General features: G+C 69.4%; 55 protein-coding genes (2 of these 55 running past the window's edge). 30 read left to right on the top strand and 25 right to left on the bottom strand.

Features of this window, described 5'->3' with window-relative positions; translation table 11 throughout:
* From Q0833_RS14470 to Q0833_RS14460, 3 genes are all read left to right on the top strand, one after another.
* On the top strand, window positions 1–451 hold the 3' portion of the coding sequence (locus tag Q0833_RS14470) for a gamma-glutamylcyclotransferase (protein ID WP_298436297.1). Its footprint begins 86 nt before the window's first position; 451 of the gene's 537 nt are visible here — the last part of the coding sequence; its start codon lies beyond the left edge, outside the window; its stop codon occupies window positions 449–451.
* A 93-nt stretch (window positions 452–544) separates the two neighbouring features.
* Complete coding sequence (locus Q0833_RS14465) at window positions 545–1,747, top strand: biopolymer transporter ExbB (RefSeq protein ID WP_298436294.1); 1,203 nt, start codon at window positions 545–547, stop codon at window positions 1,745–1,747.
* A gap of 1 nt (window position 1,748) precedes the next feature.
* On the top strand, window positions 1,749–3,833 hold the full coding sequence (locus Q0833_RS14460; protein WP_298436291.1) for a peptidoglycan -binding protein: 2,085 nt from the start codon (window positions 1,749–1,751) through the stop codon (window positions 3,831–3,833).
* On the opposite strand, the gene Q0833_RS14455 is transcribed toward Q0833_RS14460, so the two are convergent.
* The 5 genes from Q0833_RS14455 to Q0833_RS14435 form a co-directional block, all read right to left on the bottom strand.
* Entirely contained in the window at window positions 3,830–4,681 is an 852-nt protein-coding gene (locus Q0833_RS14455) for an extensin family protein (RefSeq protein ID WP_298436289.1), read from the bottom strand. The two genes, Q0833_RS14460 and Q0833_RS14455, sit on opposite strands and share 4 nt — an antisense overlap.
* The gene (locus Q0833_RS14450; RefSeq protein ID WP_298436286.1) at window positions 4,678–5,607 is read right to left on the bottom strand and encodes a prephenate/arogenate dehydrogenase family protein; all 930 of its coding nucleotides are present in this window, start codon (window positions 5,605–5,607) and stop codon (window positions 4,678–4,680) included. The genes Q0833_RS14455 and Q0833_RS14450 overlap by 4 nt, the downstream gene beginning before the upstream one ends.
* Window positions 5,592–6,668, bottom strand: coding sequence for a histidinol-phosphate transaminase (gene hisC, locus Q0833_RS14445; RefSeq protein ID WP_298436283.1), 1,077 nt, complete (start codon window positions 6,666–6,668; stop codon window positions 5,592–5,594). The genes Q0833_RS14450 and hisC overlap by 16 nt, the downstream gene beginning before the upstream one ends.
* A gap of 159 nt (window positions 6,669–6,827) precedes the next feature.
* Window positions 6,828–9,017, bottom strand: coding sequence for a primosomal protein N' (locus Q0833_RS14440; protein ID WP_298436280.1), 2,190 nt, complete (start codon window positions 9,015–9,017; stop codon window positions 6,828–6,830).
* Window positions 9,018–9,361: 344 nt separating this feature from the next.
* Entirely contained in the window at window positions 9,362–9,988 is a 627-nt protein-coding gene (locus Q0833_RS14435) for a LysE family transporter (protein WP_298436277.1), read from the bottom strand.
* 63 nt (window positions 9,989–10,051) lie between these two features.
* On the opposite strand from Q0833_RS14435, the gene fsa reads away from it, so the two are divergent.
* The 3 genes from fsa (at window position 10,052) to Q0833_RS14420 (ending at window position 12,441) form a co-directional block, all read left to right on the top strand.
* Window positions 10,052–10,705 carry a fructose-6-phosphate aldolase gene (gene fsa / locus Q0833_RS14430; protein WP_298436274.1) on the top strand — a complete coding sequence of 218 codons (654 nt, stop codon included), beginning with the start codon at window positions 10,052–10,054 and terminating at the stop codon, window positions 10,703–10,705.
* A gap of 114 nt (window positions 10,706–10,819) precedes the next feature.
* The gene (locus Q0833_RS14425) at window positions 10,820–11,518 is read left to right on the top strand and encodes a DUF484 family protein (protein WP_298436271.1); all 699 of its coding nucleotides are present in this window, start codon (window positions 10,820–10,822) and stop codon (window positions 11,516–11,518) included.
* A complete protein-coding gene (locus tag Q0833_RS14420; protein WP_298436268.1) occupies window positions 11,515–12,441 on the top strand; it encodes a tyrosine recombinase XerC in 927 nt (308 codons plus the stop codon). Before Q0833_RS14425 ends, Q0833_RS14420 begins: the two co-directional genes overlap by 4 nt.
* 3 nt (window positions 12,442–12,444) lie before the next feature.
* Here Q0833_RS14420 and Q0833_RS14415 read toward each other — a convergent pair whose 3' ends face one another.
* Window positions 12,445–12,801, bottom strand: a complete 357-nt coding sequence (locus Q0833_RS14415; protein ID WP_367274969.1) for a RidA family protein — start codon at window positions 12,799–12,801, stop codon at window positions 12,445–12,447.
* Window positions 12,798–13,535, bottom strand: coding sequence for an SDR family NAD(P)-dependent oxidoreductase (locus Q0833_RS14410; protein WP_298436262.1), 738 nt, complete (start codon window positions 13,533–13,535; stop codon window positions 12,798–12,800). The genes Q0833_RS14415 and Q0833_RS14410 overlap by 4 nt, the downstream gene beginning before the upstream one ends.
* Before the next feature lie 62 nt (window positions 13,536–13,597).
* On the opposite strand from Q0833_RS14410, the gene Q0833_RS14405 reads away from it, so the two are divergent.
* The gene (locus tag Q0833_RS14405) at window positions 13,598–13,990 is read left to right on the top strand and encodes a rhodanese-like domain-containing protein (protein ID WP_298436258.1); all 393 of its coding nucleotides are present in this window, start codon (window positions 13,598–13,600) and stop codon (window positions 13,988–13,990) included.
* Here the strand turns inward: Q0833_RS14405 and Q0833_RS14400 are convergent.
* The 3 genes from Q0833_RS14400 to gloB all read right to left on the bottom strand — a co-directional run bounded on the left by Q0833_RS14400 (window position 13,987) and on the right by gloB (window position 18,533).
* Window positions 13,987–15,021, bottom strand: a complete 1,035-nt coding sequence (locus Q0833_RS14400; RefSeq protein ID WP_298436255.1) for a M23 family metallopeptidase — start codon at window positions 15,019–15,021, stop codon at window positions 13,987–13,989. The genes Q0833_RS14405 and Q0833_RS14400 overlap by 4 nt on opposite strands.
* Window positions 15,022–15,296: 275 nt before the next feature.
* Window positions 15,297–17,633, bottom strand: coding sequence for an ATP-dependent Clp protease ATP-binding subunit ClpA (gene clpA / locus Q0833_RS14395; RefSeq protein WP_298436252.1), 2,337 nt, complete (start codon window positions 17,631–17,633; stop codon window positions 15,297–15,299).
* Window positions 17,634–17,783: 150 nt separating this feature from the next.
* Window positions 17,784–18,533, bottom strand: coding sequence for a hydroxyacylglutathione hydrolase (gene gloB, locus Q0833_RS14390; protein ID WP_298436906.1), 750 nt, complete (start codon window positions 18,531–18,533; stop codon window positions 17,784–17,786).
* A gap of 67 nt (window positions 18,534–18,600) precedes the next feature.
* On the opposite strand from gloB, the gene Q0833_RS14385 reads away from it, so the two are divergent.
* From Q0833_RS14385 to Q0833_RS14345, 9 genes are all read left to right on the top strand, one after another.
* A complete protein-coding gene (locus tag Q0833_RS14385; RefSeq protein WP_298436249.1) occupies window positions 18,601–19,353 on the top strand; it encodes a class I SAM-dependent methyltransferase in 753 nt (250 codons plus the stop codon).
* 106 nt (window positions 19,354–19,459) lie between these two features.
* Complete coding sequence (locus tag Q0833_RS14380) at window positions 19,460–19,909, top strand: GNAT family N-acetyltransferase (RefSeq protein ID WP_298436246.1); 450 nt, start codon at window positions 19,460–19,462, stop codon at window positions 19,907–19,909.
* Between the two features lie 638 nt (window positions 19,910–20,547).
* On the top strand, window positions 20,548–21,108 hold the full coding sequence (locus Q0833_RS14375; RefSeq protein WP_298436244.1) for a F0F1 ATP synthase subunit delta: 561 nt from the start codon (window positions 20,548–20,550) through the stop codon (window positions 21,106–21,108).
* On the top strand, window positions 21,108–22,646 hold the full coding sequence (gene atpA / locus Q0833_RS14370) for a F0F1 ATP synthase subunit alpha (RefSeq protein ID WP_298436241.1): 1,539 nt from the start codon (window positions 21,108–21,110) through the stop codon (window positions 22,644–22,646). The genes Q0833_RS14375 and atpA overlap by 1 nt, the downstream gene beginning before the upstream one ends.
* 9 nt (window positions 22,647–22,655) lie before the next feature.
* Window positions 22,656–23,525: a F0F1 ATP synthase subunit gamma gene (locus Q0833_RS14365; protein ID WP_298436237.1), complete on the top strand. Its 870-nt coding sequence runs from the start codon at window positions 22,656–22,658 to the stop codon at window positions 23,523–23,525.
* A gap of 20 nt (window positions 23,526–23,545) precedes the next feature.
* A complete protein-coding gene (atpD, locus tag Q0833_RS14360; protein ID WP_298436233.1) occupies window positions 23,546–24,970 on the top strand; it encodes a F0F1 ATP synthase subunit beta in 1,425 nt (474 codons plus the stop codon).
* Window positions 24,970–25,377 (top strand): F0F1 ATP synthase subunit epsilon, encoded by a 408-nt coding sequence (locus tag Q0833_RS14355; RefSeq protein WP_298436230.1) that lies wholly within the window; start codon window positions 24,970–24,972, stop codon window positions 25,375–25,377. The genes atpD and Q0833_RS14355 overlap by 1 nt, the downstream gene beginning before the upstream one ends.
* 144 nt (window positions 25,378–25,521) lie before the next feature.
* Entirely contained in the window at window positions 25,522–25,869 is a 348-nt protein-coding gene (locus Q0833_RS14350) for an H-type lectin domain-containing protein (RefSeq protein ID WP_298436227.1), read from the top strand.
* Between the two features lie 162 nt (window positions 25,870–26,031).
* Window positions 26,032–27,012, top strand: coding sequence for a glyceraldehyde 3-phosphate dehydrogenase NAD-binding domain-containing protein (locus tag Q0833_RS14345; protein ID WP_298436225.1), 981 nt, complete (start codon window positions 26,032–26,034; stop codon window positions 27,010–27,012).
* Here the strand turns inward: Q0833_RS14345 and Q0833_RS14340 are convergent.
* The 12 genes from Q0833_RS14340 to Q0833_RS14285 form a co-directional block, all read right to left on the bottom strand.
* A complete protein-coding gene (locus Q0833_RS14340; RefSeq protein ID WP_298436222.1) occupies window positions 26,996–28,888 on the bottom strand; it encodes a beta-galactosidase in 1,893 nt (630 codons plus the stop codon). The genes Q0833_RS14345 and Q0833_RS14340 overlap by 17 nt on opposite strands.
* Entirely contained in the window at window positions 28,885–29,748 is an 864-nt protein-coding gene (locus Q0833_RS14335) for an SMP-30/gluconolactonase/LRE family protein (protein ID WP_298436219.1), read from the bottom strand. Before Q0833_RS14335 ends, Q0833_RS14340 begins: the two co-directional genes overlap by 4 nt.
* A complete protein-coding gene (locus Q0833_RS14330) occupies window positions 29,745–30,365 on the bottom strand; it encodes a 2-dehydro-3-deoxy-6-phosphogalactonate aldolase (RefSeq protein WP_298436217.1) in 621 nt (206 codons plus the stop codon). Before Q0833_RS14330 ends, Q0833_RS14335 begins: the two co-directional genes overlap by 4 nt.
* Window positions 30,362–31,243: a 2-dehydro-3-deoxygalactonokinase gene (locus Q0833_RS14325; protein ID WP_298436214.1), complete on the bottom strand. Its 882-nt coding sequence runs from the start codon at window positions 31,241–31,243 to the stop codon at window positions 30,362–30,364. The genes Q0833_RS14330 and Q0833_RS14325 overlap by 4 nt, the downstream gene beginning before the upstream one ends.
* Complete coding sequence (locus tag Q0833_RS14320; RefSeq protein ID WP_298436209.1) at window positions 31,240–32,010, bottom strand: SDR family NAD(P)-dependent oxidoreductase; 771 nt, start codon at window positions 32,008–32,010, stop codon at window positions 31,240–31,242. The genes Q0833_RS14325 and Q0833_RS14320 overlap by 4 nt, the downstream gene beginning before the upstream one ends.
* Before the next feature lie 199 nt (window positions 32,011–32,209).
* A complete protein-coding gene (locus Q0833_RS14315) occupies window positions 32,210–34,252 on the bottom strand; it encodes an alpha-galactosidase (protein WP_298436903.1) in 2,043 nt (680 codons plus the stop codon).
* Between the two features lie 88 nt (window positions 34,253–34,340).
* Window positions 34,341–35,189, bottom strand: coding sequence for a carbohydrate ABC transporter permease (locus tag Q0833_RS14310; RefSeq protein ID WP_298436206.1), 849 nt, complete (start codon window positions 35,187–35,189; stop codon window positions 34,341–34,343).
* Window positions 35,189–35,554: an MmcQ/YjbR family DNA-binding protein gene (locus Q0833_RS14305; protein WP_298436203.1), complete on the bottom strand. Its 366-nt coding sequence runs from the start codon at window positions 35,552–35,554 to the stop codon at window positions 35,189–35,191. Before Q0833_RS14305 ends, Q0833_RS14310 begins: the two co-directional genes overlap by 1 nt.
* Window positions 35,551–35,895: a hypothetical protein gene (locus Q0833_RS14300; RefSeq protein ID WP_298436200.1), complete on the bottom strand. Its 345-nt coding sequence runs from the start codon at window positions 35,893–35,895 to the stop codon at window positions 35,551–35,553. The genes Q0833_RS14305 and Q0833_RS14300 overlap by 4 nt, the downstream gene beginning before the upstream one ends.
* Before the next feature lie 35 nt (window positions 35,896–35,930).
* Entirely contained in the window at window positions 35,931–36,878 is a 948-nt protein-coding gene (locus Q0833_RS14295) for a carbohydrate ABC transporter permease (RefSeq protein ID WP_298436197.1), read from the bottom strand.
* A 9-nt stretch (window positions 36,879–36,887) separates the two neighbouring features.
* Window positions 36,888–37,337 (bottom strand): hypothetical protein, encoded by a 450-nt coding sequence (locus Q0833_RS14290; RefSeq protein ID WP_298436194.1) that lies wholly within the window; start codon window positions 37,335–37,337, stop codon window positions 36,888–36,890.
* A gap of 128 nt (window positions 37,338–37,465) precedes the next feature.
* The gene (locus tag Q0833_RS14285; protein WP_298436191.1) at window positions 37,466–38,713 is read right to left on the bottom strand and encodes an ABC transporter substrate-binding protein; all 1,248 of its coding nucleotides are present in this window, start codon (window positions 38,711–38,713) and stop codon (window positions 37,466–37,468) included.
* A 139-nt stretch (window positions 38,714–38,852) separates the two neighbouring features.
* Between Q0833_RS14285 and Q0833_RS14280 the strand changes: the two genes are divergently transcribed.
* Window positions 38,853–39,635 carry an IclR family transcriptional regulator gene (locus Q0833_RS14280; protein ID WP_298436900.1) on the top strand — a complete coding sequence of 261 codons (783 nt, stop codon included), beginning with the start codon at window positions 38,853–38,855 and terminating at the stop codon, window positions 39,633–39,635.
* 3 nt (window positions 39,636–39,638) lie between these two features.
* Window positions 39,639–40,694 (top strand): ABC transporter ATP-binding protein, encoded by a 1,056-nt coding sequence (locus tag Q0833_RS14275; RefSeq protein ID WP_298436189.1) that lies wholly within the window; start codon window positions 39,639–39,641, stop codon window positions 40,692–40,694.
* 6 nt (window positions 40,695–40,700) lie between these two features.
* Here Q0833_RS14275 and Q0833_RS14270 read toward each other — a convergent pair whose 3' ends face one another.
* A complete protein-coding gene (locus Q0833_RS14270; RefSeq protein ID WP_298436187.1) occupies window positions 40,701–41,384 on the bottom strand; it encodes an outer membrane beta-barrel protein in 684 nt (227 codons plus the stop codon).
* A 189-nt stretch (window positions 41,385–41,573) separates the two neighbouring features.
* Here Q0833_RS14270 and Q0833_RS14265 point away from each other — a divergent pair, with 189 nt between their 5' ends.
* The 5 genes from Q0833_RS14265 to dctP all read left to right on the top strand — a co-directional run bounded on the left by Q0833_RS14265 (window position 41,574) and on the right by dctP (window position 46,666).
* Entirely contained in the window at window positions 41,574–42,152 is a 579-nt protein-coding gene (locus Q0833_RS14265) for a TRAP transporter small permease (protein WP_298436184.1), read from the top strand.
* On the top strand, window positions 42,153–43,445 hold the full coding sequence (locus Q0833_RS14260) for a TRAP transporter large permease (RefSeq protein WP_298436180.1): 1,293 nt from the start codon (window positions 42,153–42,155) through the stop codon (window positions 43,443–43,445). It begins immediately after the preceding gene.
* Window positions 43,446–43,576: 131 nt separating this feature from the next.
* Window positions 43,577–44,836, top strand: coding sequence for a PQQ-dependent sugar dehydrogenase (locus Q0833_RS14255; RefSeq protein WP_298436178.1), 1,260 nt, complete (start codon window positions 43,577–43,579; stop codon window positions 44,834–44,836).
* Window positions 44,833–45,411, top strand: coding sequence for a c-type cytochrome (locus Q0833_RS14250; RefSeq protein WP_298436175.1), 579 nt, complete (start codon window positions 44,833–44,835; stop codon window positions 45,409–45,411). Before Q0833_RS14255 ends, Q0833_RS14250 begins: the two co-directional genes overlap by 4 nt.
* A 184-nt stretch (window positions 45,412–45,595) precedes the next feature.
* A complete protein-coding gene (dctP, locus tag Q0833_RS14245; RefSeq protein ID WP_298436172.1) occupies window positions 45,596–46,666 on the top strand; it encodes a TRAP transporter substrate-binding protein DctP in 1,071 nt (356 codons plus the stop codon).
* A gap of 69 nt (window positions 46,667–46,735) precedes the next feature.
* On the opposite strand, the gene Q0833_RS14240 is transcribed toward dctP, so the two are convergent.
* The gene (locus tag Q0833_RS14240; protein ID WP_298436169.1) at window positions 46,736–47,641 is read right to left on the bottom strand and encodes a LysR family transcriptional regulator; all 906 of its coding nucleotides are present in this window, start codon (window positions 47,639–47,641) and stop codon (window positions 46,736–46,738) included.
* A gap of 116 nt (window positions 47,642–47,757) precedes the next feature.
* On the opposite strand from Q0833_RS14240, the gene Q0833_RS14235 reads away from it, so the two are divergent.
* Window positions 47,758–48,570: a class II aldolase/adducin family protein gene (locus Q0833_RS14235; protein WP_298436166.1), complete on the top strand. Its 813-nt coding sequence runs from the start codon at window positions 47,758–47,760 to the stop codon at window positions 48,568–48,570.
* Window positions 48,571–48,613: 43 nt separating this feature from the next.
* On the opposite strand, the gene Q0833_RS14230 is transcribed toward Q0833_RS14235, so the two are convergent.
* Window positions 48,614–49,093 (bottom strand): tetratricopeptide repeat protein, encoded by a 480-nt coding sequence (locus Q0833_RS14230; RefSeq protein WP_298436163.1) that lies wholly within the window; start codon window positions 49,091–49,093, stop codon window positions 48,614–48,616.
* Here Q0833_RS14230 and Q0833_RS14225 point away from each other — a divergent pair.
* The 6 genes from Q0833_RS14225 to Q0833_RS14200 all read left to right on the top strand — a co-directional run.
* The gene (locus Q0833_RS14225) at window positions 49,082–50,374 is read left to right on the top strand and encodes a cytochrome c peroxidase (RefSeq protein WP_298436160.1); all 1,293 of its coding nucleotides are present in this window, start codon (window positions 49,082–49,084) and stop codon (window positions 50,372–50,374) included. The two genes, Q0833_RS14230 and Q0833_RS14225, sit on opposite strands and share 12 nt — an antisense overlap.
* Window positions 50,375–50,447: 73 nt before the next feature.
* Entirely contained in the window at window positions 50,448–51,290 is an 843-nt protein-coding gene (locus Q0833_RS14220; protein ID WP_298436157.1) for a PfkB family carbohydrate kinase, read from the top strand.
* The gene (locus Q0833_RS14215; RefSeq protein ID WP_298436155.1) at window positions 51,287–52,321 is read left to right on the top strand and encodes a tagatose 1,6-diphosphate aldolase; all 1,035 of its coding nucleotides are present in this window, start codon (window positions 51,287–51,289) and stop codon (window positions 52,319–52,321) included. The genes Q0833_RS14220 and Q0833_RS14215 overlap by 4 nt, the downstream gene beginning before the upstream one ends.
* Complete coding sequence (locus tag Q0833_RS14210) at window positions 52,318–53,655, top strand: hypothetical protein (RefSeq protein WP_298436152.1); 1,338 nt, start codon at window positions 52,318–52,320, stop codon at window positions 53,653–53,655. Before Q0833_RS14215 ends, Q0833_RS14210 begins: the two co-directional genes overlap by 4 nt.
* The gene (locus Q0833_RS14205) at window positions 53,652–54,746 is read left to right on the top strand and encodes a Gfo/Idh/MocA family oxidoreductase (RefSeq protein ID WP_298436149.1); all 1,095 of its coding nucleotides are present in this window, start codon (window positions 53,652–53,654) and stop codon (window positions 54,744–54,746) included. Before Q0833_RS14210 ends, Q0833_RS14205 begins: the two co-directional genes overlap by 4 nt.
* Before the next feature lie 124 nt (window positions 54,747–54,870).
* Window positions 54,871–55,484 carry the 5' portion of a hydroxyacid dehydrogenase gene (locus Q0833_RS14200; protein WP_298436146.1) on the top strand. 289 nt of this gene lie beyond the right edge of the window, so the window shows 614 of its 903 coding nt (coding positions 1–614); the start codon lies at window positions 54,871–54,873; its stop codon lies off the right edge, out of view.

Here is a 55,484-nt window from a genome sequence, read left to right as displayed (position 1 = left end):
GCACGGATTCCGCCGCCGCTTCTGCATGTGGTCGATCCATCATCGCGGCTCCGAGGACGAACCGGGCCTGGTGCTGGCGCTCGAGCCGCACGAGGGCGGCACCTGCGAGGGGATGGCCTTCCGCGCCGCCGATCCCGTGCCCGCCCTTCAGGCGCTGCGCGCCCGCGAGCTGGTCTCCTCGGCCTATCACGAGCGGACGCTCACGCTCCGCCAGGCCGACGGTGGCACGCTCGACGCCATCGGCTACGTGGTCGACACCGCGCATCGCCAATACGTCCCCGACCTCAGCCTCGACCAACAGGCGGAAATCATCGCGCGGGCGCGGGGCGACCGCGGCCCGAACCACGAATACCTGATGCGCACCGCCGATGGGCTGCGCGAGGCGGGGATGGCCGATCCCGACCTCGACCGGTTGGTCGCGCGCGTGCAACAGGTCCGCGACGCGGCCTGACGGCACGCCTGCCGCCGCTTGTGGCAGGACCGGGGCGCGCGTAACGTCCGGGTCAACGACTACAGGGCGCCGAGGCGCGTCCCAGGGGCGACCATGGCACGCGCAGATCTCACCCACGAGACGCAGTTCTCGCAACCGATCCGCCAGATCGTTCAGATGCTGTTCGTGCTGGTCCTCGTGGGCGTCGGCGTGTTCTTCGCCTACCCGCAGGTCTCGCCGATCTTCGCCGCGAACCCCTGGCTGAACGGCACGATCATCGCGGTCTTCGTGCTCGGCGTGATCGCCTGCTTCGCGCAGGTGCTGCAACTCTTCTCCTCGGTCTCATGGATCGAGGGCTTCGTCGAGGACCGCCCCGGCCACGACATCGCCCGCCCGCCGGGCCTTCTTGCGCCGCTCGCGGCCCTCCTCCGCTCCCGCTCGGCCCGGAGCCAGGTCTCGGCCACCTCGTCCCGCTCGATCCTCGATAGCGTCGGAGCCCGGATGGAAGAGGCGCGGGACATCACGCGCTACATCGTCAACACGCTGATCTTTCTCGGGCTGCTCGGGACGTTCTGGGGCCTGGCCACGACCGTGCCCGCGGTGGTCGACACGATCCGCAATCTCAATCCCGACAATGGCGAGGGCGGCGTCGCGGTGTTCGGGCGCCTGATCGGCGGGCTGGAATCGCAACTCGCGGGCATGGGCACGGCCTTCGCCTCGTCGCTTCTCGGCCTTGCGGGAAGCCTCGTGGTGGGCCTCCTGGAGCTGTTCGCCGGCCACGGCCAGAACCGCTTCTACCGCGAGATGGAAGACTGGCTCTCCTCGATCACCCGCGTCGGCCTCGTCGGCGATAGCGGCGAGGAGACGATCGACCAGTATTCGCTCGCCGCCGTCCTCGACCACATGAACTACCAGATGGAGAGCCTGCAGGACATGTTCGCGAAGGCCGAGGCCGGGCGGCTGGCGGCCGATGCCAAGATGGCGTCGCTGAGCGAGGCGGTCACCCAGATGGCCAACCGCGTCGAGAGCGGGGGCGGCACGTCCGCGGCACTCAACCGCGTGGCCGAGGGGCAGGAGCATATCGTCGAGGTGCTGCGGGGCTCGTCGGGCGGCGGCGATGGGCTGGACGCTGAAAGCCGGATGCGTATCCGCTCGATCGACGTGCAGCTCTTGAAGGTGTTCGAGGAGTTGCAGCAGGGCCGGCAGGCGGCGGTGGACGACCTGCGCGGCGATCTCGGGGCGCTGACACGGACGCTGCGGCAGTTGAACCGGCAGGTCGCGGCCGCGAATGCGCCGCCCGATCAGGGAGACGGCTGAGATGGCGCTCGCGCGCCGCTCGGGTCAGCGTTTCACGGCCAACGTGTGGCCCGGCTTCGTGGATGCGATGACGGCGCTTCTTCTGGTGCTGATGTTCGTGCTCTCGATCTTCATGATCGTGCAGTTCGTCCTCTCCGAACAGATCGGCGTGCAGGATCAGGAGCTCGACTCGCTCGGTGCGCAGGTGGCCTCGTTGGCCGAGGCGCTGGGCCTCGAGACGCAGCGGACCACCGATCTCGAGGGGCAGCTCGACGACCTCGGGGCCGAGCGCGACGCGCAATCCGTGCTGATCGCGACGCTCAACGCCCAGCGCGACGAGCTGACCCAGCGGGTCGCCAGCTTCGAGGAACAGGTGGCCACGCTGATCGCCGACCGGAACCGGCTGACCGGCGCGCTGTCGGAGACCGAGGATGCGCGCTCGGCGCTGGCGGCGCAGCTCGAGACGACCCAGGGCGAGGTCGCGCGGATCATCGACGAGCGCGAGGCGCTGCAGCTGGCGCTGGCGGCCGCGCGCGACGAGATCGACGCCGAGGCCGAGGCGGCGCGGTTGGCCGCCGCCCAGACCGACGCGGTCGAGGCGCTTCTGGCCGATCTCAGGGCCGAGGCCGAGACGCGCGAGGCGACCTTGGCCCAGACCCTCGCCAATCTCACCGCGCAGGAGGCCGAGGCCGCCGATCTGCGCGCCGATCTCGACGCGACGGCGGCGGCGCTCTCGGACGAGGAGGCCGCGCGGTTGGCCGAGGCGGCGGCCGCGGCGGCCTTGCGCGAACGGCTTGCGGGCGTCGAGGCGGAGCTCTCGGAAGAAGAGCGCGCACGGCTGGCCGAGGCGGCCGCCGCCGAGACCCTGCGCGAGCGGCTGCGCAACGCCGACACGGAATTGACCGCGATGACGCTGGCCCTCGAAGAACAGCGCCGCGAGGCCGAGGAGACGCTGACCCTGCTGGCGGCGGCGGACGCGGCGCGGGGGGATCTGACCGCCCGGCTGACGCAGGCGCTGGCCGATCTCTCGGCGGAGGAGACGCGCGCGGTGACCTCCGAGGACCGGCTGGCGGCGGCGCTGGCGACGCTGGGCGCGGTCGAGGGCAGCGAGGCCGAGCTCCGGGCGCGGGTCGCCGAACTCGAGGCCGCGCTGGAAGCCGAGGGTGCGGATGTCGCCGACGCCGAGGCACGGGTCGCGGCCCTGTCGGATCGTCTCGCCGCCGCGCTGGAGGCCCGCGAGGCGAGCGCCCTGTCCGAGCGCGACCTCCAGGCCCGGCTCGCCGCCGCGCTCGCCGCGCGTACCGAGATCGAGGGCGAGGCGCAGGCGGCCCTGACCGAGCGCGAACGGCTGGACCGGCTTCTGGCGCAGGCCGAGACGACGCTGGCCGACGTCGATGCCGACCGCATCGCCGCCCAGCGCGAGGTCGCCCTCCTGAACCAGCAGATTTCCGAGCTGAACAACCAGCTTCGCGGGCTACAGGGCCTGCTCGATGCCGCACGCGAAAGCGACGAGGCCGCGCGCGTACAGCTCGATAGCCTCGGCAACCAGCTCAACGCGGCCCTCGCCCGCGCCGCCGCCGAACAGCGCGCCCGCGCCGACCTGGAAGAAGCGGAGCGTCGGCGGCTGGAAGAAGAGGCCGTGCAGCTCGAACGCTTCCGGTCGGAGTTCTTCGGCCAGCTCCGCGACGTGCTGGGCGACCGCGAGGGCGTCGAGATCGCGGGCGACCGCTTCGTCTTCTCCTCGGAAGTCCTGTTCGACGCAGGCGAAGTCGGGCTCCAGCCCGAGGGCCGCGCCCAGATCGCGCAGGTCGCGGGCGTGATCCTCGACGTGGCCGACCAGATCCCCGAGGGCATCGACTGGGTGCTGCGCGTCGATGGGCATACCGACGACGTGCCGCTGTCCGGCCTCGGGAAATACGCCGACAACTGGGAGCTGAGCCAGGGCCGCGCGCTCTCGGTGGTGCGTTTCATGACCGACGAGCTGGGCGTGCCGCCCGATCGGCTGGCCGCGACCGGCTTCGGCGAGTTCCGCCCCGTCGATCCCGCGCCGACGCCCGAGGCGCGCGCCCGCAACCGCCGGATCGAGCTGAAGCTGACCGAGCGCTAGCGGCAGTAGGATCCGCTGCGATACCGTGCGGTATCGAAGTGGAAATGGTCGCGGTGAAAGCGGTCCGATTCCGGCCCCAGCACCGTTCCGAAGGGCCCACAGGCCGCGCGCCACAAGGCCCGGAGAATACGCCCCCGCTCGCCCCCGCCCCAATGGTCCAGCACGCTGATCCGGCTGCCATCGGCCAGACGGATCGCGCTGATGTCGATGGCGCGGCCCCGGCCATGCTCGCTGATCTTCGCGCCGGACTGGTTGTTCCGCGTCCGGCAGGCATAGCCCGCCGCCACCTGCAGCGCGACCGCGCCGCCGCCCGTCCGCCCCACCTCGGGCAGCACACCCGCCCGTACCCATTGGTCGAGCGCCTGCGCCGTGTCGCAATCCATCCGCGTCGGCCGTGACAGCGCCAGACCCGAGACCGAGGTGATCCGCACCGCATTCGGGATGCCGCAGGCGCCGGGGCCGGGCACCGCGGGAATGGCCGTGCCCTGGATCGAGCCGCGTCCGCAGATGCCGCCACCGGCCGCGCTCTGGCCCCGCGGCTGGCGCGACATGGCGAGGATCAGTTCGTCGTCGCGCTGCATCGGCCGGAACGCCTGCCGGACCAGTCCCGCCACGTCGACCAACGGCAGCGCCATCCGCCGCGCCGCATCGCCCGCGCGCGCGTCCCGCACCGCGTCGTCGAGCCGTGTCACCGGCCGCACCGATGCCTCGGGGGCCTGCACCTCTGGGGCGACGGCGACGGCCCCCCGGCTCGACATCACGACGATCTCGGATGTGGGGCGGGGCACGGGGCGCGGCTCGGCCAACGCGGGCGCAGTCATCGCAAGAAGGGCCAGAAACCGGATCATGCGTCACCTCCCTTCGGTCCGCGCCCGAAGTCGGGGGCGGCGGTGTCCTGCCCGGCCTCGATGATGCCGCGCCGGATCGCGCGGGTGCGGGTGAAATAGTCGTGGAGCAGCGCGCCGTCCCCGGTCCGGATAGCGCGTTGCAGCGCGAAGAGTTCCTCGGTGAAGCGCCCGAGGATCTCGAGCGTGGCCTCTTTGTTGTTGAGAAAGATGTCGCGCCACATCGTCGGGTCGGAGGCCGCGATGCGGGTGAAGTCGCGAAAGCCCGTGGCGGAATACTGGACGATCTCGCTTTCGGTGACGCGGCGCAGGTCGTCGGCCACGCCCACCATCGTGTAGGCGATGAGGTGCGGCGCGTGGGATACCACGGCGAGGACGAGATCGTGGTGATCGGCGTCCATCGTGTCGACATTCGCGCCGAGCGACCGCCAGAGCCGGCCCAACCGCTCGACGGCGTCCGCGTCCGCGCCCTCCGCCGTCATCAGGAACCAGCGGTTTTCGAACAGCGTGGGAAACCCCGATTCCGGGCCCGATTGCTCCGTTCCCGCCATGGGATGGGAGGGTACGAAATGCACGCCCTCCGGGATATGCGGCGTCACCGCCTCGATCACCGCGCGCTTGACGGAGCCCACATCCGTGACCGTCGCGCCGGGCGCCAGATGCGGCGCAATTTCGGCGGCGACATCGGCCATCGCGCCGACGGGAACGCAGAGGATGACCAGGTCCGCACCCGCCACCGCTTCCGCCGCCGTGGCGCAGGTCCGATCCACGAGGCCGCGAGCGACCGCCACCTCGCGCGTCGCTTGCGTGCGCGCATGTCCCACCACTTCGCCGGCCGTGCCATCCGCACGCACGCGCAGCCCGATGGACCCCGCGATATGGCCCAACCCGATCAGGGCGATCCGCTCGTAGATCATGCGCTCGCCCATGCCGCGATCCCGTCCAGCACGCGGTCCACGCCTGCCGCGTCGCCCACCGTGATCCGCAGGCAGTCGCCCAGCCCGTAGCCGACCGGGTGGCGCACGATGACCCCGCGCGCCTTGAGGGCGGCGTCGCAGGCTTCGGCCGCGTCCCGGTCCGCGAAGCGCGCCAACACGAAATTCGCGTGGCTCTCGTCGCAGCCGAGCCCGATTTCCCGCAGTCCGGCGACGAGCCGGGCGCGCTGGACGGCATTGTCGGCGCCGCAGGCCGCGACGAAGGCCCGGTCGCGCATCGCCGCCTCGGCCGCGGCCAGCGCCACGTTCGAGAGGTTGAACGGCCCCCGGATGCGGTTGAGCACGTCGATCACCGCGCGCGCGCCGAAGCCCCAGCCGACGCGCATCCCGCCCAGGCCGTACATCTTGGAAAAGGTCCGCGTGACGAACACGTTGTCGCGCCGCTGTGCCAGGCCCAGCCCGTCTTCCTCGGCGAATTCCGCATAGGCCCCGTCGAGCACCAGAAGGCAGCCCTCGGGCAGCCCGTCGGCCAGCCGCGTCACCGCCTGTCCGCGCAGAAGCGTGCCGGTCGGATTGGCGGGGTTGGCGATGAAGACCAGCCGGGTCGCATCGGTGACGGCCCCGAGCAGCGCCTCCACATCGACGGTGCGGTCGGTCTCGGGCGCGGCTATGGGGATCGCGCCGGCGGCGCGCGCGCTGATCGGGTACATCAGGAACCCGTGCTCGGTGTGCAGCACCTCGTCGCCGGGTCCGACGAAGGCCTGGCAGAGCATGTGGATGATCTCGTCCGAGCCCGCGCCGCAGATGATCCGCTCGGGGTCGAGCCCGTGGACCTCGGCAATGGCGGCCCGCAGCGCGCCGTGGTCGGTCGACGGATAGAGATGCATCGCCCCGGCGGCCTGCCGCGCGGCGTCCATCGCGGCGGGCGAGGCGCCGTGGGGGTTCTCGTTCGAGCTGAGCTTCAACACGTCCTCGACGCCCGCGACCTTCGACGCGCCCCCCTGGTAGAGTTCGATCTCCATGATCCCCGGCTGGGGCTGCGGTGCGCTGGTCATCGGGTCGGCGTCTCCGGGATCGGTCAGCGCCGTTCTAGGCCCCGCGCCGGGGGGCGGCAATCCCGCGGCGCCCTGGCCGGCGGAAACGGCACGGCGCACGCCGTTCGATGTTCCGCAAATATGCCGGGGGTCCAGGGGGCAGCGCCCCCGGCGCCCGGCTCAGAGAAAGCTCTGCGGGTCGATATCGATGCTCAGCCGGGACGATCGCGGCACCTCGACCGACCCGACCCACTGGGCCAGCGCCGCCTGGATCGGCGCCTGCCGGGGCGCCTTGACCAGCAGGCGGACGCGGTGGCGGCCCCGGATGCGCGCGATGGGGGCCGGGGCGGGGCCGAAGACCTCCGCCCCGATCAGTTCCAGCGCATCGGTCCGCCGCGCCAGCGCGTTGCCCAGATCGAACGCCGTGCGCGCGTCCGGATCCGAGATCACGATGCCCGCCATGCGCCCATAGGGCGGCACGCCCGCGGCGCGGCGCTGGGCGGCCTCCTCGGCCCAGAACGCCTCCTCGTCACCCGCGATGATGGCACGGATGACCGGGTGCTCGGTCTGGTAGGTCTGCAGCAGCGCGACGCCCGGCGCCTCGGCGCGACCCGCCCGCCCCGAGACCTGCCGCATCAGCTGGAACGTCCGCTCGGCGGCGCGCAGGTCCGAGCCCTGAAGCCCGAGATCGGCGTCGATCACGCCGACGAGGGTGAGCTTCGGAAAGTTGTGGCCCTTCGCGACCAGCTGCGTGCCGACAACGATATCCGCGCCGCCCGCCGCGATCTCCTCGACGCGGGCCTTGAGGCTGCGGGCCGATCCGAAGAGATCCGAGGACAGCACCGCCACCCGCGCCTCGGGGAAAAGGCCCGCGACCTCCTCGGCCATGCGTTCGACACCGGGGCCGACGGCCGCCATCTTGCCCGCGACGCCGCAGGACGGGCAGGCCTCGGGCATCGGTGCCGTCTCGCCGCATTGATGGCACATCAGGCGCTTCTGGAAGCGGTGCTCGACCATCCGCGCGTCGCATTGGTGGCAGGCGACCTGCTGGCCGCAGGCCCGGCAGAGCGTCACCGGCGCGTAGCCCCGGCGGTTGAGGAACACGAGCGACTGCTCGCCGCGCTCCATCCGCGCCTGCATCTCGGCGGCCAGCTTCGGCGAGATCCAGCGCCCGGCGGGCAGCGTCTCGTCGCGCATGTCGATGGCGGCGAGCTCCGGCATCACGGCGGTGCCGAAGCGCGAGGTGAGGTCGAGGCGGCGATACTTTCCGCTCTCGACATTGGCCCAGCTTTCCAGCGACGGCGTGGCCGAGGCGAGCACGACCTGCGCGCCCTCGCAACTCGCGCGCAGCACGGCCATGTCGCGGGCCGAATAGAGGACGCCATCCTCCTGCTTGTAGGAGGTGTCGTGTTCCTCGTCGACGATCACGAGGCCGAGGTCGCGGAAGGGCAGGAACAGCGACGAGCGCGCGCCGACGACCAGCCGGGCCTGCCCCTCGGCGACCTTCTTCCACGCGCGGCGGCGCTCGGCCTGGGTGACCCCCGAATGCCATTCGGCAGGCCGCTCGCCGAAGCGCGCCTCGACCCGCGTCAGGAACTCGGCCGTCAGCGCGATCTCGGGCAGGAGCACCAGCGCCTGCCGCCCGCGCGCCAGGCATTCGGCCACCGCTTCGAGATAGACCTCGGTCTTGCCCGATCCGGTGACGCCCTTCAGGAGCGTCGTGCCGTAGCCGCCCCGCGCCATGTCGGCCCGGAGCGCATCCGCCGCCTCGGCCTGGTCGGGGGCGAGCGGCTTGCCGGGCCGTGCGGGGTCGAGCGGGGGGAAGTCGCCGTCGCGCGCCTGCGTCGTCTGAAGGACCGCGCCGGATGCGACCATCCCCTTCACCACGCCCGAGGACACGCCCGCGAGATCGCCCAGTTCGGTCGGTCCGAAGAGATCGCCGGGCCGGTCCTCCAGCACGGCCAGTACCTTGCCACGCGCCTCGGTCATCCGGTCCGGCTGGCCCGTGCCCCGCCCGTAAAGCGTGCGCTTGCCGGGCGCTTCGCCCAAGCCCGGGATGCGGAGCGCGAGCCGCAGCATCGCCGCCATCGGCGTCAGGGTGTAGGCCGCCGCGCGTTCGAGGAAGTCGCGCATGCCGGGCGTCATGGCCGGCACGTCGAGCACGCGGGCTACGGGGCGCAGCTTCTCGACCGGCCAGTCGCCCTGTGCCGGCCCCCAGACGACGCCCAGGACGCGCCGCGGTCCCAGCGGCACCTCGACGAAGGCGCCGTCGGTCACGCCGCCCGCCGGCGCGCGGTAGTCGAGCGCGCGGTCGAGCGGCTGCGTCGTCAGGACGGCGACGGGGGTGTCGGGCGGGTGGAAGCGGTCCATCGGCCCCATATCGGCGCTGCGGCCGGGGGATGGAAGGGCGACGCCGCCGGGCCCCGCACCGGGATGGGTGGGGGCGGAGGCGTCGCAGCCTGCCCCGTCACGTGTCGCGGGGCCATGGATCATAGGACGGGACACTCGGGCGGCCCACATCGGGGCCTTGAAGGCGGAAGAACCGGCGCCGCGCCCCGAGGGGCGGACGGGTCATGGGCAGGCTTGGTGGGCCTGCGATCCTGGCCGGGGCGTGTCAGGCCCCGACGTGAAGCCGGCGGGCGGATGAACCCGTCGTATCCAGATGTCGACGCAACGTGTTCTGGGCCCGCGCGGTTAACGGTCGGTGAACGGCCTCAAGCGGCGCGGCGGGTCAGGGCGGTGACGGCGCCCATGGCGATCAGCGCACCGCCTCCCACACGGGTCATGCCGCGCAGGACGGCTGGACGGTGGAGCCCCGCGCGCATCCGGTCGGCCAGAAGCGCGTAGAGCAGCACGTTCAGCGTCGCGAGCGTCACGACGGTCGCGATCAGGATGGCGAATTGGGGGATCAGCGGTTCGGCCGGGCGCAGGAACTGCGGCACGAAGGCGATGAAGAAGACGATGGATTTGGGGTTGAGCGCAGTGACGAGCGCCGCGTGCCCGAACACGGCGCCGGGGGTCACCGCGCCGGTCGTCACGTCCCCGAGCGTGGTCGATCCGGCGGAGCGCCAGAGCTTGATCCCCATCCACACGAGATAGGCCGCGCCCAGCCATTTGAGCGCCGTGAAGAGTGTCGCCGAGGCCAGAACCAGTGCGCCCAGACCCGCCAGCGAAGCCGTCATCGCGATCAGGTCGCCCAGTGCCACGCCCGCCGCCGAGGCGACCGCGACCCGACGCCCCTGGGCCAGCGCGTAGCTCAGCACCAGAAGGATCGTCGGGCCGGGAATGGCCACGAGAGCGGCGGAGGCGGCGACGAAGGTCAGCCAGAGGGTCGGGTCCATGATGGTCTCTCGCAAGCGAATGGGGTATGTCGCCCACGAAACCAAACCTGAGCCGAGGCCACCATGAAATTCTTCGTCGACACCGCCGATATCGATGCCATCCGCGAGCTGAACGATCTGGGCATGGTCGACGGTGTGACCACCAACCCGTCGCTCATCATGAAGGCGGGCCGCGATATCCAGGAGGTGACCAAGGAGATCGCCGAGATGGTGGACGGCCCCGTCTCGGCCGAGGTCGTGGCGACCGAGTATGACGACATGATCGCCGAGGGCCGCCACCTCGCGAAGATCGCGCCGAATATCTGCGTCAAGGTTCCGCTGACCTGGGCTGGTTTGAAGACCTGCAAGACGCTCTCGGACGAGGGCACGCAGGTCAACGTCACCCTGTGCTTCAGCGCCAACCAGGCGCTGATCGCCGCCAAGGCCGGGGCCACGTTCATCTCGCCCTTCATCGGGCGGCTGGATGACCTCAACATCGACGGAATGGACCTGATCCAGGACATCCGCACGATCTACGACAACTACGATTTCAAGACGCAGATCCTCGCCGCCTCGATCCGCAGCGCGAACCACATGAAGGACGCGGCCCTGATCGGGGCCGATGTGGCCACCGCGCCGCCGGGCGTCATCAAGGCGATGGCCAACCACGTGCTGACGGACAAGGGCCTTGACGCGTTCCTCGCGGACTGGGCCAAGACCGGCCAGTCGATCCTGTAAGACGCGCGCCACACCCTGTGGAGAAATCCGCGCCGCGCCCGTCGCGGCGCGTGACCGGGGCGGGACACCCGTGCTAGCCAGACCGCAATCGGCATAGACCGGAGCGAGAGGCAGATGGCAGACAACACCGCGCGGAGCAGCGGTCACGATTGGCGTGACCGCGTGCTGACCGACCCCGACATGATCCTTGAGGACCGCGACCTGATGCGCGCCCTCATCTCCGCCAATGAAAGCCAGATGGGTCAGAACATCGTCGACCTTCGCGGCATCGCGATGGACCGGCTGGAAACACGGCTGGACCGGCTGGAGGATACGCATCGCAGCGTGATCGCCGCCGCCTACGAGAACCTCGCGGGCACCAACCAGATCCATCGCTGCGTGCTGCGGCTGCTGGATTGCGACGACCTGTCGGCGATGCTCGACCTGCTGACGGCGGATCTGGCGGACATCCTGCGGGTCGATCGCGTGTCGCTGGTGCTGGAAAGCGCCGAGCCGCAGGACCCGCCGCATCCGGCCATCGCGCCGGTCAAGGACGGCTTCGTGCAGACCTACGTGACCCAGGGGCGCGACGTCCCCGTCCGCCAGATCACGCTTCGGCAATGCGACACGGCGTCAGACCGCGTCTTCGGTGACGCGGCCGAATGGATCCGATCCGAGGCGTTGATGCAGCTCGACCTCGGCGAGGGGCGGCTGCCGGGGATGCTTGCGATGGGCGCGGAGGATCCGCATCAGTTCCGCGCCAACCAGGGTACGGAGCTTCTGGCCTTCTTCACCGGCGCCTTCGAGCGGGTGCTGCGCCGCCACCTCGGGTGAGCCTCGAGCTCAGCCCCGGCTTGCGCGATGCGCTCGACGCGTGGCTTGCGCATTTGCGGGCCCTCGACGGGGCGTCGCCCGCGACGCTGACGGCCTACGGCGCGGACGTCGCGCAGTTCATGGCGTTCCAGGCAGGCCACCGGGGTGGGCCGATGGGGCTGGGTCAGGTGGCTGGGCTGGGGTCGACCGACATGCGGGCCTGGATGGCGTCCGAGCGGGTGCGCGGCACCGCGGCCCGGTCCGTGGCGCGACGTCTCTCTGCGGTGAAGTCCTTCATCCGCTGGCTGTGCGAGCGCGAAGGGTTCGACCCGACCGCCATCCTCTCGACCCGCGCGCCCCGCTTCAAGACGCCGCTGCCCCGCCCACTGCAGCAGGACGCGGCCAGGGATTTGATCGCAACCGTTGGCTTGCAGCACGCGACGCCGTGGATCGCCGCGCGCGACGTGGCCGTGGTGACGGTGCTCTACGGCTGCGGGCTGCGCATCTCGGAGGGGTTGGGCCTGACCGGCGCGGATGCGCCCCTGCCCGACATGCTGCGCATCCGGGGCAAGGGGGGCAAGGACCGGCTGGTTCCCGTCCTACCCGCCGCGCGGACGGCGGTGGAGGCCTATCGGCGCGCCTGTCCCCATGACCTCGATGCGACCGCGCCGCTCTTTCGGGGCGCGCGGGGCGGGCCGCTGTCGCCGCGGCTGGTCTCCGGCGCGATGGCGCGGGCGCGGATGCAGCTCGGCCTGCCTGCGACCGCCACGCCCCATGCGCTCCGGCACAGTTTCGCAACCCACTTGCTCGAAGCCGGGGGCGATCTGCGGACCATTCAGGAGCTGCTCGGCCACGCCTCGCTCAGCACCACGCAGGCCTATACCGGCGTCGATGCCGCGCATCTGATGGAGACCTATGCCCGCGCGCATCCGCACGGGCGCTAAGCCCTAGCGCCAGCCGGCCTTGGCCGCCGTGATGATGACCTCGACCAGGAAGTCGGGCGTCGCCAGCGCGGCCTCGCCCGCGGCGCGGGCGGGCGCATGGCCCTTCGGCACCCACTCGTCCCAGACCGCGTTCATCTCGGCGAAATCGGCCATGTCGGCCAGCCAGATGATCGCCTGCAGCATATGCTCGCGGCTCGACCCGGCCTCCTTCAGGAGGGCGTCCACCTTGGCCAGCATGTCGCGGGTCTGTTCGGTCACGGTGGCGCCTTCACCCACCTGTCCGGCCAGGTAGATCGTGTCCCCGTGGGTAACGATCTGGCTCATCCGGTCGGTCGTATGCTTTCGTTCCAACATGGTCACACCGTGTAGTTGAGGCCGAGGCGTCCGCCGTCGACATAGATGGTTTCGCCCGTCACGTAGCTGGCCTTGTCGGAGGCGAGGAACGCCACGACATCGCCGATCTCGCGCGCGGTGCCGGGCCGCTTCAGGGGCGTGCGCGACATCGCGCGGTCGAAGGCGGCGGGGTCGGCATTCACCGCGGCCATCATCTCGGTGTCGATGCTGCCGGGACCGACGGCATTGACCCGGATTCCGTGCGGCGCCAGCGCCAGCGACGCCACCTTGGTCAGCTGCATGACGCCGCCCTTCGACGCACAATACCCCGCGATCGCCGGGATCGCGACCTGCGCGTTGATCGAGGACATGTTGACGACCGCGCCGTGGATGCCCTTGTCGATCATCGTCTTCGCCGCCCGCTGCGTGGCGAGGAACACGCCCACGAGGTTGACGTCGAGGACGCGGCGGAAATCGGCCTCGGACATCGTGAGGAAATCGCCCGCGATGGCGATGCCGGCATTGTTCACGAGGACCGAGGCCGGGCCGACATCGCGCTCCATGTCGTCGAAAAGCTTCGCCACCGCATCCGGGTCGCCCATGTCGCAGACATAGCCCGTGCCGCCGAGATCCTTGGCCGTCTCGTGGACGCTCTCCTTGATGTCGGCCAGCACGATGCGGCAGCCATCTTCGGCCAGTGCCTCGGCGCAGGCGCGTCCGATGCCCTGCGCGCCCCCGGTGATCAATGCGATGCGGTCCATGGCGATCCTCCCTGTTGCCGGAGATGCTTGAACCCGGTCCGCCTCCGCGTCAACGTGTCCCCATGAAGACCGTCGAACAGCTGGTCGCCGAGGCTCGCACGAAGATCGAGGAATGGGACGTGGCGCGGCTGCGGGCCACGCCCGAGGCCGTGATCGTCGATATCCGCGACGTGCGCGAGCGCGCCAAGGGGTACATCCCCGGCTCGGTCCACGCGCCGCGCGGGATGCTGGAATTCTGGTGGGACCCGACCTCGCCCTATCACCGCGAGGTGTTCGCCGGGCCGGGGCCGTTCGTCTTGCATTGCGCCATGGGCTGGCGGTCGGCGCTGGCCGCGGCGACCCTGACCGATATGGGCTTCGAGGTGGCGCATCTGGACGGCGGGATGGAGGCCTGGGTCGAGGCCGAGGCGCCGGTCGAGATCCCGGCGCCGAAGACCGACGCGCCGCAGGGCTAGCGCAGCGCGATCCGCGTCTCGATCGCGTCGATCACGGTGCCGTCCCGGTCCAGTTCGACCCGCCCGACATAATCGCCGCCGCGCCAGCGCGCCTCGCGCAGCCGTCGCCCGCCCGCCCGGAAGAGAAGCGCCTGCGTCCGCTCCAGCACCTGCTCGGTCGCGAAGACGTCGCGCCCGTCGGGGCCGGTGATCGACAGCCGGACGACATCGCCCGTCTGCCCGCCGAAGACCTGTCCCCAGAGGACCAGCGCGGGGGCGTCCACGGGCAGTTCGGCGGCATCGGCCGTGCCGGCCCGGATGGCGGCGAATTCCGGGATCGCGTCCGAGAACCCCGCCGAGAGCAGGCCGCCGGGCGCGTAGTCGGGCGGATCGGACCACAGGCCCTCGACGAAGGGATCGACGACGGTGTCGCCGCGCCGGACGGTGATGTGGACATGGGGGAACTGGGTGCGCCCGGTCATGCCCATCCGGCCCAGGACATCGCCGGTCTCGACCCGGTCGCCGGGGGTCACGGTGACGGAGCCCTGCGCGAAGTGGCACAGCTGCGTCGACCAGCCGCCGCCATGGTCGATCCGCAGGCCGTTGCCGCAATCCTGCCCCTCGGGGAAGGTGCCGTCGGGAACGGAGTTGCGGATTCCCGCGACGGTCCCCGGCGCGGGCGCGAGAATGGGTATGCCCGCCGCCATCGCCTCGAGATCGGGGACGCGGAAGTCGGTGCCCTGATGGCCGTCATAGGCCAGGAATCCCCCGGTATAATCCCGCGCGCCGGGACCGGGATCGGCGTCGACATACTGCTGGATGTCGCAGGTCTCGCCCAGCGTGCAATCGAGCGGGAGGGCCAGCCGGAACTCCTGCGCGGCGGCGGGCGGGGCCACGAACGCGGCGAGCGCGATGGCGGCGACGCGCCATCCGGCGGTGGATGTCGTCGCGCGTAGGTCCCGGACTATGCGATTGCCGCGGGTCGGAGTGCCGTGAACCGGCGCGCGGGGGCGTGGCCTCGCATCGTCGCCCTGCGCCCTCGTCTCGCTCACGGGGCGAAGCGGAGGATGCAGACGCGCAAGCGGCCAGTCGGGAGGCTGCTCCTGCGCAGAACTCGGATCGAGGTGGGACAGCGCCGCGCTTTCGCGCGGATACGCGACGCGGGCCGATGGGCCTGCGAAGCACATCGCGTCATCGGGGCGGGCGCGTTCGGTCAGCGTGGGCGACGGAGGAGCGGTCCGACATGCGATCGCCCGCAACGCCCCCACTGCGCGCACGAAAAGCCCCCGCCGCATCGCTGCGGCGGGGGCGTATGTGTCGGGCCGGGTCACTCCGCCGTCAGGAGCGGCGGCTTCTTGTTGGCGATCTTCGGCGCGCCCGGCTCCTCGATCCGGAGATCGAGTTCGCCGTTCTTGATGCCGACCTTCACAAGGCCGCCCTTGGCGAGCTTGCCGAAGAGCAGCTCCTCGGCGAGCGGCTTCTTGACATGCTCCTGGATGACGCGGGCCAACGGGCGGGCGCCCATCTTGTCGTCATAGCCCTTGTCGGCGATCCATTCCGCCGCCGCACGGGTCAGCTCGATCGTGACGCCGCGATCCAGAAGCTGCGCCTCGAGCTGGAGGACGAACTTCTCGACCACCTGCAGGATCGTCTCCTTCGGCAGGGCGCCGAAGCTGATGATCGCGTCGAGGCGGTTGCGGAACTCGGGCGTGAACGTCCGCTCGATGGCGGCGGTGTCCTCGCCCTCGCGCTTGGAGCGGCCGAAGCCCAGAGGCTCCCGCGCGGCATCCGAGGCGCCGGCGTTCGACGTCATGATCAGGACGACGTTCCGGAAGTCCACCGCCCGGCCGTTATGGTCGGTCAGCCTGCCGTGATCCATCACCTGCAGGAGGATGTTGAACACGTCCGGATGGGCCTTCTCGATCTCGTCGAGCAGCAGCACGCAATGCGGGTGCTGGTCGACGCCATCGGTCAGAAGGCCGCCCTGGTCGAAGCCGACATAGCCCGGCGGTGCACCGATCAGGCGCGAGACGGCGTGCTTCTCCATGTATTCCGACATGTCGAAGCGCAGCATCTCGACGCCGAGCGTATCGGCGAGCTGCTTGGCCACCTCGGTCTTGCCGACGCCCGTGGGCCCCGCGAAGAGGTAGTTGCCGATCGGCTTCTCGGGCTCGCGCAGACCCGCGCGGGCCAGCTTGATGGCCGAGGCCAGCGCCTCGATCGCCGGGTCCTGACCGAAGACGACGCGCTTGAGCGAGCCTTCGAGGTCGCGCAGCACCTCCTGGTCGTCCTTCGAGACGGTCTTGGGCGGGATGCGGGCGATCTTGGCCACCACGGCCTCGATCTCCTTGACGCCGATGGTCTTGCGCCGCTTCGACTCGGTCACCAGCGCCTGGGCCGCGCCCGCCTCGTCGATCACGTCGATCGCCTTGTCGGGCAGCTTGCGGTCGTTGACGTAGCGCGCCGAAAGCTCGACCGCCGACTTGATGGCATCGGCCGTGTACTTGATGGAATGGTGATCCTCGAAGCGCGACTTGAGACCCTTGAGGATCTTGACGGTGTCCTCGACCGTCGGCTCGTTGACGTCGATCTTCTGGAACCGGCGCGACAGGGCGCGGTCCTTCTCGAAATGCTGCCGGAACTCCTTGTAGGTGGTGGAGCCCATGGTCCGCAGCTTGCCGCCCGCAAGCGCGGGCTTGAGGAGGTTGGACGCGTCCATCGCGCCGCCGGACGTGGCGCCGGCGCCGATCACGGTATGGATCTCGTCGATGAAGAGGACGGCGTCGGGATGCTCCTCGAGCTCGGTGACGACGGCCTTGAGGCGTTCCTCGAAATCGCCGCGATAGCGCGTGCCCGCCAGGAGCGCGCCCATGTCGAGCGAATAGATCGTGGCACCGGACAGAACCTCCGGCACCTCGCCCTTGACGATCTTGAGGGCCAGACCTTCGGCGATGGCGGTCTTGCCGACGCCCGGATCACCCACGAGGAGCGGGTTGTTCTTGCGCCGGCGGCAAAGCACCTGGATCGAACGTTCGACCTCGTGCTCGCGCCCGATCAGCGGGTCGATATCGCCGTCCGAGGACTTCTTGTTGAGATCGACGGTGTACTTGGCCAGCGCGCTTTCGCGGTTCTCGGACGGATTGGGACCGCCCTCGCCGCCGTTGCCGAAGCCCTCGTCTTCCTCGTCGGAGCCCTGGAGCGGGCGCGCCTCGCCGAAATCGGGGTCCTTGGCGACGCCATGGGCGATGAAATTGACCGCGTCGTAGCGGGTCATGTCCTGCTCCTGCAGGAAATAGGCGGCATTCGATTCCCGCTCGGCGAAGATCGCGACGAGGACGTTGGCGCCCGTCACCTCGGTCCGGCCCGAGGACTGGACGTGGATCGCGGCGCGCTGGATCACGCGCTGGAAGGCGGCGGTCGGCACGGCTTCGGAACCCTCGACATCGGTGACGAGCGTGGAGAGATCCTCCTCGATGAAGGCTTCGACCGTCTGGCGCAGCTCGTCGAGATCGACGCCGCAGGCCTGCATGACGCGGGCGGCATCCGGCTCGTCGATGAGGACCAGGAGGAGATGTTCGAGGGTGGCGAGTTCGTGGCGCCGGGCGTTGGCCTGGGCCAGAGCCGCATGGATGGCTTGCTCGAGGGTATTCGAGAACGACGGCATGATGTTCTCCTCAGCCTGTCTGCGGTCCACGGGGGTATAGACCGCGTTCCTTTAAGTTTTGGTTGTCGCCCGCCGCGCTTCAAGCCTTTTCGTGGCCGGTGCGACCTCGTTTCACCGGAAGGTGACCGATTTGTCGGCGGGGACGTTGCATCAGAAGGCATCCTTTGCACGCCGTGCGGCGGCAAAGGTGGCGGTGTCCGATTGTTCGCTGGTTCCGGTCGCGGCCTTCAGAGCAGGGTCGTGGGCACGCAGGAACGGGTTTGTGTGGCGTTCAAGCCCGAGGGTGGAGGGAACGGAAGGCTCACCCTCCGAACGCAGTCGCTCCGTCTCGGTCTGTCTAGAAATAAGTGCCGGGTTGTCGGGTTCAAGGCTGCGCGCGAAGGCGAGGTTCGAGGTCGTGTACTCGTGACCGGACGCGATCAGGAGCTCGTCGGGCAGGTCGGCGAACTGCGCGAGGCTCGCGTGCATCTGCTCGGGCGTGCCTTCGAAGAGCCGCCCGCAGCCCGCAGCCATCAGGCTGTCGCCGGTGAAGGCCACGTCGTCGAAGAGGAATGCGATATGTCCGATCGTGTGGCCGGAGACGTCGATGATCCGGGCGCGCGCCGTACCGATCTCGATCACGTCGCCGGGGGCGAGCGCGTGATCGAGGGGCGGCAGGCGGTGGGCGTCGGCGGCCGCGCCCCAGACCGTCGCCCCCGTCGCCGCCACGAGGTCCGCGACCCCGTCGACATGGTCCCAATGATGGTGCGTCAGCAGGATGTCGGTCAGCGGTCGCCGGTCCAGTGCCGAGAGGATCGGTTCCGCCTCGGGCACGTCGACCACGGCGCGGCGCTCACCGCTCTCGAAGAGGAAGGCGTAGTTGTCCGACAGGCAGGGGATCGTGGTCAGGCTATCGCGGATGGTCATGGCTTTCTCCCGGTGTCGGGGTAAGCATGGCGCGACGCGACGACGGGGCAATGCGAAACCGATGCATCTGGATGTTCTGGACCTGCGGCAGTTCTACTACCGCACGCGGCTGGGCCGCGCGGCGCAGAAGGCCGTGCGCGACCGGCTGACCGCGCTCTGGCCCGAGGCCAAGGGCCAGACCGTCGCGGGATTCGGCTTCGCGGTGCCGCTGCTTCGGCCGTATCTCGCGGATGCACGGCGCGTCATCGGGCTGATGCCCGCACCGCAGGGCGTGATGCACTGGCCCGCGGGGATGAAGAACGTCTCGGTGCTGGTCGAGGAGACGCTCTGGCCGATCGAGACCGGGGCGGTGGACAAGCTGGTGTTGCTGCACGGGCTCGATACCTCCGAGAACCCGACGGCCCTTCTGGACGAATGCGCCCGCGTGCTGGGGCCCGGCGGGCGCGCGGTCTTCATCGTGCCGAACCGCTCGGGCCTCTGGGCGCGGCGGGATCGGACGCCCTTCGGCTTCGGGCGGCCCTATTCGCTGGGCCAGCTCGAGGCGCAGGTCAAACGCGCGGGCCTCGTGCCGGAGCGCCATGCCGCGGCCCTCTTCGCGCCGCCCTCGGCCAGCAATTTCTGGCTGCGCGCGGGCGGCGTGGTCGAGCGGATGGGCCAGCGCCTCAGCCGGTCGGGGGGCGGCGGCGTCATTTTCCTCGAAGTGTCCAAGCAGGTGCCCGCGCGTTCGCGGCCCGGCCTGGCCGAGCGGGTCAGGCGCCCGCTGCGGGTTCTCGAGGGCGTACCCGAGCCGACGGCGGCCGGTCGCGTGGGTTGACCGGAGCGGGAGCGGCGCCCAGAGTGGCGGCGTTTCGATCTGCGGGCCGCCGCAGTCCCCCCGCATGTGCCGCGGGGTCTTCCGTCCTGATCGAAAGCACCATTCCATGATGTCTATCCGCACCGCCCATCCGGCGGACCACCCGACGATCGTCGACATCGCCGTCCGTTCCGGCCTGTTCGACGCAGACGATGCCGCGTTCTTCGGCGAGAGCCTGCGCGAGACGACCGCCGGAGCCGTCCTCTTCATAGATGGCGACCGCCAAGGGGCCGCGATGCTCGCCCCTGAGCCGATGTCCGACGCGGCCTGGAACCTCCTGTTCCTCGCGGTAGATCCGTCCGCGCAGCGCGGCGGGATCGGCCGCGCGCTCGTGACCGAGTCCGAGGCCCATGCCCGTGCCGCCGGGGGCCGCATGCTCCTGATCGACACGGCGTCGATCGAAAACCAGGCCGCCGCTCGCGCGCTCTATGCCGCGCTGGGGTTCGGACACGTCGCCACCATTCCCGGCTATTACGGCGACGGGGTCGACCGGCTGACCTATCTCAAGCGCCTCTGACCGGGGTCGCCGGGGCGGGCGGCGCAGGCGCGTGGCGATGCCCACGAAACTGACGGCGATGAAGAAGACCTGGATCACCAGTGAGGCCATGTTGAAGGCGTGCCCGAGACTGGCCAGCACCATCCCGGCGGCGAGGAGGTTGAGAACGAAGTACGTCACGCCATCGGTGCTGAGCCAGCGCGACGTCACGAGGGTGTAGTTGATGATGTAACAGGCAGCCCCGGCCAGCCCGAGCAACTGGAGGATCGGCACGTCGGCGAATTCGATCTGCATTCCGGTCTCCCTCGGCGTGGCTTGCGGGCCCGGCGACGATCGACCGGGCTGATCCCTGACCTAGCGGCAAGGGAGGCGGCGCGAGAGTGGGGGAAACCCGACCTCGGGCATGATTCTCCGGGCCGCGCGCGGAGCCGGGCGGGACGCCGGTATCGCCCATGCGGCAGTGCGGCATGACGGCGCGTTCGAGGCTGTGGCGCAGGGGGGTTGGCTGCGACGAAACCGCATGCTGGACGCTGGTTGCAGCAGCCAAACCCCTCTGCTAGAGGGAGCGCGAAATCGTGATCGGACCCCTCGGGACCGATCTGAAATGGGCTGCCACCGGGGGATCGGGGACAGTTCGACCGATTATCGAAAGGGTGGACGTGTCCGAACCAGCTTCGATCTCGATGGGGATTGCCGCGCGCTACGCGCAAGCCGTCTTCGACCTCAGCCGCGATGCCGGCGACCTCAAGAAGCTGGAGTCGGATGTCACCGCCCTTGACGACGCCATCGCGGCCTCGCCCGAGCTGCGCGACGTGCTGACCTCGCCGGTGGTCTCGCGCGGTGATCAGGGCAACGCGCTGGCGGGCCTCGCCTCGAAGATGGGCTTGACCGACACCGTTTCGAACGTGCTGGCGCTGATGGCGTCGAAGCGGCGGCTCTTCGTGGTGCCGCAGATGGTCAAGACCCTCAAAGACATGCTTGCCGACGAGCGCGGCGAGGTGACCGCCGAGGTCCGCACCGCCAAGGCCCTGTCGAAGGCCCAGTCCGACAAGCTCGCTTCGACGCTCAAGGCGTCGACGGGCAAGGACGTCAACCTAGATGTGACCGTAGACGACGCGCTGATCGGCGGTCTCGTGGTCAAGATCGGCTCGCGCATGATCGACACCTCGATCCGCGCGAAGCTCAACGCACTCCAGAATACGATGAAAGAGGTCCGCTGATGGCCATTCAGGCAGCCGAGATTTCCGCGATCCTGAAGGATCAGATCAAGAACTTCGGCCAGGAGGCCGAGGTCGCCGAGGTCGGTCGCGTCCTGTCGGTCGGCGACGGCATCGCGCGCGTCTACGGCCTCGACAATGTCCAGGCCGGCGAGATGGTCGAGTTTCCGGGCGGCATCCAGGGCATGGCCCTGAACCTCGAAGCCGACAATGTGGGCGTCGTGATCTTCGGCTCGGACCGGGACATCAAGGAAGGCGACACCGTCAAGCGCACGAACTCGATCGTGGACGTGCCCGCGGGCGACGCGCTCCTGGGTCGGGTCGTCGACGGTCTCGGCAACCCGCTCGACGGCAAGGGCCCGATCAAGGCCACCGAGCGCCGCGTGGCCGACGTCAAGGCGCCGGGCATCATTCCGCGCAAATCCGTTCACGAGCCGATGGCCACGGGCCTCAAGTCCGTCGATGCCATGATCCCGATCGGCCGCGGCCAGCGTGAGCTGATCATCGGCGACCGCCAGACCGGCAAGACCGCCGTGGCGCTGGACGCGATCCTGAATCAGGCGAGCTACAACAAGGCCGCCGGCGACGATGAGAGCAAGAAGCTCTACTGCGTCTACGTCGCGATCGGCCAGAAGCGCTCGACCGTGGCGCAGCTGGTGAAGCGCCTCGAGGAATCGGGCGCCATCGACTATTCGATCGTCGTCGCCGCGACCGCCTCCGAGCCCGCGCCGATGCAGTTCCTCGCGCCCTACGCCGCGACCGCGATGGCCGAGTATTTCCGCGACAACGGCCGCCACGCGCTGATCGTCTATGACGACCTCTCCAAGCAGGCCGTGTCCTACCGCCAGATGTCGCTCCTGCTGCGCCGCCCGCCCGGCCGCGAAGCCTATCCGGGCGACGTGTTCTACCTCCACTCGCGCCTGCTCGAGCGGTCGTGCAAGCTGGGCGAAGCGGCCGGTTCCGGCTCGCTGACGGCGCTGCCGATCATCGAGACGCAGGGCGGCGACGTGTCTGCGTTCATCCCGACCAACGTGATCTCGATCACCGACGGCCAGATCTTCCTCGAGACGGAGCTGTTCTTCCAGGGCATCCGTCCCGCCGTGAACACCGGTCTGTCGGTGTCGCGCGTCGGCTCGTCGGCGCAGACGGACTCGATGAAGTCGGTCGCCGGTCCCGTGAAGCTCTCTCTCGCGCAGTATCGCGAGATGGCGGCCTTCGCGCAGTTCGGCTCGGACCTCGACGCCTCGACGCAGCAGCTTCTGGCCCGCGGCGCGCGTCTGACCGAGCTGATGAAGCAGCCGCAATATTCGCCGCTGACCAATGCCGAGATCGTGGCTGTCATCTATGCGGGCACCAAGGGCTATCTCGACAAGGTGCCGGTCAAGGATGTCGGCCGCTGGGAAGCGGGTCTGCTGAGCCACATGCGCGGCGCGGGCCAGGACGTGCTCGACTGGATCACCAAGGACGACCCCAAGATCAAGGGCGACGCCGAGGACAAGCTGAAGGCCGAGATCGACGCATACGCCAAGACCTTCGCGTAAGGCCGGACGATGCCCAATCTCAAGGACCTCAAGAACCGGATCGCGACGGTCAAATCGACCCGCAAGATCACCAAGGCCATGCAGATGGTCGCGGCGGCCAAGCTCCGCCGTGCCCAGGATGCCGCCGAGGCGAGCCGCCCCTACACGGAGCGGTTCAACGCGGTGCTGTCGGCGCTGGCCGCCGGTGTCGGTGACAGCGACACGGCCCCGAAGCTTCTGTCGGGCACCGGTTCGGACGAAACGCATCTGCTGATCGTGCTGACCGCCGAGCGCGGTCTGTGCGGTGGCTTCAACGCGAATATCGCCAAGCTGGCGAAGGCCCATGCCCAGAAGCTTCTGGGCGCGGGCAAGACCGTCAAGATCCTGACCGTCGGCAAGAAGGGCCGGGAGTCGCTCAAGCGCGAATACGGCCAGTACAATGTCGGCCATATCGACCTGACCGAGGTGAAGCGCATCGGGTACGCCGATGCCGCGGGCATCGCGGCGGACGTGCTCAAGCGCTTCGACGCGGGCGACTTCGACGTGGCGACGCTGTTCTACGCCAAGTTCAACTCGGTGATCTCGCAGGATCCGACCGCGCAGCAGGTCATTCCCTTCGACGTCCCCGAGGATGCCGAGACCGGATCGCTCTACGACTACGAGCCGAACGAGGAGGCGATCCTCGCGGATCTGCTGCCGCGCGGCGTGGCGACGGCGATCTTCTCGGCGCTGCTCGAGAACGCGGCCTCCGAACAGGGCGCGCGGATGTCGGCGATGGACAACGCGACGCGCAACGCGGGCGAGATGATCGACAAGCTGACCATCGAGTACAACCGCTCGCGGCAGGCCGTCATCACCAACGAGCTGATCGAAATCATTTCGGGCGCCGAGGCGCTCTGACCGAAACGGAGACACACGACATGGCAAATGCAGTCGGCAAGATTACCCAGGTCATCGGCGCCGTCGTCGACGTTCAGTTCGACGACAACCTGCCCGAGATCCTGAACGCGCTCGAGACGGACAACCACGGCAACCGCCTCGTCCTCGAAGTCGCGCAGCATCTCGGCGAGAACACCGTCCGCGCGATCGCGATGGACGCCACCGAGGGTCTGGTCCGCGGACAGAAGGTCTCGGATACCGGTGGCCCGATCACCATCCCGGTGGGCAACGCCACGCTGGGCCGCATCCTGAACGTCGTGGGCGAGCCCGTCGACGAAGGCGCGCCCGTCGAGGCCGACGAGTACCGCTCGATCCATGCCGACGCGCCCGAGTTCCAGGCCCAGTCGACCGAGAGCGCCGTACTCGAGACCGGGATCAAGGTCATCGACCTTCTGGCCCCCTACGCCAAGGGCGGCAAGATCGGCCTCTTCGGCGGTGCGGGCGTCGGCAAGACGGTTCTGATCATGGAACTGATCAACAACATCGCCAAGGTGCACTCGGGCTTCTCGGTCTTCGCCGGCGTGGGTGAGCGGACCCGCGAGGGCAACGACCTCTATCACGAGATGATCGAATCCGGCGTCATCGTCCCCGACGACCTGTCGAAGTCGAAGGTGTCGCTGGTCTACGGCCAGATGAACGAGCCGCCGGGTGCGCGCATGCGCGTGGCGCTGACCGGCCTGACGCTGGCCGAGCAGTTCCGCGACCAGTCGGGCACCGACGTTCTGTTCTTCGTCGACAACATCTTCCGCTTCACGCAGGCGGGCTCCGAGGTGTCGGCGCTTCTGGGCCGCATCCCCTCCGCCGTGGGCTATCAGCCGACGCTGGCCACCGACATGGGCCAGATGCAGGAGCGGATCACCTCCACCAAGCAGGGCTCGATCACCTCGGTGCAGGCCGTCTACGTGCCGGCCGACGACCTGACGGACCCCGCGCCCGCCACGTCGTTTGCCCACCTGGATGCCACGACCGTTCTGTCGCGCGCCATCTCGGAGCTGGGCATCTACCCGGCTGTGGACCCGCTCGACTCGACGTCGCGCCTGCTCGACCCCGCCGTCATCGGCGAGGAGCATTACGCCGTCGCGCGTGATGTGCAGGGCATCCTCCAGCGCTACAAGTCGCTGCAGGACATCATCGCGATCCTCGGGATGGACGAGCTCTCGGAAGAGGACAAGCTGACCGTGGCCCGCGCCCGGAAGATCCAGCGCTTCCTCAGCCAGCCCTTCGACGTGGCCAAGGTCTTTACCGGCGCCGACGGCAAGCAGGTTCCGCTGGCCGAGACCGTCGCGTCCTTCAAGGCCGTGGTTGCCGGCGAGTACGATCACCTGCCCGAAGGCGCCTTCTACATGGTCGGCGGCATCGACGAGGTGGAGGCCAAGGCCGAGAAGATGGCGGCCGAGGCGGCCTGATGCAGTTCGAACTCGTCTCTCCCGAGCGGCGGCTGGCGTCCATGGACGACGCCGATGCCGTGCGCATCCCCGGCGCCGACGGGGACATGACCGCGATGGCCGACCACGCGCCGACCATCACGACCCTGCGGCCCGGCATCCTGACGGTCGAGGCCCCTGGCGGCGCGCAGAAATTCGCGGTGACCGGCGGCTTCGCCGAGATCGGCTCGGGCGTCACCGTCCTCGCCGAGCGGGCGCTGCCCGTGGACGACGTCACGCAGGAGACCTTCGACGACTGGGTCGACCAGGCGCGCACCGCCCGTGACGAGGCGGGCGACGACGCGGTCGACGCGGCGGTCAAGCTTCTGGCCGACATGGTCGCGATGGGCGGCGAGATCGGCCTCAATTCAAACCAGCCCAACCTCTGATCCCGGCGGGATCGGCGGACGGCACCGAGGGCTCCGGGATCGAAATTCCCGGAGCCTTCGTGTTTGGGGCCTGTTTTCGCCAGATTTTCGGATAGGTTGGGCGTCGGACCCCGCATCAGACGGGGCCACGGGTACGGATCCGACATGCGGAAGCTGCGCAACCATCTCATCGGCGTCCAGCAGGGCAGCCATGTCATGTTCTCGGATTTCGAGGATGGCGGCGAGATGTGGACGGGCCGCGGGCCGCGCGAGGCGCGCGTGCGCATCGCCTATGACGAGCCCTTCAAGACCGTGCCCGTGATCCTGACCGCGCTTGCGATGTTCGACATCGACGAGCGCACCAACCAGCGCGCGGACCTGACCCATGGCAACGTCACCGAGGAGGCGTTCGACATGATCTTCCGCACCTGGGGCGACACCCGCGTCGCCCGCATCCGCGCCGACTGGACCGCGATCGGCGAGGTGCGTGCCGACGACGAATGGGACGTCTGACCGTCGAAGCGGCGCGGCTGACGCCGCATTCCCCTGCCGCGATGGGGGCCAGCCCCCAAACCCCCGGCATGTTTTCCGAGCAAAGACGCGCATTGTAGCGATACGCCTTCGGCGTTGACCTCGGTCGTGGTCGCTCTCCTATGAAGGGGCGGGAGGCGTGCCATGCGGGTGTTCATCAACGGGTTCGGACGGATCGGACGGTCGATCCTGCGGGCGCATCTGGGCGGGGCCGGCGCGGGGATCGAGATCGTCGGGATCAACGACATCGCCGCGCTGGATGCCTGTGCCTATCTCTTCCGCTACGACAGCGTCTTCGGCCCGTGGCCGGGAACGGTCGAGACCGGCGAGGATGCGCTGGTGGTGGACGGGCGCGCGATCCCGTTCTACCGGACGCCCGACCTTCGGACGTTGACGCTCTCGGGGGTGGATCTCGTGATGGAATGCACGGGCCATGCCGGCACCCGCGCCGAGGTCGAGCGCGGCCTGCTGGCCGGGGCGGGGAAGGTGCTGATGTCGGGCCCATCCGACGTGGCGGACGCGACCGTGGTGCTGGGCGCGAATGATGACATGCTGGACCCGGCGCATCGCGTCGTTTCGAACGCATCCTGCACGACCAACGCGGTGGCTCCGCTCCTGGCCGTGCTCGATGCGGCGGTGGGCGTGGTATCGGGCTCGATGACGACGATCCATTGCTACACCGGCAGCCAGCCGACCGTGGACATGGCGCGGGGCGGCTCGGATCTCGGGCGCAGTCGCGCGGCGGCGCTCTCGATGGTGCCGACGACGACCAGCGCGGGCCGGCTGGTCGATCAGGTGCTGCCGCACCTGGCGGGGCGGGTGCCGTGCCAGTCGGTGCGCGTGCCCGTGGCCAGCGTCTCGGCGGTGGACCTGACGTTCCTGCCCGCGAAGGTGACGGATGTGGGTGCGGTGAACGCGGCGCTTACGGCGGCGGGCGGCGTGATCGGGACCGAGATGGGTCCGCTCGTCAGCTCGGACCTGAGGGGCCGCGCCGAGAGCGTCATCATGGCGCTGCCCGAGACCCGCGCCGCGACGGGCGGGCTGATGCGGGTCTTCGGCTGGTACGACAACGAATGGGGCTTCGCGAACCGGATGCTGGACCTCGGGCTCAGGATGGGCGCGTGAGCCGAAGAAGACCCGCCGGGGGCACGGTCTCGCCGTCGAAGTCGCGCGCCTCGGCGGCGTAGTTGAAGACGAACCGCTCCGTGCCCGTGTCGCGGATGCGTAAGCCTTCTGGCAGGTCGCATGTCTCGAGCCCGGCGTCGCGGGCCAGATCGCGCAGAATACGACGCGCGGCCAAACGGTCGGGCCAGGTCGCGAGATGGGCGCGGTCGCCGTCGCGGATCAGGACGGGGGTGCCGTCCGCCGTGGCCTCGACGACCTCGGCCCCGGTCTCGAGATGCTCCAGCCAGAGCGTCGCGCGCCCTCCACCGCTGAGCGGGCGGGGGGCGTCGGGCGGGAAGGTCTCCTCCATCACGCTGGTCGCCCGCAAGCCTGACAGGGCGGGGCCGAGGGGCTGCGGAATGCCCAGCTCGCGGGTCTTCAGGTCGGTGCGTGGCCCGGTGAGGACGAGTCCCGGCGCGGCCGCGATCGCGGCACGAAGCGGGTCCGTCAGGGTGAGGAGACCGGGCACGAGAACGAGCGCATAGCCGTCGAGATCGGCGGTGTCCGGCGGCAGGATGTCGATGCTGAGCCCCAACGACCGGAGCGCGCGGTAGAGGTCGAAGGCCAGCGCGAAATGGTCGAAGCCCAAGCCCTGCGGCTGCACCTCCCACGCCCATTGCGACGCGTAGTCGAAGATCAGCGCGACGGGGGCCTGCACGGGCGAGACCTCCGGCGCGTCGCGCAGTTCGGCTGCGACGGTCTCGGCCTCGGCCCAGCCATGACCGGGGCCGTCATCGGGGCGGCGGAGGCCCGCATGCTGCTGCTCCTGCGCCTGCGGGAACTGCCGCCAGCGGAACCAGCTGACGCATTCGGCGCCATGGGCGAAGGCTTCCCACGTCCAGAGCCGGACCATGCCGGGCAGCGGGGCGGGGTTCCACGGCGCCCAGTTCACCGGGCCGGGCTGCTGCTCCATCACCCACCAGCGGGGCGAGACGCCGCGATAGAGATCGTGGTGGAAGGCCTGGAAGTCCGGATCGCCCTGCCGGAGATAGGCGGCGCGATCGCCGCCGGGCACGCGGTCCAGCAGGAAGCCCAGCGGGTAGCTGTCCCAGGTCGCGATCTCCATCTGGCGCCCGAGGACGTGGTGATCGAACTCGGTCACGCGGCCCATGTAATTGTGCGAGATCGGCGCGTCGGAATGGGCCCGGATGGCCTCGACCTGTGCGGCGTTCCAGCGGATCACCTGGTCGCTGGAGAAGCGGCGGAAGGCGAGCGCGTGGGAGGGGTTCGGTTCGGTCACGGTGAGGTGGGGCAGGTCGATCTCGGCCCAGTCGGCGTAGTCCATCGACCAAAAGACGTTGCCCCAGGCCGCGTTCAGCGCCTCCGGTGTCTGGTAGCGGTGACGGAGCCAGTCGCGGAAGGCGTCGCGCGCGGCGTCGGAATAGCTGAGCACGGTGTCGTGGCAGCCGTATTCGTTGTCGGTCTGCCACGCCGCGACCCGGTCGCCATAGCGCTCGGCCATGTGGCCAGCCATCCGCGCGGCCTCCTCGCGATAGCCCGCGTGGCTGAAGCAATAGTGGCGGCGGGAGCCGAAGCCGCGCGGGCGTCCCTCGGCGTCCACGGCGAGCATGTCGGGGTGGCGGTCGAGCATCCAGCGGGGCGGCGTGGCCGAAGGCGTGCCCATCACGACGCGCAGCCCCGCCTCCGTCAGCACATCGACCGCGCGGTCGAGCCAGCCCCAGTCGAAGCGGCCTGGCTCGGGCTCCAGCTTCGACCATGCGAACTCGCCGATCCGAACCCAGGTCAGGCCGAGATCGGCCATGCGCGCGGCGTCGCCCGCCCACATCGCCTCGGGCCAGTGTTCGGGATACCAGCAGGTCCCCAGCGTTCGCGTCACAGGACGACCTTGTGTTCGGCGAGACCCCGCACCGGCATCTCGGCGGCCCAGGTGCGCCCGCCGCCCGGCTGGTGATCAAGCGTGCCGTCGTCGAGCCCCTGGGTGGCGGAGGTCACGTACATCGTGGCGAGGTCGGGGCCGCCGAAGGCCGGGCAGGTGGTGTGCGCGGCACCGCAGGCCAGCGCCTGCAGGAACCGCCCGTCGGGGCCGTGGCAGGCGACCCGCCACGCGCCCCATTGCGCGACCCAGACATTGCCATCCGCGTCGCAGACCGCCCCGTCGGGCGCGAGGCCGACGCCCGAGAAATCCGCGAAGACCTCGCGCTTGCCCGAGGGCCAGCCCGCGCGGTCGATCCGCTGTCGCCAGATGATCCCCGCGCGGGTGTCTGCGTAATAGGCGAAATCCCCATGGGGCGAGAAGCAGATTGAGTTGGGGATGGTGATATCGGCCACGATGCGGCGGACTTCGCCCCGGAAATACCGGTAGATCGCACCGGCGCCCGGTTCCGCCCCGAGCCCCATCGTGCCGATCCAGAAGCCGCCGACCGGGTCGGCGCGCCCGTCGTTCGAGCGGGTGTCGGGCCGGTCGGCTTCGAGATCGGCCAGCCGCGCGATCTCGCCCGAGGGGATGTCGAACTGCCAGAAGCCCGTGGCCCCCGCGACCATCAGCGTGTCGCGGTCGATCCAGCCCGCGGCGCTGACCGGCTCGGGGAAGGTCCACGAAAGCGGCGTGTCGCCCGCGCGGCTGTGGAGCGTGGCGGCGAGGATGTCGAACCAGAAGAGCTGCTGGCGTTCGGGATGCCACAGCGCGCCTTCGCCCAGCGCGCAGACGCGGTCGTCCCAGATCCGGGCCTGGGTCATGCCATGCGTCCCGCGTCGGTGGCCGCGTCATAGGCCGCGACGATGCGGCGGGCGCGGGCGGCGATCTCGTCCGGGGCGAGGCCGGGCGTGTAGAGCGCGGTCCCGAGGCCGAAGCCGTCGGCCCCCGCCGCCAGCCACTCGGCGAAGTTCTCGGGGCCCGCGCCGCCGACGGCGTAGACCGGATGCGTGCCCGGCAGGACCGCCTTCATCGCCTTGAGCCCGCCCGGTCCCGCCATGGAGCCGGGAAAAAGCTTCAGGCCCGTCGCGCCGGCCTTGATGGCGGCGAAGGCCTCGGTCGGGGTGAAGATGCCGGGCCAGCTTTCGAGGCCCAGTTCGCGGGTGCGGGCGATCACGTCGGCATCGGCATTGGGCGACACGATCAGGCGCCCGCCCGCCTCGGCCACGGCCTCGACCTCGGAGGCGGAGAGGACGGTGCCCGCCCCAATGATCGCGCGGTCGCCCGCCGCCTCGGCCATCGCGGCGATGGAGCGCAGCGGCTCGGGCGAGTTCAGCGGCACCTCGATCACGGTGATCCCGGCGGCGATCAGCGCCTCGCAGGCGGGTACGGCATCGTCCGGGGGAAGCCCGCGCAGGATGGCGATCAGCGGTCGGGTCATGGCAGGCTCCTGGCGGCGGCGAGACCGGCCCACGTCATGGCGTCGGCGGCGAGGATGGTCGGGTCGAGGCCCTGCGCGCGCAGGGCGGAGGCATAGGCGCGGGTGGTCGTGTCCGAGCCGGTAACGACGACGTCGCGGCCCATCCACCACGGCTTGGTGGCGGCCAGTTCGGCCCCGATCAAGAGCCCCGAGAGGATCGACCGCGCGGTGGTGGAATCCTGCCCGTGGAGGAGGTCGGCGGCGCGCAGTTCGAACAGGCGCGCGGTGAGGGTTTCGGGCCGAGAGAGCGCGTCGGACACGGCGTCGAGGAACGCCGCCTCGGACCAGCCGTCGCCACCCAGCGAATGGCGCAGGATCGTGTCGCGGCCGAGGGCGGCGAAGACCTCGCCGGTCATGATGGTGCGGAAGCTGACGACCTCGCCCGCGCTCAGATGCGCCCACTTGGTATGGGTGCCCGGCAGGCAGGCGACGCCGTCGAAGTCGGGCAGGCGCGCGAGGATGCCCGCGATCTGCGTCTCCTCGCCGCGCATCACGTCCGGATGCGGCGTCTGCTGCGACAGGCCGGGCACGATGCGGACGCGGAGGCGCGGATCGTTGGTTGGCACCTCCACCAGCCCGGCGCCGAGCGGGGCGGAGGGAACGGCGGCGTAGGGCGCCTCGTGCCAGCCCTGCCGCGAACCGACCATGCCGCAGGCGATCACGAGGGGGGCATCGTCGATCCAGTCGCCGACGAGTTCGAGGAGCGCGGGCTCGAACCCGTCCCGCGCGAGCCCGGCCATGCCCGCCTCGTTCTGCCGCGTCTCCTGCGGGTCGGTCCCGTCCATGCGGGTCGCGCGCAGGGCCGTGGTGCCCCAATCGAGGGCGATCCAGCCCGTCATCCGGTAACGACCACGCCGCCGTCCACGGCCATGAGCTGGCCGGTCATCATCCGCGAGGCGGTGCTGGAGAGAAACAGCGTCGGGGCCACGATATCGTCGGGGGCAAGATGGGTCTTGAGGCATTGGCGGTCGAGATGGGCGGCCAGCCCGTCCGGCGTCGCCCACTTGTCGAGCTGCTTCTGGGTCAGGACCCAGCCGGGGGCGAGCGCGTTGATGCGGATGCCGTCAGGCCCGAACTCGCGCGCCATCGACCGGGTCATGCCGGTGATCGCGGCATTCGACGCGGTATAGAGCGCGTAACCCGCATTCCCCATCATGTAGGAGATCGAGGAGAAGTTGACGATGTGGCCGTAGCCGCCCGCCCGCATCCCCGCGATCGCGTGCTGGCAGGCGAAGAAATACGACTTGAAGTTGATGTCGGTGGACCAGCGGTAGAAGTCCTCGTCGACATCGAGGCTGTCGTGGCGCTGGTCGTTGGCGGCATTGTTGACGAGGCGGGTGACGGGGCCGTGGGCCTCCGCGGCCCGGTCCATCGCGGCGCGCAGGCCGGCGATGTCGGTGATGTCGCCCTGGATGAAGAGTGGCGTGTTGCCCGTCGCCTCGGACATCTCCGATACGAAGGCCGAGGCATCCGAGCGGCCGATGAAGGCGACGCGCGCGCCCTGGCGCAGGAAGCCTTCGGTCAGGCTCGCGCCGATGCCGGAGCCGCCGCCGGTGATGAAGACGGAGGCGCCGTCGAGGTCGGGATAGGTGGGCATGTCGGTCATCGGGAGCCTCGGATGGGTCGTGGGCGCGCCACGGGGAATCTCGGTCGGGTGGGTGTCATGGGCGCGGACCGGGCGGCAGGGGTGTTTGGTGGCGCGTCCGGAGGGGGCGCTGCCCCCGCGCCTGCGGCGCCCCCCCGAGGTATTTCCGGCCAGAGGAAAAGGGCGGTCGCGTTAACCTTAATGCGAGATGAAGGTCGGGTCACAGCCGCGTCCCTTCGAGAACCCACATCGTCTCGGGGAAATGCCACGGCAGGGTAACGCCGTGATGCATGAGCCAAGTGCCCGAAACATCGATCGGGCCGTCCTTGAGGATCGGGTTGCCGCGCGACAGGGCGGGTGCAGAGGCACGGTTGATGAGCTCGATCCGGTAGGTGGCATCGGCCTCGAGCGCGGTCAGGCGCAGCGGGCGCGGCGCGATCTGGGTCGAGGTGGCGGCCTTGCCCGCGAAGACCACGAAGCGGTCGCCGGTGCGGTGCTGCTGCTGCTCGGCGAGGATGGCGGGGTCGGGGGCGTCGAGCCGGTGGATATCGGCCAGGGTCATCCAGTCGCGGTTCGCCTTCCACCAGGCGGTGACCTCGGTGAGGACGCGCGCCTCGTGGTCGTCGAGTTCGCGGGGATCCATCTCGAACCCCATATGCCGCTGGGCCGCGACCCATGCGCGGAACGAGATGTCGAGGATGCGCCCGGATGTGTGGCAGCGGCGGGGCCCGACATGGGAGCCGGTGACCGCGAGCGGCAGGAAGAGCGCCGCGTCGTGCTGGATGCGGAGGCGTTCCAGCGCGTCGTTCGAATCGGAGAGCCAGACGCGCTGGGTCCGCTTGAGGATCCCGAAATCGATGCGCCCGCCGCCCGAGGCACAGCTCTCGATCTCGACCTGCGGGAAGGCGGCGCGGAGCCGGTCGATCAGCGCGTAGGAGCCGCGGGTCTGGTCGGCATCTGGCATGGGTAGCACGCGGTTGTGGTCCCATTTGACGTAGTCGATCTCGTGCGCGGCGAGGATCGCGGCCATCCGATCGTAGATGAAGTCCCGCACCTCGGGCAGCGCCATGTTCAGCGCCTTCTGCTGGCGGCCCAGCGTCTGGTCGTCGCCGCCCAGCGCCCAATCGGGATGGGCACGGTGGATGTCGCTGTCGGGATTGATCATCTCGGGCTCGAACCAGATGCCGAAGGTCATGCCCAGCCCGTGGACATGGGAGATCAGCGGGCCCAGCCCGTCGGGATACTTGCGCGCGTCCACCGTCCAGTCCGAGAGCGAGCGGGTGTCGTCGTCGCGCTGGCCGAACCAGCCGTCGTCGAGCACGAAGCGCTCGGCCCCGAGGGCGGCGGCGCGGCTGGCGATGTCGGTCAGGACCGGGAGCTTGTGGTCGAAATAGACGGCCTCCCAGCAGTTGTAATGCACAGGCCGGGGGCGGGCGTCGTCGGGCCAGGTCACGATACGGTCGCGGGCATGGCGCTGGAAGGCGACGGCGCAGCCGTTCAGGCCATAGGGCGAATAGGTGACGTAGAGCGTGGCGCTCTCGAACCGGGTGGCGGGCTTCGTCTCCATTCGGGCGGAATGGCCGAACTGGATCTGGCGGCGGCCGTCGGGCAGCTCCTCGGCGATCATGCGATGTCCGCCGGACCAGCCGTAGTGGAAGCCCCACGCTTCGCCTTGGGTGTTCGTGGCGCCGGTGGCCGGGACGATCAGGCCGGGGAAATGCTCGTGCCCTGTGCGCCCGGTCCGGTTCTCGCGGTAGCGGATGCCTGCGGACCAGGGCGTGCGGTTGAGCTGGAATTCGCCCGTCCAACGCCCGGCGACATCGATCATCTCGGAGGACTGCTGGGGCGCGGGCAGCACGGGCGCGGCGAGCCAGTGGAGATGGACGGGCCGCTCGGAGGTGAGGATGGTCTTGAGCTGGACGATCCGGGTCGAGGGGTCGGGCGTCAGGCGGAAGGTGAGGGCGAGGCCGTTGTCCGGATCCGTGTAGGTGAGGGCGAGGCCGTGGCTGCCGTCCTCGGAGGCGTAATGGAACTTGGGCAGGAGCGGCGTGCCGTCCTCGCCGCGCAGGATGAGGCCGGGCTGGCCGGGAAAGGAGCGCACCGCCTCGGGGCAGAGCGACAGGTCGGGATTGGCGTCGAGCATCCCGCCGGTCACGTCGATCGCGTGGGCCGCGGCGAGCGTCGCGAGATCGGCCTCGGGCGGCAGGGGCGCCCCCCAATAGACCACCTGCGGCAGGCGGTCGTGCTCGGCGGCGAGCACCATGGTCTGGCGCGTGCCGGTGCCGGGCGCGGTGTCGTCGAGACGCCAGGTGCGCGTCGTCACGGTTGCGGTGTCCTTCATCGCGCCGAGGTCACTTGACCGCGCCCAGGGTCAGGCCCGCGATGAAGTGGCGCTGCATCAGGAAGAACATTAACACCGGGGGCAGGGCGGCGACGATGCTGCCGGCGCTCATCAGGTGATAGGCCGCACGGTACTGGGCGTTGAAGGACGTGATGCCCGCGGTGACCGGCTGGCTGTCGGCGCCCTGGGTCAGCACGATGGCCCAGAAATAGTCGTTCCAGATGAAGGTGAAGATCAGCACGGCGAGCGCCGCCATGGCAGGCTTCATCAGCGGGATCACCACGTACCAGAAGATGCGCCATTCGGCGACGCCTTCGACCCGCGCCGCCTCGATCAGGGGGAAGGGCAGCGCGCGGATGAAGTTGCGCATGAAGAGCGTGCAGAACCCCGTCTGGAACGCGATGTGGAACAGCACGAGGCCCGTCTTGGTATCGTAGAGGTTCATGTCGATCGTCAGGTCGCGGACGGGGACCATCAGGATCTGGAAGGGCACGAAGTTGCCCGCGATGAACATGAAGAAGATCAGAAGGTTGCCCTTGAAGCGGTAGATCCCCAGCGCGAAGCCCGTCATGCAGGAGAGGATCAGGACGCCGATGACCGTGGGCACGGTGATCAGGACCGAATTCAGCAGGTAGCGGGGCATGTCACTTTCGAAGAACACGCGCCCGTAATTCTCGAAGCCTTTGAAGGCCGAGGGCCAGCCCCAGTAGTTGCCCGTCGTGAAATCCGTGTCCGGCTTGATCGAGAAAAGCATCACCGCGATCAGCGGCAGCAGCCACACGATCAGCGCTACGGGCAGCAGCGACTGGTAGGTGAGCTGCCACGCGCGAGAGGTCTTGGCGATCGGGGTGGGGAACATCAGTCGGACTCCCGTGGGGGCAGGTCGGCCTGGGCCTTCTTCGTCAGGCCCGCTCGGATGGTGTCGTAGCTGACGGCGACGCGGTGGGCGGCCTCGTCCGGGTCGAGATCGGGCAGGTCCAGCCGGACCCAGGCGCCGCGGAAATAGGCGGGCTTTCCGGCCGCGCCCGTCTCGATCAGCATCCGGGCCATATCGTTGTCGGCGCAGCGGACCACGACGTGGTCGTCATTGGTGGCCCGCGCGTCGACATGCCCGAAGCAGGCGAACATCTTGCCGCCGACCTTCCAGGCATCGAGCTCGCCGGGGCCGGAAAGGACCGCGCCGGGGTGGGGCGCGCAAAGGGCGTCGAACTCGGCGCGGGTCATTCAGACGCTTTTTGCACTACGCTAATGAGCGTGGTGCAGCTTTGCATGTCCGAGGCGATCATCGCGCCGATCTCGTCGGTCTGCGGCAAGCCCAGATAGGCTTCGGCGTACTCTTCAGACTCTGCCGCCACATCTCCGAAGGGTGGATCGCCATCGGAAAGACGCACCGCTTCACGCAGGAGGATCATCTGAGCGTTCAGCGCCTCCATGGAACTTGCCTGCTTAGCAATAATGCCGAGCAGCCCGGCGCACCTCAGCGCGACCGGGCGCGGTCCTTCGGACCAACCGGACTGCTCAATGCCTTCGTCGATCACGACTTCTGGAAATGCGGCGCTCGTCATGACTAGGAACGCGGACAATGTGGCTAGAAGAGGCTTCATCTCGGGGACCTTTCGTCGCGCCACATCGACCAGAGGAAATAGGCGATGAAGCAGAGCATGATGAGGAATAGGACGACCGCGATGGCCGCGCCGTAGCCCATGCGGAAGCCGAATTCGGCGAGCGCCTTCTCGAACATGTAGAACGACAGCACCCGCGTCGAACCGAACGGCCCGCCGTTGGTCATGATCGAGATCAGGTCGAAGGACCGGAGCGCGCCGATGATCGTGACGACGAAGGCGATGAAGGTCGCGGGCTTGAGCTGCGGGATGATGACGTACCAGAGCATCTTCCAGCCTTTCGCGCCGTCGAGCCGCGCGGCCTCGACCTGCTCGGGGTCCACGGCGTTGAGCCCGGTGAGATAGAGGATCATGCAATACGCCGTCTGCGGCCAGAGCCCGGCGGCGATGATGCCGTAGGTCGCGAGGTCGGGGTCGCCGAGGATGTTGATCGGCCCCAGCCCGAAGAGCGCCAGCGCCGCGTTCAGCAGGCCCTCCTTGGGGAGGTAGAACCACGAGAAGACGAGGCCCACGACGACCTGGCTGATGACGAAGGGAAAGAAGAAGAGCGATTTGTAGAGCCGGATGCCGGTCACGGTCTGGTTGAGGAAGAGCGCGATCCCGAGGCCCATCGGGATGGCCAGAAGATAGAGCAGGAGCCAGCGGAAGTTGTTCCAGAGCGAGATGTCGAACGCCCGGTCGGTCGCCAGTTCGCGGTAATTGTCGAGGCCGATGAAGGTGCCCGTTTCGGACAATTCGCCCAAGCCGTCCCAGCGGTAGAGGCTGACCTGGAAGGACTGGAAGATCGGCAGGATGACGTAGACGGCGAAGAACAGCAGGCCCGGCACGAGGAAGAGCCACGGGGTCACCGCGATCTGGTTGCGCGCATACCAGCCTCGGCGGGGCGGGGCGTCGGTCGGCGGAACGGCGGGGGCGGTGGTGGACATGATCGCTCCTCAGCAGGCGTCGCGCAGCGCGGCGAGCGCCGCACCCGAGCCGGTCAGGTGGAAGGGCCGCGTCTCGGTCGGCATGTCGAGCCGCGCGGTGCTGCCCGCGGCCAGCGCGTCGAGCGCCTCGGTGGGCACCGCGACGGCGGCGAGGCCGCGCGTGTCGGTCCGGTCGAAGGTGCGCCCGACGCCTTCCAGACGCCAGACGGTGCCGTCCACGGTCAGATCGACCGTGCCGCGCTGGTCCTCGGCGATGGGATAGGGGCTCTCGACGTTCATCACGACCGACCCGGCGTCGCAGCGGAGCCGGAAGAACCCCTCGCCGGGGCTTTCGCAGGGCCCGAGACCGGCATCGCCGGGGCCGCCCGTCCAGATGCTGCCGTCGGTACAGGCACCGGTCACGGTCTGCGCGGCGGCGGGGCCGGCGAGAAGGGCGAGTGCGATCGCGATGCGGATCATGGTCGGTCTCCCGTTCCGGCACATTCGGATGGCGGGGCCATGCGGATGGGTCGGGATGGCGGACCCCGGCCGCGGATGGCCGGGGTCGTCTGGGCGGGGGCGGAGGATGCCTCCGCCCGCGCGCCGGATCAGTTCGCGTAGATGCGCTCGCGGGCCTGCTCGAGGCGCTGGAGGATGTCCTCGAGATTGTCGGGGAACACCATGAACTCCTGCAGGCCTTCCATCCCGAGCGCGGCCATCTCGGCCGGGAAGTCCCGGTCGAAGAACTGCGCGATGCCGCCGGTGGCGTTCTCGGACAGCATGGTGAAGCCCTGGTTCAGGAACTCGTCGTCATCGACCGAGGAGTTGGCGTTGACCGGAAGCTGGCCGAGTTTGGCGCCCGAGTTGATGTCCGTCTGGACGTCCGCCGAGACGACGAACTTCAGGAATTCGCGCGCGGCTTCCTTGTTCTGAGCGCCCGAGGCGATGTGGAACGTGTCCGTCGGGGCGTCCTCGCCCATCTCCACATCGGGGTTGATCGCCGGGAACTGGTAGAAGTCGATCTGATCGTCGGTCAGGCCCGCCTCGCGCATCGGTGCGACGGCGAAGTTGCCCATCAGGTAGGCCGTGGCCTCGCCGTTGACCATCAGGGGCAGCGCCTCCTGCCAGGAGTAGTTCTGGTGGTCGTCGATATAGGCGCCCATGTCGATCAGCTGCCGCCAGTTGGCGAAGGTCTGGCGCACGCGGTCGTCGGTCCACGGGATCTCGCCCTGGGCGAGCTGCATGTGGAAGTCGAACCCGTTGGTCCGCATGTTGAGGTAGTCGAACCAGCCGCCGGCGGTCCACAGGAACTTGGTGCCGATCGTGTAGCACTTGCGGCCCGAATCGAGGATCGCCTGGCAGTTGGCGAGCTCCTCTTCCCAGGTCGTGGGCTCGGTCAGGCCAAGCTCGTTGAAGATGTCCTCGCGGTAGTAAACGCCCCACTGGTAGTAGGTGTAGGGGACGCCATACTGCTTGCCGTCGATGGTCAGCGCGCCCTTGACGGAATCGAGCCCCTCGATCTCTCCCCAGACGTCGGACACATCCTCGAAGAGACCCGCGTTCACGTAGGGCATCATGCGGTTGGCCGCGTACCAGTTCACGACGTCGGGCGGGTTCGCGGACAGCACGTTGCGGATCTGGGACTTCCAGGCCTCGCGGTCGATGACCTCCAGCTCGATGTTGAGATCGGGATGCATCTCGCCGAACTCGGCGACGAGGCCTTCCATCACCGCGCGAGGCGCCGGGTTGGACATGTCGGAGATGATCCGCAGATCGCCCGACAGCGCGTGGGCGTCGGCGAAGGCGGTCCCGGTGAGCATGGTGGTGGCGGCCAGGGCCGTCAGAATGGATCGCATGATATCCTCCCAGATTGTGCGGTCGCATTATTCTTGAAGCTCCCGCGGTTCCAAATAGTGAAACGCGGTTTCTTATGTTGAAAACTGTCGGACGTTCCGGCTAGCCTGTCAAGCATCCACCGGGGGAGGCCGCGTGAACATTCGACATGACAGCGGCGACGGGACCGTGGGCAAGGCGCTGGGCGTGCTCGACCATGTCGCGTCGATCGGGCGGCCGGTGCGGTTCTCGGAGCTGCTCGAGACGTCGCCGCATCCGAAGGCCACGCTCTACCGCCTGCTCCAGACGCTCGTGAGCCAGGGGATGCTGTCGCTCGATCCCGAGACGGGGACCTATACGCCGGGCCTGCGGCTGGTCCGGCTGGCCCATGCGGCGTGGTCGCAATCGAACCTCGCCCCGATCGCCCGTCCGCATCTCGAGGCGCTGGCCGCCGAAATCGGGCAGACGGTGCATCTCGCACAGCTCGACAGCGGGCAGGTTCTCTATCTCGACAAGCGCGGCCCGGCGCGCGCGGTGCCGATGTATTCCGAGGCGGGCAAGGTCGGACCGGCCTATTGCACCGGGGTCGGCAAGGTGATGCTCGCCTATCTGCCCGAGCCCGAACTGGCCGCCGCGCTGGACCGCCAGTCCTGGCACCGCTTCACGCCCTCGACCATCACCGACGCCGACGCGATGCGCGCCGAGCTGGCCGCCATTCGGGCCGCCGGCCACGCCTTCGACCGCGAGGAGCACGAACCGGGCATCGCCTGCATCGCGATGCCGGTCCTGTCGCCGGGCGGGCGGGTGCAGGGCGCGGTGTCGGTGACCGGCCAGGGCCTGGACGAGACGCGCCTGATGGCGCACCGCCCGGCGCTCGCCGCGGCGGTCGAACGGATTTCAGGGGCCCTGCGCGACTGGCGCTTCCCCGATCAGAGGGAGGGCTGACCCATGGCGGGCGTGCAACTGACTGACGTGATCAAGCGCTACGGCGAGACGCAGGTGATCCACGGCGTGGATCTCGGGATCGAGGAGGGCGAGTTCTGCGTCTTCGTCGGGCCGTCGGGCTGCGGCAAGTCCACGCTCCTGCGGATGATCGCCGGGCTGGAGGAGACGACGGCCGGCAAGATCGAGATCGGCGCGCGAGACGTTACCCGCGAAGACCCGGCCCAGCGCGGCGTCGCGATGGTGTTCCAGACCTACGCGCTCTACCCGCACATGACGGTGGGCGAGAATATGGGGTTCGGCCTGAAGATGAACGGCCACGCGAAATCCGAGATCGACGCAAAGGTCGGCGAGGCGAGCCGGGTCCTGAAGCTCGACCCTTACCTCAAGCGCAAGCCCGCCGCGCTCTCCGGCGGGCAGCGCCAGCGGGTCGCCATCGGCCGGGCCATCGTGCGCGGGCCGGAGGTGTTCCTCTTCGACGAGCCCTTGTCCAATCTCGATGCCGAACTCAGGGTCGAGATGCGGGTCGAGATCGCACGGCTCCACAAGGAGATCGGGGCGACGATGATCTACGTCACCCATGACCAGGTCGAGGCGATGACCATGGCCGACAAGATCGTCGTTCTGCGCGACGGCCGGATCGAGCAGGTGGGCGCGCCGCTGGAGCTGTACCGCAACCCCGACAACCGCTTCGTGGCGGGCTTCATCGGCTCGCCCTCGATGAACTTCGTGCCGGGGACGGTGCGGGGCGGCGCGGTCGAGATGCCGAGCGTCGGTCTGACGCTGACCCCGCCGGTGGCGCTGCCGCCCGAGGGAACGGAGGTGGTCGTTGGGCTGCGGCCCGAACACCTTGAGATCGGGCCCGGCGACGTGCTGGACGTCGAGCTGACCGAGGCGCTGGGCGGCGTCAGCTACGCGTATCTGATGGCCCGCGACGGCGAACGGCTGATCGTCGAGGAACGCGGCGACGTGCGGTCGTCGGACGGCGACAGGGTCGGGCTTTCGATCGATCCGGCGCGTTTGATGCTGTTCGACGCCGAAAGCGGCGCGCGGCTGCGCTGACCGCGCTCAGAAGCGGCGGTGGAAGCCGATCGAGACGTGGGTGTAGCTCAGGTCCGTCTCGATGAACCGGTTGCCCGCCGGGTTGGACGACCGGTCGAACCGCACGGTACCGAGGTCGACGCGCGACACCTCGGAGCGGAGCGACCAGCGGTCGGGCATCGGCACCTCGATCCCGAAGCCCACGGTATATCCCGTCTCGATGCCATCGACCGTGCAAGGCGTGGCGCCACATCGCCCGATGCTGGCCGTCGCCGACACGTCGGCCACCGCGAGCCCGCCCGTCACGTAAGGCAGGATGCCGTTCTCGAGCGCGAAGCCGAGCCGTCCCTGCACCGTGGCGAGCGCGTTCACCGCGTGGTCGCAGCCGCCGCGTCCCCGGCCACAGGGCGCGTTGCCGCCGCCCCGACGCACCGTGCGGCCCGCGGCATCCGACACGGCGAGATCGCCGTCGATCCCGAAGATCAGCCGGCCGCGTTGCCAGGTGTGACCGTAGGACAGACCGACGGTCATACCGTCGGTCGAGACCTCGTGACCCTGCCGCCCCGCGGGGAGGACGCGGGTATGCGCGGGTGAGCCCGACACATGGCCCAGTTGCAGGCCGATCGTCCGCCCCGCCCAATCCTGCGCGGTCGCGGGGCCGGCCGCGGTGATTGCGATGACGAGCGCGGTGACGAGGTGCTTGAGTGACATATCCGGCGGTTCGCGTGAAAATTAATGGGTTGTTAACACTTTATTCGAATGGCCGCTGCAGCCCGTTGGGTCAACTCGCGATCCGGCCCGCACGCGGGAACTGCCGCCACGTGTGGTTTCGGGATCATCGCGGTTGACGGAAACCGCCGTGGCTGCGTTCATCGCTCCAGGCATCGCCGGGGAGGGCGTATGGGAGGGATCGTCGCAGCCGTACGGGCGCTGGGCACCATAAACGCGGGCGCGCTGGCCGTGGGCCGCTGGGTCGGCGTGCTCTGCATGGCGCTGATGGTCGGCTTCATCCTGATCCAGGTCTTCTGGCGCTACATCCTCTCGAACCCGCTTCCCTGGCCGGAAGAAGCCGCGCGCTTTCTCATGCTGTGGCTGATGGTCGTCGCACCGACGGCGCTGCGGCGGGGCGGGTTCGTGGCGATCGACATGATCCAGCTCGTGCTGCCGCGCGTGGTCGGCGGCCTTCTGATGCTGGTGCTGTCGCTCCTGTCGCTTCTGGTGCTGGTCGTGGCCGCCAAGATCGGCTGGGACGAGGTCACGGGCTTCTCGGGGCGCTTCAAGACGTCTGCGCTCTACTACCCGACCGGCGAGGGCTGGGAGAAGATGCCGCGCAGTTGGATGATGGCGTCGCTGGTCGTGGGCCTCGTGATGATGGTCTCGGTCATGGTCGAGCTGATCCTGCGACAGATCGCGGCGCTGGGCGGGGCGGCGGATCGCCTGCCCGTCATTCCCGAGACCGACACGGTGGGGGCGGAATAGATGCTCGTCTGGTTCCTGCCGCTCTTCCTGCTCCTCCTCATGGTCGGCTTGCCGGTGTTCTTCGCGCTCTTGGCGGCGCCTGGCGTGATGCTCTGGCTCAACGGCGACGCCAAGGATCTCGTCCTGCTCTACCGCAACACGTATAACGGGATGGACAGCTTCCCGCTGATGGCGATCCCGTTCTTCATGCTCGCCGGCGAGATGATGAACCGCGGCGGCATCACGCTGCGGCTGGTCGAATTCGCGCAGGCGCTGGTCGGCCATTTCCGCGCCGGTCTCGCGCAGGTGAACATCCTGTCGTCCATGCTCTTCGCGGGACTGTCGGGCTCGGCGGTCGCCGACACCTCGGCGCTGGGCTCGATGCTGATCCCGGCGATGGAGAAGGAAGGCTACACCCGCAAGTTCGCTGCCGCAGTCACCGCCGCCTCGTCGGTGATCGGCCCGATCATCCCGCCCTCGGGGATCATGATCATCTACGCCTACGTCATGGAGCAGTCGGTGGCCGCGCTGTTCCTCGCCGGGATCGTGCCCGGCGCGCTGGTGGGGATCGGGCTGATGCTCGTCACCAACCTGATCGCGCGGCGCGACCCGGCGGCGATGCCCGCCCTGAAGCGTCGCGCCACATGGCCAGAGAAGGGGCGCGCATCGCTCAAGGCCTTCTTCCCGCTCCTGACGCCCGTCATCATCCTGGGCGGCATCCTCGGCGGGGCATTCACACCGACCGAGGCCAGCGCCGTCGCGGTCGGCTACGCGGTGATCGTGTCGCTCTTCATCCTGCGCGAGATGACGTGGCGCGACCTGCCGGACGTGCTCGGCAAGGCGGCGCTGATCTCGTCGGTCGTGCTGCTGCTGGTGGGCGCGGCGATGGCGTTCAAGACGGTCGTGGCGTTGAGCCACGCGCCCGAGGCGCTGGCCGACTTCATCCTGTCGCTGTCGCAGAACCCCCTGATCCTGCTGCTGCTCATCAACCTTCTGCTGTTCATCATCGGGATGTTCCTCGATGCGGGCCCCGCGATCATCATTCTCGGCCCGATCCTCGGGCCGATCTTCACCGATCTGGGCGTCGATCCGGTGCATTTCGCGATCATCATGTCGGTGAACCTCACCGTGGGCCTCGCGACGCCGCCGATGGGGCTCGTGCTCTTCGTGGCGTCCTCGGTGTCGGGCGAACGGGTGGAATCCATCGCGCGCGCGATCCTGCCCTTCCTCGCGGTCGAGGTGCTGGTGATCTTCCTCATCACCTACATCCCTGCCATCTCGCTCGCGGTGCCGCGCTTCTTCGGCTTCCTCTGACCATCGGCGGCAAAGCGCCTTTGATTTCAGCGCGATTGACAGAACTTGACCCTGCGTAAATCATCAAGGGTCCGGTCCCCGCCCTGTCTGGGAGGGCGTGGTGGGCGGCCGGTTCACAGGGAGAGAGACTCATGACAACCGCGAAGACCCTCGTCGCGCTGATCGCGACGACCATCTTGGCCGGCCCCGTGCTGGCCCAGTCCAACCTCGAGAAACTCGGCAACATGCAGGCCACCGGGGCCACCCATACCGAGATCGCGCAAGACGGCGAGCGGGCCGATGCGCTGCGCGACATCCTCCAGCACATCAACGTGCCGGACGGGTTCGAGGTCAGTCTCTATGCCGTGGTGCCCGACGCCCGTTCGATGGCCGTCGCACCCCAGGGGACGGTGGTGTTCGCGGGCACGCGCAAGGACAAGGTCTGGTCGATCGTCGACCGCGACCGCAATCGCGTCGCCGACCAGGTCTTCGACTTCGCGCCGTCCATCACCTTCGACATCCCGAACGGGCCGTGCTTCTCGCCCGACGGGTTTCTCTACATCGCCGAGCGCAACCGCATCCTGCAATTCCCGGCCGCCGAGTTCTTCTTCGAGGGCCCCGACCCCGCGGTCGGCGTGGTCGTGGCACAGGGCGAGCTGATCCCGCCCGAGGAGGAGAGCTTCAACCACACCGCGCGGGTCTGCCGCATCGGGCCGGACGGCAAGCTTTACGTCTCGCTGGGCCAGCCCTTCAACGTGCAGCCGGTCGAGAAGCTGGAAATGTATGACGAGATCGGCATCGGCGGCATCGTCCGGATGAACACCGATGGCTCGGAGCGCGAGGTCTATACCCGCGGCGTGCGCAACTCGGTGGGTCATGACTTCAACCCCGAGACGGGCGAGCTCTGGTGGACCGATAACCAGGTCGACGGCATGGGGGACGACATCCCGCCCGGCGAGCTGAACCGCCAGACGGAAGCCGGTCAGCATTTCGGCTTCCCGTGGACGAATAGCCGGGTCGAGATCCCCGAATACCAGGGCGTCCCCCGTCCCGAGGGCGTCTCCTTCGTCGAGCCGCAGCTGGAACTGACCGCCCATGCCGCCGATCTGGGCATGAGCTTCTATCGCGGTGACAGCTTCCCCGAACAGTATCAGGGCGGCATCTTCTGGGCGCAGCACGGCTCGTGGAACCGCACCACGCCGGTGGGCGCACGGGTGATGTTCACCGCGCTCGACGAGGAGGGGAACGCCGCGGGCGCCGAGGTCTTCGCCGACGGCTGGCTCGACGAGTCGACGGGCGAGTATCGCGGACGGCCGATGGACATCGCCTTCCTCCGCGACGGCTCGATGCTGGTCTCCGACGACTTCGCCGGGGCGATCTGGCGCATCGCGCACGTACCTTCGACCGAATGAGGCACATCTGCCTTCTGGCTCTCGGCGGGCTCATGCTCGCCGGGGGCTCACCCGCCTTCGCCGCCGATCCCGCCGCCGGGCGGCAGGTCGCCAACATGTGCCGGACGTGCCACGGGCTCGACGGCTACGCGCAGATCCCCATCGCGCCCCATATCGGGGGCGAGCCGCTCGACTACCTCGAGGCGCAGCTCAACGCCTTCAAGGACGGCACGCGCGAGCACGAGATGATGTCCATCGTCGCCCGCGGCCTGTCGGAGACGCAGATCGCGGACGTCTCGGCGTGGTACGCCGCCCACGAGGTCACGGCGACGCTGCCCGAGGGGGTCGGGGCCGAGGACGCGCCCGAGGATTGCGTCGCCTGCCACGGCGCGGACGGCCTGTCGCTGGTGCCCGACGCGCCGAACCTCGCGGGCGAGGTGAACATCTATATCGACAACCAGCTCAAGGCGTTCCGCACGGGCAAGCGCACCCACGAGATCATGACCGACATCGCGGCCGACCTGACCGACGCCGAAATCCGTGCCTATGCCGACTGGTATGCCGCCGTCACGCTGGAGATCGCGCCCGTGCCCTGACGCCCGGCTTTGCGAATCTGGTGGTGGACTAAGGCCGCATCATCCCGTCAGATGCCCCCATCGCCCGTCATCGGCGCCGAGACCCTCGGCCCCGGCGGCGGAGATCGATGCCGGGAGGAGGGATCGCCTGCGGCCGGCAAGAGAACGGGGGCACGCACATGAGGCCCCGACAGGGAGGACAGAAATGAAATTCGCATCCATGCTGAAGGCCGGTGCGCTGGCCGCGCTCGTGACGCTTCCGGGCGTCGCGGCCTGGGCCGACGGCCACGCCATCAACATCCGCGCCACGGCGAACTCGAACGAGAACGATGAGGATTACGACGGGCTCGTGGTCTTCAAGAACTACGTCGAGAACGCGTCCAACGGCGCGATCACGGTCGAGCTCTTCATCGGGACGCAGCTCTGCTCGAACGGGGCCGAGTGCCTGCAAGGCGTGGCCGACGGGTCGATCGACATCTTCGTGACCACGAGCGGAGGCGCCGCGGGCATCTTCCCCTACGTGCAGATCTTCGACCTGCCCTACCTCATGGCCGATGACCGCATCGCCGAGGAGGTGCTGACGAACACCGACCTCGTCAGCCAGCTCCGCTCGAAGGCGCTGGAGGATTCCGGCGACGCGATCCGCATCATGACCGTGGGCAACACCGGCGGCTGGCGCAACTTCGCCAACACGCAGCGCCGCGTGGCCGCGCCCGCCGACATGGAAGGCCTGAAGATCCGCACCGTGGTCGCCGACCTCCCGCAGGAGCTGGTGCGCGCGCTGGGTGCTTCGCCGACACCGATTCCGTGGCCCGAGCTCTTCACCTCGTTCCAGACGGGCGTGGTCGAAGGCTCGAAGAACGGCATCACCGACATCATGGGCATGAAGTTCCCCGATGCCGGCCTGCAATACGTCACGCTGGACGGGCACGCCTACATGGCCGCCATCTGGGTGATGAACAACGCCAAGTTCCAGGAGATGGACGACGCCATGAAGCGCGTCATCGTCGACGGGTTCTCGGCACTGCAGCAGGCGACCTTCGCCTCGCCGAAGCGCAAGTCGATCCAGGCCTACGAGGAGTTCGTGGCCGGGGGCGGCGATCTCTACGTGCTGACGCCGGACGAGAAGCAGGCGTTCCAGGACGCCGCGGCGCCGGTCTATGACTGGTTCGCGTCGAATGTGGATGGCGGCGAGGAGATGCTGGCTAACTTCCGCGCGGCCATCGCCACCGCCGAGGAAAGTGTCGGCGCCCGCCGCGACATGGACATGCAATGATCGCACCCGGACGGGTGTGACCACCGGGGCGGCCTTCGGGCCGCCCCGTTTTTCGTCGTGGGGACGGGGCTACCAGTCCGGCGCGCGCAGGGCCGCGGCGATGTGATCGACGAAGGCGCGCACACGGGCGGGCAGGGTGCGGTCGGGCAGGAAGACCGCGTGCACCGCGCCATCATCGGCCTCGGTATACGCTTCGAGCAGGGGGACGAGGCGACCCTCGCGAATGGCGGGACGCGCCAGATGCTCGGCGCAGCGCATGATGCCGAACCCCGCCTCGCACATCTGCACCAGCGATAACCCTTCGTTCGAGCGGAACCGCCCGCGCGCCTGGAACGTCCAGCGCTGGCCGTCGATCGTGAAGGGCCAGGCGTTCAGATGCTCGCGCGCGCCCGCCCAGGCGAGGACGGGCAGCGCGTCGAGGTCTCGCGGCGTCTCGGGCGCGGGGTGGCGGGCCAGGAAGGCGGGGGCGGCGACCACGACGCGGCGCAGATCGCAGAGGCGGCGTACCGTCAGGCCGCTATCGGGCAGACGACCCATGCGGATGGCCACGTCGATCCCGTCGGCCACGAGGTCGACGCTGTCATCGGTCAGCACCAGCGACAGGTCGAGCGCGGGATGGCTGTCGAGAAAGCCGGGCAGGAGCGGCGCGATCCGGTCGAGCCCGAACGCCAGCGGTGCCGAGACGCGCAGGGTTCCCGCGATGCGGGCCGCGCCGTCGCGGGTCTCGCCCTCCGCCCGCTCGACGGCGTCGAGGGCCGTGCGCGCGCCTTCGGCATAGCGCAGGCCCTCGTCCGTGGGGCGGATCCCGCGCGTGGTCCGGTGCAGGAGCTTCGTCCCGAGCCGATCCTCCAGGCGCCGCACGGATTGCGACACGAAAGGCTGCCCGGTGCCCAGCCGATGCGCGGCGGCGGTGAAGCCCCCCGCCTCGATCACGGCCACGAAGATCCGCATCTGGAGGAGGCGGTCGTCCTTCACGCGTGCACCATAACTGTCATCACGGCGGCGGCGTTGCGCGACGCGGCACCGCGCGGCATCGTCCGGCCACCCATTCCGTCACCCCATGCGGCGCCCGCGCGCCCGGAGGACCCACGATGCTCGATCTCGGCAACCGCGTCTCGATCTACCAGCCGGAACAGACCGGCCTCGAATTTCCCTACGAGCCCCATTTCGACAGCGTCGACGAGGAACGGCGACATCGCAAGGAGCGTCTGGTCGCCGCCTGCCGCGCCTTCGCGGCCGAGGGGTTCGATTACGGCTTCGCGGGTCACCTGACCATCCGCGACCCCGAGCGTCCGGAGCTCTACTGGACGAACCCGATGTGCATCCATTTCGACAAGGTGAAGATGTCGAACCTGATCCTCGTCGATCACGAGGGCACCGTCATCGAGGGCACCCATGCGGTAAACCGCGCGGGCTTCGTGCTCCATGCCAATGTCCACGAGGCGCATCCCGACATCATCGCGATGTGCCACGCGCACACGACCTACGGCACCGCGTGGTGCGCGACGGGACGCCCGATCGACCCGGTGACGCAGGATGCCTGTGCGTTCTTCGAGGACCATGTCGTAATCGGCGACCAGGCGGGCGCGGTCGCCGTCGAGAACCATGCGGGTTCGGACGTGGCGGTGGCGTTCAAGGGTGTGAAGGCGGCGCTGCACCAGAACCACGGGCTGCTGACGGCGTCGCGTCATTCGATCGATTCGGCGGCCTTCTGGTTCATCGCGCTCGAGCGGTGCTGCCAGCAGCAGCTCGCGCTGGCGGCGACCGGCATCGACCCGATCCGCATCCCCGAGGACCGGGCCCGCTATTCGCGCGAGCATGTCGGCTCGGACTATATCGGCTGGCTGCATTTCCAGACCATCTGGAACCAGCTGGCGCAGGACGCCCCGGACATGTTCGACTGACCGGGGCCGCGCGCCCGACCGTGGGAGGCGGTCGGGCGCACCCTCAGCGGAACGGATACATCCAGACCTTGTAGTCCTCGACCAGCACGAGGGCGTGGGCGATCTGCTCGGGGGTCATCTTCTTGACGACCTCCTCCTGGCTGATGGCGGCATCGGGATCTCCGCCGATGGCCGAAAGCACGTACCACAGATAGGCGCGGACGAGGTCCGGCGCGGGCATGCCCAGGCCGACCTCGTAATACCAGCCGACGCCCGATTGCGCGCCGGGATGGCCCTTCATCGCCGAGCGGAGATACCAGTCGAAGGCGCGGACCGGGTCGCGCTCGACCCCGAGGCCCAGCGCGTACATGACGCCGATCAGCTCCTCGGCATCGGCGTTGCCGGACCGCGCAGCGGGCCAGAGCGCGGCGCGGGCCTCGGCGAAGCGGCCGGCTTCCATCAGGTCGCGCGCCTCCTCGATATCGGCGCGGGCGGGGCTGGACACCACCAGCAGGGTGGCCAAGATCGCGGCATGGCAGTTCATCGTCTTCTCCTCGCGCTGACCCTAGCGGCGGCGCCCGCCCTGGCGGAAGAGGTGACCTTCCATCCCTTCGATCCTGCGCGGGCCGAGATCGGGCGGCTCCTGTTCTACGACCCCATCCTGTCGGGCAACCGCAACATCTCCTGCGGGACCTGCCACCACCACGAGACGTTCTCGGGCGACGGGCTGTCGCTGGGCATCGGCGAGGGCGGCGAGGGGCTGGGGCCGAAGCGCACCGCCGGGGCGGGGGCGGCGGCCATCCGCAAGCGCGTGCCGCGCCATGCGCCCGCACTCTGGAACGTCGGCGCGACCGAGTTCGAGCGGTTCTTCCATGACGGGCGGGTCTCGCTCTCGGAGGCCTATGGCAACGGCTACGACACACCCGCCGAGGAATGGCTGCCCGACGGCTTGCCGACGCTCTTGGCGGTGCAGGCGCTGTTCCCGATGACGGCGCAGTTCGAGATGGCGGGCAACGTGGGCGAGAACGAGGTGACGGGCGCCGTCGGCGACCGCATCGACCTCGGCTGGCCGATCCTGGCGAAGCGGGTGCGGGGCATTCCGGCCTATGGCGACGCCTTCGTGGCCGCCTTCGACGACGTGACCGCCGCCGAGGATGTGACGATCACGCATATCGCCATCGCGCTGGCGGATTTCATGGGCTCGGAATGGCGCTCGCTCGATGCGCAGTGGGACGCGTATCTCGACGGCACCCCGCTTGCCCCGGCGCAGGAGCGGGGCCGTGCGCTGTTCTTCGGGGCGGCCAATTGCGCGTCGTGCCATTCGGGACCGCTCTTTACCGATCACGACTTTCATGCGCTGGCGCTGCCGCCCTTCGGCCCCGGTCGCACCCGGCGCTTCGATCCCCTGCCGCGCGACACCGGACGGATGGCCGAGACCGACGACCTCGAGGATGCCTACCGCTTCCGTACGCCGTCTTTGCGCAACGTGACGCTGACCGCGCCCTACGGCCACAACGGGGCCTATCCGACGCTCGAGGGGATCATCCGGCACCACGCCGATCCGCTCGGCGCGCTGACCGCCTGGACGCCCGACCTCGCCAAGCTGCCCGACGCCCCGTGGCTGGCCGCGGTCGATTTCGCGATACGGGACGACCGCCGCGAGATGGCGCGGGTGGCGGCGCGGGTCGATATCGTGCCGGTCGAACTCAGCGACGGCGACATCGCCGACCTGGTCGCGTTCCTTGGCGCGCTGGAGGGCGGGGCAAGTCGGCACGGGCGGCTCGGTCGACCCGACGCCGTGCCCAGCGGATTGCCGGTCGATTGATGCGCGATCATTTTCTCATCGTAGAAAATGGGGAAAAATCTTCCGGCAGATTTTTCCCCGGCGGCGTGGCGCGATGACCCGGCTTCTCGTCTGCGGCATCGCCGTGATGGATTACGTCCACCGGATGGACGTGCTGCCCGAGGGCGAGGGCAAGCACCGATCCCACAGCTTCGAGCGGATCGGCGGCGGCTGTGCTGCGAACGCGGCGGTGGGTGCTGCGCGGCTGGGCGCGCGCGTGACGCTCTTGTCGCGCGCGGGTCGCGACGGCGCGGGCGACGAGCTCGCGGCGCTTCTCGACGGGCAAGGCGTGACGCCGATGCTGGTGCGCGGCGGGCGGACACCGCTGTCGTCGGTGATGGTGGACGCATCGGGCGAACGGATGATCGTCAACTTCCCCGGTGCGGACCTGCCGACCGTGCCGCCGCCCTTGCCGAATTTCGACGCGGTGCTGGCCGATTGCCGTTGGCCCGAGGCAGCCGAGGCGGCGCTTGGCGCGGCGCGGGCGGCGGGCCGACCGGGCGTGCTTGATGGCGAGAAATACACACCCGCCACGCTGGCCGCGCAGGCGTCGCATGTCGTCTTCAGCGCGCCAGGCCTGCGGGACTTCACCGGGATCGACGCGCTCGACCGGGCGCTGGCGGATGCGGCGTCGCGGCTTCCGGGCGCGGTGGCCTATACCGACGGGCCGGACGGCGTGCGCTGGGCCGACGGACTCCATGTGCCGGCGCCCGAGGTCGATCCGGTCGACACGCTCGGGGCGGGCGATCTATGGCACGGGGCGTTTACGTTGGCGCTCGGACGCGGGGAAGCACTGGACGCCGCGTCGGATTTCGCCAACCGTGCGGCGGCGATCAAATGCACGCGCGCCGGGGGGTGGGAGGTCTATCCCGTGGCGCGCGACCTGGAGGGTTCATGACCATCACGCTCACCCCCGGCAAACAGCTGGGCTTCCGCCGCATGTCCGACGCGGCCGGTCTCTTCAAGATGACCGCCGTCGACCAGCGCCCGCCGATCAAGGGTCCGATCGCGGAGCATCATGGCGGCGAGGCGCCGTGGGAGGACGTGGCGCGCGTCAAGACGATGCTGCTGGAGGCGCTGCAGCCCTCGTCGACGGCGATGCTGCTCGACCCGCATTTCGCGATCCCGCATGGCTGGGAGGTGTTCGACCCCAGGAAGGGCCTGATCGTGACGCTGGAGGACAGCCTCTTTGTCGAGACCGGCCAGGGCCGCCGGTCCGCCGAGATCGACGATTGGTCGGTGGGCAAGATCAAGCGGATGGGCGGCGACGCGGTGAAGGTGCTGGCGTGGTATCGGCCCGACATCTCCGAGGAGATCGCGCAGGCGCAGCATGATTTCGTCAAGCGCATCGGTCAGGCCTGCGCGCGGTTCGATATCCCGTTCCTCTTCGAGCTGCTGGTCCACCCGATCGAGAGCGATGCCGAGCAGACCTCCGACTACACCGAGATGGCGACGAAGCATTCCGATCACGTCCTGAAATCGGTCGAGGCCTTCGCCGGCCCTGATTACGGCGTCGATGTCTTCAAGCTGGAAAGCCCGGTCCCCGCCAAGGGGATCACGCCGGGCGACGACGCGGTGCAGGCGCTCTTCAGCGAGCTTGGGCGCGCGGCGGGGCGCCCTTGGGTGATGCTGTCGGCGGGGGCCGACAAGCCGGACTTCAAGACGGTGCTCGACTATGCCTACGCGGCCGGCGCCTCGGGCTATCTCGCGGGACGGGCGATCTGGCTCGACGCGTTCAGATCCTATCCCGACTGGGAGGCGATGGGCGAGGGGCTGGTGCGCGACTCGGTGCCCTACATGGACGAGCTGAACCTTCTGACCGACGAGAAGGCGACGCCCTGGCATCGCCACGACGTCTATGGCGGCCAGGGCCTCGCGTTCTGCGACCCGACCGAGACCTTCCGCCGGAGCTACGGAGACATCTCGTGAAGATCGGCATCCTTCCTCTGGCGCGACCGACCTTCGACGTCGCCTTCGCCGAGGAGAAGCTGGCCGCGATGCTGGCCGCGCTCGACGCGAGCGGGCACGAGGTGGTCGGGTCGCGCGCGCTCCTGATGGGGCCGGACGAAGGTGCGCTCGACGCCGTGGCCGGGGCGGACGTGCTCCTGATCCTGCAGGTCACCTTCACCGATGCGGCCTTCGCCACGCGGGCCGCGACGGGGTTCGACGGGCGGGTCGCGATCTGGGCCGTGCCCGAGCCGCGGGTCGGCGGGCGGCTGCGGCTGAACGCGTTCTGCGGCCTCAACCTCCTGAGCCATGCGCTCGGTCTCAACGACCGGCGCTTCGCCTGGGCTTACGGCGACACGGTCGATCTCGACGCGCTGCTGACCGGGCCCGAGGTGGCGCCGGTCCTTGGCATGGCGACGGATGCGGCCCCGCGCGCCATCCGGCGCGACCTGCGGATCGCGCGCATCGGCGAGCGGCCCGAGGGGTTCGACACCTGCGCCTACGATGCCGCCGCTCTTCGGGGCCTGACGGGCGCGGAGGTGACGGAACTGACCCTCCCGGACCTCTTCGATCGCGCGCGCGCCACGCCCGCCCGGCCCGAACATGTCGCGCAGGCCGAGGCGCTGGACGGCGTGGCGGAACTGGACGCGGGCGAGCTCGACCGGTCGCTGCGGCTGGCGGGCGCGCTCGACGACCTGCGGGCCGAGCATCGGTTCGACGCCATGGCGATCCGCTGCTGGCCTGAGACCTTCACCGAATACGGCGGCGCGGTCTGCGGGCCCGTGGCCATGCTGGGCGAGGCGCGCACCCCCTGCGCCTGCGAGGCGGATGTCTACGGCGCGGTGACCCAGGCCATCCTGCAGGACGTGGCCGACGCCCCGGTCTTCCTTGCCGATCTGGTGGACATGGACGGCGAGACCGGCGTCGTCTGGCATTGCGGGCAGGCGCCCGCATCGATGGCGGCGGGCGCGCGGGGTGCCACGGTCCATACCAACCGCAAGCAGGCGCTCCTGATGGAATTCGCGTTGAAGCCGGGGCGCGTGACGCTCTTCCGGCTGAGCCAGGCCCATGGCCGCCCGCAGGTCGTGATCGCCACGGGCGAGGTGACGGACGCGCCGATGGCCTTCACGGGCACAAGCGGAACGGTGCGCTTCGACCGCGGCGCGGACGCGGTCTGCCGCGACGTGATGGCCAGCGGTCTGGAGCACCACATGGCGCTGGCCTACGGCGACCATGCGGCCACGCTGGCCGGGGTCGCGGCGGGCCTGGGCGTCCCGGTCCTGGAGCTCGGTGCGGCACGGGAGGCCGCGCGATGATCCGATACGGCCTGATCGGCGCGGGCATGATGGGGCAGGAGCATATCCGCAACATCAACCTTCTGGACGATGCGCGCGTGACCGCCGTGGCCGATCCCGACGAGGCGATGCGCCGCCTCTCGATGGCCACCGCCGAAAGCGCCAGGGGCTTCCTGACGGCCGACGACCTGATCGCGGAAGGCGAGTGCGACGTCTATCTGGTGGCCGCGCCCAACGACCTCCATGCCGGGCTGCTGCAGCGGTTGATGGCGACGGACAAGCCGATCCTCGTCGAGAAGCCGCTCGCGACCACGACGGCCGCCTGTCGCGACCTTCTCAACATGGCCAAGGGCCGCCGCGCGCCGATCTGGGTGGCGATGGAATACCGCTACATGCCGCCGATCCAGAGGCTGTTGCAGGCGATCGAACAGGGCGCGGTGGGCGACCCGCGCATGGTCTCGATCCGCGAGCATCGCTTCCCGTTCCTTCCAAAGGTCGACGACTGGAACCGCTTCAACGCGCGGACCGGCGGCACGCTGGTCGAGAAATGCTGCCATTTCTGGGACCTGATGCGGTTGATCGTGAAATCCGACCCGGTGCGCGTCTATGCCAGCGGCGGCGTCGACGTGAACCATCGCGACGAGCGCTATGCGGGAGGTGTGCCGGATATCGTGGACAACGCCTATGTCATCGTCGATTTCGCCAACGGGACGCGCGGGATGCTGGATCTGTGCATGTTCGCGGAAGGCTCGCATTGGCAGGAATTCGTCGCGGTCACCGGCCCGAAGGCCCGCTGCGACGCGCTGATCCCCGGACCCGCACGCTTCGCGCCCGACGGCGCGCCGCGCGAGGCGGAATTCGTCACCAGCGTCCGCGCCCTGAAGGAAGAGGTGCGCGAGGTCATCCACACGCCGCCCGAGCTTCTGATCGCGGGCGATCATCACGGCTCGACCTTCTACCAGCACCAGCGGTTCCTGGAGCTGGTGCGCCGGGGCGGGAACGTGCCCGAGGTGACGCTGGAGGACGGCTACTGGTCCGTGCTGGTGGGCGAGGCGGCCGAGGAATCCGCGCGTTCGGGCGAGGCGATCTCGCTTCTGGGGCGGGGCCCGTGAGCGGACCTCGCGCGGGGAGGGGGCGCTGCCCCCGCCGCCTTCGGCGGCCCCCCGAGGTATTTCAGGCCAGAGGACCGGGCGGGCGCGTGTTAACCTTGATGGCATGTGAAGGGGCGACCGGCCGATGATCCTGATCACCGAATTCATGGACGAGGCCTGGGTCGACTGGCTGCGGGCGCGCGCCGAGGTGACCTACGAGCCGGATCTGTCCGACCGGCCGGACGATCTGGCGCGGTTGGCGGCCGAGGCGCAGGGCCTGATCGTGCGCAACCGGACGCAGGTGCGGGGGGGGCTTCTGGATGCCGGGTTCACTTGTGTCGGGCGGCTTGGTGTCGGCCTCGACAATATCGATCTCGACGGCTGCCGCCTGCGGGGGATCTCGGTTCACCCGGCAACGGGGGCCAACACGCTTTCGGTCGCGGAATACGTCGTGACGACGGCGGCGGTCCTGTTGCGCGGCGCCTACATGATGCGCCCGGCGATGGAGGCCGGCGACTGGCCGCGCGGGGTCGCGGGGCGGGGGCGCGAGATCGCGGGCAAGGTGCTGGGGCTGCTCGGCTACGGCGAGATCGCGCGGAAGACGGGCGAGCTCGGCCGGGCGCTCGGGATGGAGGTCGTGGCCGCCGACCCATACGCGACGGATTTCGACGGCGCGCGGAAGGCGAGCGTCGCGGAGGTTCTGGCGGCGGCCGACGTCGTCTCGCTGCACGTGCCGCTGACCGAGGAGACGCGCGAGAT

Origin of the sequence: uncultured Jannaschia sp. (genome assembly GCF_947503795.1) — a bacterium.
Classification (GTDB): domain Bacteria; phylum Pseudomonadota; class Alphaproteobacteria; order Rhodobacterales; family Rhodobacteraceae; genus Jannaschia.
Note: the sequence above shows the minus strand (reverse complement) of the source record. Positions and strands in the feature narration are given on the sequence as shown.

Bases quoted from the DNA above. Each gene is read 5' to 3' on its own strand.
- Q0833_RS14465 (WP_298436294.1), top strand. From the start codon at position 545: ATGGCACGCGCAGATCTCACCCACGAGACGCAGTTCTCGCAACCGATC.
- Q0833_RS14460 (WP_298436291.1), top strand. From the start codon at position 1,749: ATGGCGCTCGCGCGCCGCTCGGGTCAGCGTTTCACGGCCAACGTGTGG.
- Q0833_RS14455 (WP_298436289.1), bottom strand. From the start codon at position 4,681: ATGATCCGGTTTCTGGCCCTTCTTGCGATGACTGCGCCCGCGTTGGCC.
- Q0833_RS14450 (WP_298436286.1), bottom strand. From the start codon at position 5,607: ATGGGCGAGCGCATGATCTACGAGCGGATCGCCCTGATCGGGTTGGGC.
- hisC (WP_298436283.1), bottom strand. From the start codon at position 6,668: ATGACCAGCGCACCGCAGCCCCAGCCGGGGATCATGGAGATCGAACTC.
- Q0833_RS14440 (WP_298436280.1), bottom strand. From the start codon at position 9,017: ATGGACCGCTTCCACCCGCCCGACACCCCCGTCGCCGTCCTGACGACG.
- Q0833_RS14435 (WP_298436277.1), bottom strand. From the start codon at position 9,988: ATGGACCCGACCCTCTGGCTGACCTTCGTCGCCGCCTCCGCCGCTCTC.
- fsa (WP_298436274.1), top strand. From the start codon at position 10,052: ATGAAATTCTTCGTCGACACCGCCGATATCGATGCCATCCGCGAGCTG.
- Q0833_RS14425 (WP_298436271.1), top strand. From the start codon at position 10,820: ATGGCAGACAACACCGCGCGGAGCAGCGGTCACGATTGGCGTGACCGC.
- Q0833_RS14410 (WP_298436262.1), bottom strand. From the start codon at position 13,535: ATGGACCGCATCGCATTGATCACCGGGGGCGCGCAGGGCATCGGACGC.
- Q0833_RS14405 (WP_298436258.1), top strand. From the start codon at position 13,598: ATGAAGACCGTCGAACAGCTGGTCGCCGAGGCTCGCACGAAGATCGAG.
- clpA (WP_298436252.1), bottom strand. From the start codon at position 17,633: ATGCCGTCGTTCTCGAATACCCTCGAGCAAGCCATCCATGCGGCTCTG.
- Q0833_RS14385 (WP_298436249.1), top strand. From the start codon at position 18,601: ATGCATCTGGATGTTCTGGACCTGCGGCAGTTCTACTACCGCACGCGG.
- Q0833_RS14380 (WP_298436246.1), top strand. From the start codon at position 19,460: ATGATGTCTATCCGCACCGCCCATCCGGCGGACCACCCGACGATCGTC.
- atpA (WP_298436241.1), top strand. From the start codon at position 21,108: ATGGCCATTCAGGCAGCCGAGATTTCCGCGATCCTGAAGGATCAGATC.
- Q0833_RS14365 (WP_298436237.1), top strand. From the start codon at position 22,656: ATGCCCAATCTCAAGGACCTCAAGAACCGGATCGCGACGGTCAAATCG.
- atpD (WP_298436233.1), top strand. From the start codon at position 23,546: ATGGCAAATGCAGTCGGCAAGATTACCCAGGTCATCGGCGCCGTCGTC.
- Q0833_RS14355 (WP_298436230.1), top strand. From the start codon at position 24,970: ATGCAGTTCGAACTCGTCTCTCCCGAGCGGCGGCTGGCGTCCATGGAC.
- Q0833_RS14350 (WP_298436227.1), top strand. From the start codon at position 25,522: ATGCGGAAGCTGCGCAACCATCTCATCGGCGTCCAGCAGGGCAGCCAT.
- Q0833_RS14345 (WP_298436225.1), top strand. From the start codon at position 26,032: ATGCGGGTGTTCATCAACGGGTTCGGACGGATCGGACGGTCGATCCTG.
- Q0833_RS14335 (WP_298436219.1), bottom strand. From the start codon at position 29,748: ATGACCCAGGCCCGGATCTGGGACGACCGCGTCTGCGCGCTGGGCGAA.
- Q0833_RS14330 (WP_298436217.1), bottom strand. From the start codon at position 30,365: ATGACCCGACCGCTGATCGCCATCCTGCGCGGGCTTCCCCCGGACGAT.
- Q0833_RS14325 (WP_298436214.1), bottom strand. From the start codon at position 31,243: ATGACGGGCTGGATCGCCCTCGATTGGGGCACCACGGCCCTGCGCGCG.
- Q0833_RS14320 (WP_298436209.1), bottom strand. From the start codon at position 32,010: ATGACCGACATGCCCACCTATCCCGACCTCGACGGCGCCTCCGTCTTC.
- Q0833_RS14315 (WP_298436903.1), bottom strand. From the start codon at position 34,252: ATGGTGCTCGCCGCCGAGCACGACCGCCTGCCGCAGGTGGTCTATTGG.
- Q0833_RS14310 (WP_298436206.1), bottom strand. From the start codon at position 35,189: ATGTTCCCCACCCCGATCGCCAAGACCTCTCGCGCGTGGCAGCTCACC.
- Q0833_RS14305 (WP_298436203.1), bottom strand. From the start codon at position 35,554: ATGACCCGCGCCGAGTTCGACGCCCTTTGCGCGCCCCACCCCGGCGCG.
- Q0833_RS14300 (WP_298436200.1), bottom strand. From the start codon at position 35,895: ATGACGAGCGCCGCATTTCCAGAAGTCGTGATCGACGAAGGCATTGAG.
- Q0833_RS14295 (WP_298436197.1), bottom strand. From the start codon at position 36,878: ATGTCCACCACCGCCCCCGCCGTTCCGCCGACCGACGCCCCGCCCCGC.
- Q0833_RS14290 (WP_298436194.1), bottom strand. From the start codon at position 37,337: ATGATCCGCATCGCGATCGCACTCGCCCTTCTCGCCGGCCCCGCCGCC.
- Q0833_RS14285 (WP_298436191.1), bottom strand. From the start codon at position 38,713: ATGCGATCCATTCTGACGGCCCTGGCCGCCACCACCATGCTCACCGGG.
- Q0833_RS14275 (WP_298436189.1), top strand. From the start codon at position 39,639: ATGGCGGGCGTGCAACTGACTGACGTGATCAAGCGCTACGGCGAGACG.
- Q0833_RS14270 (WP_298436187.1), bottom strand. From the start codon at position 41,384: ATGTCACTCAAGCACCTCGTCACCGCGCTCGTCATCGCAATCACCGCG.
- Q0833_RS14265 (WP_298436184.1), top strand. From the start codon at position 41,574: ATGGGAGGGATCGTCGCAGCCGTACGGGCGCTGGGCACCATAAACGCG.
- Q0833_RS14260 (WP_298436180.1), top strand. From the start codon at position 42,153: ATGCTCGTCTGGTTCCTGCCGCTCTTCCTGCTCCTCCTCATGGTCGGC.
- Q0833_RS14255 (WP_298436178.1), top strand. From the start codon at position 43,577: ATGACAACCGCGAAGACCCTCGTCGCGCTGATCGCGACGACCATCTTG.
- Q0833_RS14250 (WP_298436175.1), top strand. From the start codon at position 44,833: ATGAGGCACATCTGCCTTCTGGCTCTCGGCGGGCTCATGCTCGCCGGG.
- dctP (WP_298436172.1), top strand. From the start codon at position 45,596: ATGAAATTCGCATCCATGCTGAAGGCCGGTGCGCTGGCCGCGCTCGTG.
- Q0833_RS14235 (WP_298436166.1), top strand. From the start codon at position 47,758: ATGCTCGATCTCGGCAACCGCGTCTCGATCTACCAGCCGGAACAGACC.
- Q0833_RS14225 (WP_298436160.1), top strand. From the start codon at position 49,082: ATGGCAGTTCATCGTCTTCTCCTCGCGCTGACCCTAGCGGCGGCGCCC.
- Q0833_RS14230 (WP_298436163.1), bottom strand. From the start codon at position 49,093: ATGAACTGCCATGCCGCGATCTTGGCCACCCTGCTGGTGGTGTCCAGC.
- Q0833_RS14220 (WP_298436157.1), top strand. From the start codon at position 50,448: ATGACCCGGCTTCTCGTCTGCGGCATCGCCGTGATGGATTACGTCCAC.
- Q0833_RS14215 (WP_298436155.1), top strand. From the start codon at position 51,287: ATGACCATCACGCTCACCCCCGGCAAACAGCTGGGCTTCCGCCGCATG.
- Q0833_RS14205 (WP_298436149.1), top strand. From the start codon at position 53,652: ATGATCCGATACGGCCTGATCGGCGCGGGCATGATGGGGCAGGAGCAT.